Origin of the sequence: Streptomyces sp. NPDC090077 (genome assembly GCF_044747545.1) — a bacterium.
In the GTDB taxonomy this organism is placed as follows: Bacteria; Actinomycetota; Actinomycetes; order Streptomycetales; family Streptomycetaceae; genus Streptomyces.
Window position 1 is genome coordinate 1 of the sequence record NZ_JBIVEG010000001.1, and the last position, 55,661, is coordinate 55,661.

Genomic DNA, 55,661 nt, shown 5'->3' on the forward strand with positions numbered 1-55,661 from the left:
CCCGCGGAGCGGGTGCCTGAGCGCTGCGCGCTCAGGCCTGAACGGCCTCGCTGCGCTCAGCCGGGGCCCTTCGGGCCCAGCTCTCCGCTTCGCTCCGAGCTATAGCCGGCCCTTCGGGCCAGGGTCCTACGCTTCGCTGCGGACCGCTCCTGGGTCCGCTGCGCTCCCCCAGGAGCTGACCCCGTTTCACGGGGTCCAGGCCTACGGCCTGATGGGGTGTCCGCTCCGCTTCCACCCCGAGGTCCTTCCGGCTTCGCCTCCAGGACCAGCCCGCTCCGCGGGCGCAGCAACAGCAAGGGTTCCAGCGGGTTCGCGAAGGCATCTCTCGCATGCCGCGCGTGCGGCTGGCACCCACAGCACTTCTTGGCCCAGCTGGCCATATGAAGGCGTCGTGCCCACCACCATACGTTCCTGGCAGGTGCCTCAGCCCCTGGCTTTCCGCTTCGCTTCGAGCTGTGGCTGGCCCTTCGGGCCAGGGTCCTTCGCAGCGCGGGAGGCGACCCCGTTTCACGGGGTCCAGGCCTATGGCTCGTTGGGTGGGTCCGCTTCGCTCCCCCACCCGCATCCTTTCGGCTTCGCCTCCAGGACTTAGCCCGCTCCGCGGGCGGCCCCCTGAGTGCATCCATCCCTGTGCTGGCCTGTTGAGTACACCAGGCAGACCCCAATCGAAACGCTGTGGACCGCCGCCCGGCATCCCCGGTAACGTAGATCTCTTCGGGCCCTGTCGGGGCCTGGAGTCCAAAAGGTGAATGCCGATGACTGCTGGCGAACTGCCCGTCGTATGGAGCTTGCCTCACGAAGATGCCCAAGCTGGATGGCGGGCCCTGTGGTGGAGCGTCGGGCCGCGCAGTGAACTCGCGGTGATGCTGGTCCATGAACGGAACCTGCACCGTTCCCCGTACATCAAGGGATGGGTCGGATGGAGCGTGACGGCTCCGTGTGACGGCATACTGGTCGTGGTCGCGGACGGGGTGGAACACCGAACACCCGTAACCGGCATAACTCCGTGGACCAGCCACCTGGCTCTGCTCTCATGGTCACGGTTTCTGCTGGCGTCAGGCCGCACACACCCAAACCAGGACGGGATCTGGGAGAGGAACGCGGTTGTGTACTCCCCCGGGGGATACCCGATAAGTCACTTCTGTATCGGCGACGACATCGACTACATCATCACCGACCGCAACGGCGGCATCTGGACCTCGTACGGCGACGAGGGCATCTACGGCGACCATCCCGAGAGCAGCGCCGGCCTGGCATCTTGGAACACCGACGGCGCCCACACCTGGAGCCCCCAAGGCCGCCTTCCCTCATGGCCCCTCGGCGGAAGCGCAGCCGCCACCGAGGAAGACGTTGTCTGGCTCGCCTGGTACAGCCACGAAGGCGCCTTCCTGTCCCGGGTCGATCCCAGTACCGGCTCCATCACCAGCTGCAGAAATCCCCTCAAGGACACCGATGGCATCGCGGTCCGCGGCACCCGGATGATCCTCACCCACCGATTCCACAACCGCCCCGACGTCGAACTGAGCCGCGCGGAGCTCGTCGACGACACCTGGCTGATCACCACCCAGGAGAGGCTGCGCATGCCGGGGCCAGTAGTCATGCGCTGCGCACAAGGCCGCGACGGCACCCTATGGCTCCGCGGCGGCGACACCTGGACGCGAATCCAAGCCTGAAACACCAACAGTCGACCCCACGGGAGCCGGCCACGGCACGGGTCATGAAGAGCCGGCTACAGACGACCGGAGCGTGTTCCGTCCGCGCGGCGTAGCGAGCCGCCTCGCTACGCCCGGCCAGGCCGGCCCGGCTCAGCAAAGCTGAGCCGGGCTTCTCCACATGCTTCATTTTGCTATTCGGATAGACTTTGGGCTCAGACGGCTGCGGCGAGTGAGTGCCCCTTGTTGTCGCTGCCACGGATCAGCAACCTGCGCAACACTCAACCAACCTGCTCAACCTCAGGCCAGGAACACCACGACTGCTCAGGTTCCCTGACCGGCGACGACCGGCTCAGGCCTCGTCGGCGAGGATCAGTTCGGCCATCGCAAGCAAGCCATGGAAGACCCTGAGTCCCTCCCGATACTCCGCCGAGCGCGCCAGCAGCGCGACGGCAGCACGGAGCTTCGAACGGCAGTCCCGGAGCACGTCGGTGTGGCCTGGGCTGGCAACGCCACTGTTCTTGAGGTAGGTCATGACGCAGCCGGCCATGGTGAAATCCAGGTACGCCAGATCGTGCCTGTCGTCGAACGGCACGTCAGGGAACGGCCCAGGGCGGTGCGCGGCCCACAAGAGGGCCACCTCCCTGACAATCGCCCGATGCCGGTCTGGCCCGGGAGGCGGGATAAGAGCGATCACGAAGCGATCCTCCCGTACATCCCAGCCCCACCCACCGCCAGGCCTACTTCAACCTGGCCAACCCACTGATCGCTGCCCCAAACACCCGTAGCTACCGCCACATACCAAGGATCAATGAAACTGCGCAGCACTCAACCAACCTGCACCCGCACCCTCAGAGCCAAAATGCACCACACATCAAACGACTAGACCATCCCAACCCTGCACAGATTCAATGAGCCACCCAGCCAAAAAATCGCTCACCGAAACCGCATAACACCAGCTCAAGAGCATGGACACCGCGCAGATTCAAAGACCCCCCACAGCAAACCAGGCACACAAACCCAAACCCTGCAGACACACGAAACACACCAGCCGCACCCTGACAGCCCGCCAACTAGAGAACGCAGCCCCGCAATCACGGGAAGCAGAAAAGCTCGCACAACGGGCAGTTGCAGAGCACGAGATCACCCCCGCAAGCACGGGGAACAGATCACCCTCGCCCCCGGCCGATACTGAACCGCGGGTTCATCCCCACGAGCACGGGAAGCAGCGCTACGACGCTGTGTTCACGCGCCGCTTGGTGGGTTCATCCCCGCCAGCGCAGGGAGCAGTGACACCGGTACAGCCAGCCCCGCAGCCTACCGGGTTCATCCGTGTAGGCACGGAGAGCAGGAGCAGGGCGGCGCAGGCATCACCCTGTCGCACGGTTCATCCCCGCGAGCGCGGGAAGCAGAGGCCGACGCCGACGCCCTCCTCGACTCCCGGACAGGGTCATCCCCACGGGCGCGGGGGGGGCAGATTCGCTCCGCACCAGGGCACGCGGTGCCGCCGAGTTCATCCCCCGCGGGCGCGGAGAGCAGGCCTCCTGGCTTTGTACGTCATTAGCGAGAGCGCATGTTGGTCGGGGGCGAGAGCACTCACTTCCACGTAAGAGTGATGTCGTCGAGTCCTCCGAACTCCTCCTCGCCGAGTGTGACGACCGGGGCCGACTCCGCTCAGAGCACCGCATCAAGGCCGCCGGCTTCCCCCGCGACAAGTCCCCCCGCAAGTTCGACTTCGACGCCAACCCGAACATCGACGCGGCTATGATCCACGCCCTTGCCAAGTGCGAATAGATCAAGAAGAGCCAGCCGCTCTGCCTCATCGGCGACTCCGGCACCGGCAAGTCCCACCTTCTCATCGCCCTCGGCACCGAAGCAGCGATGGCCGGGTACCGGGTCAAATACGTGCTTGCGACGAAGCTGGTCAACGAGCTCGTCGAGGCCGCCGACGAGAAGCAGCTGACCAAGACCATCGCCCGCTACGGCCGCGTTGACCTGCTCTGCATTGATGAGCTCGGCTACATGGAACTCGACCTCCGCGGCGCCGAACTCCTCTTGCAGGTTCTGACCGAACGGGAGGAAAAGAACAGCGTGGCCATCGCCTCGAACGAGTCGTTCTCCGTCTGGACCAAGACCTTCACCGACCCGCGTCTCTGCGCTGCCATCGTCGACCGCCTCACCTTCGGCGGCAACATCATCGAGACCGGCACCGACTCCTACCGCCTCGCCACCACCCGCGCCGGCGCCGAACAGCAGGCCGCTGCTGGCTGATCACCGAGGTGGGGCCGCCCGCTGCTGCCAGCCCTCAGCCCTGGCGCGTGCCAAGGTTTCCGAAGGCACGCGGCACCCACTGATCGAGCTGGGTGCCGAAGGCCGCCGTCGATGTGATGTCGAACGCCGGTATCGGTCCGCCGTCGTCGATACCGTCGAAGTAGTCCACGTCAGCCCAGCCGCCCCGGAACAGGACCACGGACAGCCCGGCGTCCCCCGGGCCGTCGATGAGCACGCCGATGGACACGGGATCACGCACGAGCGCCCTGTCAGTCTCAAACTGCCTCGGCCACGGCGAAGTTGCGTCCAGCCACGTCACCTGCCCAACAGTGAGACCGGCCGCCAGCCACCCCGCAGCCCGCTCAGAGACCACTGCGGCTGCCTGATCAAGATCGATGACGTGCTCCATGAGCGGATCATGCCCCACTCCGACGGACCACTCCACCGACTTCCACACGCCCTCCGGCCGGGCCGCACACCACCGGGCCGACTCCTGTGCTCTCACTTCTCAGCGACATTGTCAGAGTGCTCAGCCATCAACCGCTCTTGGAAGCCACCAACAAACGCTCTCCGGTCTCACCTACGCAGCCCCACAACCCGACCACCAGCCAGAACCCCTACTGAAAGCCCTGTCGCCAACCACTGCAACTCACACGTCATGCATCAGATGCATCAGCACAGATTCACTGACCAGCGACACGATCTGCGGTTGCGGGGGTGATGACTGCGAGGGGGTGGGAGGCCGCACCAGGCGGATCTGGTGCGGTTGGTTGCGTTGTGGGGTGTCCGCTCGGCCGCTACCGGTCGGCGGTGAGCTTGCCTGCGGCGGCCCAGCTGTCGGGGGGGACCTCGTGGATCCAGACCTGGACGGTCTCGGCAGGCAGTTGCAAGGTGTCCACGAAGGCGTCGGTGATCCGCGCGACCAGCTCGCGCTTGAGCTCGATGCTGCGGGGGCCCTGCTGAACGGTGACGATCGGCATGGTCTGCTCCTCAAAGTGGTTACGCTTTCCGGCTCCTGATGTCCGGTCTGCGCTCTGAGAACAGTCCACTGCAAAGCCTGGCGGCGAACCAGACGAGTTTCGCTCTGGCAGCGATCACGATTCGTGATCGTGCGCGGCCCGCCCCCGGCAGGCCGCGACCAGCAGCTCCGGGTGCGGCACGGTGCGGCGCACCCCGAGCGCCAGCGGCAGGGCCAGTACCTGGTCCCGCAGCGGCCGGAAGGCGATCCGAGGATGGCTCGTCAGGCGGGCGTTGGCCGCGTAGACCACCGTCCACATCGAGGTACCGGTGCCGATCGCGGCGAGCGTGTCCTGCAGGGTGCTGGACACCGGGCCGGGGACGGGCTGGAAGCCGGCCCGGTGGCAGGCGGTGAGCACCAGGTCGACCAGCGCCGGATGGTTGCGGCGCTCGGTGAGCCGTAGCGGCAGTTCGGCAAGGTCCGCCAGATCGATCTCGGAACGCTCCGCGAGCGGGTGGCGGGCGGGCAGCGCGACCATCAACTCGTCGGCCGTCAGCGGCAGGAAGCGCACGTCGTCGGTGTCCGCAGGAATCTCTCCGCGGACGAAGGCCGCGTCAAGGCGGCCGTCCGCGAGCCTGGCGAGCCGCTCCCGCACCGGGGCCGAGTGCAGTTCCACGCGGACCTCGGGCGCGTGCCGTTGGTAGGCGTCGAGGATCCGGTCGAGCCGCTCACCGAGCCCGGTGATGGTACCGAGCCCGAACGCCCGGGCGCCGGGAGCGGTCAGCTCGGCGGCCAGCACCGCGGCGGCTCGCTCAGCAGCCAGCACCTCCCGGGCAGCCGGCAGGAACCGTTCGCCGGCTGCGGTGAGCCGGACGTACCGCGGCGAACGGTCGAACAGCTCCACCTTCAACTCCCGCTCCAGTCGGCGCACCTGCTGGCTCACCGCCGGCTGGCCGAGCATCAACCGGTCGGCGGCCCGTCCGAAGTGCAACTCCTCCGCAACGGCGACGAAGCACCGCAGCTGGCGCAGCTCCACGTGATCCCCCAGTTCCTGTCCCTGTCCTGATCTGCGGCGGCCCGCGAAGGCCCCCTGGCAGCGTACGGTGGGCTCGGGCCGCAACGACCCGAGCCCGCCGGCTCGCCGCCATCGACAAGGACTCGAACTGCCCCTGGCCAATCGACTGGCGACGGCACGGCCCGTCCTGGCCGATCCGTCGACGCCGACGGACAACTGCCCGACATCGCCCCGGCGTGCTCACGGACGGCGAATCCGCAGGTGGCTCCAGCAGCAGGTAGTAGGCAGCCGGCCGCCTGGGCGCGGCTGCTGCCTGCACAGCAAAAGCGGCCTGCCGCCTTGGGCCTGGAACCGTCCAAGGCAGCGCCTCCGGCCCGGGCAGCCGGCCGTATGGCGCAGGGTCCGAGCAAGCTCAGCAGGCATTCCAGCGGGGCCTGGCAGCCCTCACCCAGTGGGTGGAACGGGGAGGCGCCCCTATCCGCCGGCCGGTACCCCGTGTCCACGCCGAGGGAATCGCAGTCGAGAGCGAGGTGGAGCCCGTGATCGTGAAGGTAAGCGTATGGGGGTCCAACACACCAAGACCCGGCGCGACATACTCACCGCCTACCAACGCGACGCCCTCGCGAAGCTCGGCAGCGACTGGGCCTGACCCCGCGCGGCCTGGTTCTCCAGCCGAAGCTCCGTAGTCCCGGGGACCGTGACGGCTTACCCGACGACGCGGCAGGCGCAATCAGCGGGAGCCCCGGTGGATCTTCTTGAGTGCCGGGGACCGCCTCTTCACGTGGTTCGGTGCCCAGTACCTCCGCGGGCGCCCCGGCAGCACATGCGAGGATGAACGAGAGTAGAGCCTTGTCCACTTTTGCAGAGGCCGCACATGAGCAGCAAGTTCCTCCCCTTCCGACGCAAACGCGGGACCAAGGTCACCTACGAGGTGACCGGCACCGGCTCCTTCGAGGTGGCCTATGCCGTCGGCGACCCTCTCAAAGGAGAGGAGAAGCAGGTCAAGGCCGGCGTCGCGCCGTGGAAGCAGGACGTCGTGATGTCGAGCATCGACGCGATGCCCATGCTCACGATCATCACGTCCAACCCCGAACATCCCGACGGCTGGCTCCAGTGCACGATCTCCATCGACGGAGAACTCGCGGTGGAGGGGGCGGTGTCCTCGCGCTCAGCCAGCGCGACCTTCACAGCTCTGCCCGGGGCAACGGGCTGCCCCCAGCAGGCACAGATGCTGGGCCTGGCGGGCCCTCGCGCAGTGGATGGAGCGGGAAGGCGCGGGAGCTGAGATCTGACTTCCATGGCAGCTGTGAACTGGCACGCCCATGGCAGCCGACCGTCCTCCTGATCGGCATCGGGAGGCGGCAACTTCGTCACCGTGTGACTGTCATGATCGCTGCAACCGCCCCTGAGCAAAAGGCAGTCGTCCCGCACTGGCTGACGCCCGTCCAGTGCCACCGCCGCACCCATTCACACACAGCCTCACACCTTCTAACGGACCATCAATCCTCATGTGTAAGACTGACCCGTTCCCGGTTTACGCATGTGCTTGTCCGCGACAGAGAGGTCCCCATGCCCACGATCACGACTGACCGCGGCCAGCAGGTGCACTACAGAGACCACGGGAGCGACGGGCAGCCGGCCGTCCTCCTCCTGCACAGCTTCTTCATGGACGGCGAGATGTTCGCCGCCCAGGTCGCCGACTTCGGCAGCGAGTTCAGGCTGATAACGATGGACGAGCGCGCCCACGGCGGCACCCCGGCCGACGCGCCCTTCGACTACTGGGACGTTGCCCACGACGCACTCGCCCTCCTCGACCACCTCGGTATCGCCCGCGCGGCAGTCATCGGCACCAGCCAGGGCGGATTCATCGGCATGCGGATGGCGCTGCTCGCCCCGGAGCGCGTCGCCGCGCTCGCGCTGCTCGGCACCTCGGCCGCGGCGGAGGCCCCCGAGGTAGCCGCCGCCTACCGGCAGTCCGCCGCCGTCTGGGCCGAGCAGGGCCCCGTCGACGCGCTCATCGAGCAGACCGCCGCCATCTGCCTGGGCGGCGCCCGCCACCCGGAGTGGGAGCGGAAGTGGCGCGCCTACCCCACCGAGCAGGTCCTCCTGGCCATCGAGGCGCTGGCGGGCCGGGACGACATCGTGGCCCGCCTGCCCGAGATCACCTGCCCGGCACTGGTCCTGCACGGCACGGACGACGCCGCGTACGCGGTGGCGGCGGCAGAGCAGATCGTGGCGGGCATCCCGAAGTCGGAGCCCCTCGTCACCGTCGAGAGCGGCAAGCACTTCCTCAGCTTCACCAACGCCGAGGCGGTCGACCCCCACCTGAGGACGTTCCTCCACGCCCAGCTGTGAGCAGCCCGCCCGCCCAACCCGTCTTCACGATCCCGCTGGCCGACGGGCACCACCTTCACGTAGTCCGCCGGCCGTGGAAGGAGGACCCAGGCGTCGGCTAAGTCCTGCACCACTCCGGCTGGGAGCGTTCTGGCCGCCGGGGCGGCGCCGCCGCGGGCACGGGCGGCGGCCCGGCGCTGCAACGCCTGGAACGACAGGCGGCCCTCCTCGGGGTCCCGGACGACCAGTTCGCCGTCGAGGACCAGGCCGGGCGGCAGCTGCTCGGCGGCTGCCGCCACCAGTCCGGCCACCGGTCCTGAAGCAGCACCCCGCCGCGGGTCTGCACCACCACCGCGCCGCCCGGGCCGGCCGGAGTGAACAGCAGCGCCCGGTGCCCGTCCAGCAGGCGGCTCCAATGTCAGCCGTACTCCCCGTGAGGCGTAGCCCCGGGCTCGCCCCGCACGGGTCTTCAGCCGCCGCGACGGGGCGGTCGAGCCCAGGGCATGGCGCATGGTGTGTCGTGCGGCACACTCCGGCGGGGCAACGCGCTGCCGCGGAATGCCGTCGTAGGCGGTAGCAGGCGTACATGGGGCGGGGAACAAGCTGTGATTCGAGTCGCGGTCGTGGACGACGAGCCGGTGGTCCGGGCGGGGCTGCGGCTGATCCTGGACTCCGCCGGCGACATCAGCGTGGTGGTCGAGGCCGGGGGCGCCGGCGCGGTGGAGAGCCTGCGGGCCCATCGCGTGGACGTGCTGCTGCTGGACATCCGGATGCCGGGCGTGGACGGGATGTCCGTGCTCCACCGGATCGTCGGCGCGCCAGGGGCTCCCGCCGTGGCCATGCTCACCAGTTTCGGTCTGGAAGAGTACGTCGAAGAGGCGCTGCGGGCCGGGGCGGCCGGGTTCCTGATGAAGAACTCCTCTCCGGAACAGCTGATCCACGCGGTGCGGACCCTCGCGGCCGGCGGCCGGGTCCTGGCGCCCGAGGCGACGGGACCGGTGATCGAGGGGTACCTCGCCTCGGGCCACGACGCCGGGGCGGTCCGGCTCGTGGGCCGGCTGAGCGGGCGCGAGCTCCAGGTGCTGGCCCAGGTGGCCGCCGGCCACAACAACCTCGCCATCGCGCAGCGGATGCACCTGGCCCACGGCACCGTCAAGGACCACGTGAGTTCGGTCCTGGCGAAGCTGGGCGGCCTCAACCGGGTCCAGGCCGCCGTCATCGCCGAGCGCGCGGGGCTGCTCGGGCCCGGGCGGGCCCGAACGTGATCGTGCGGATGCTGCAGGGGCTGCGCGTGGGCCTCCAGACCGTGCGCGGCAGGCCGGGCACCACGCCTGGCGCGACCGTCGCCAGCGCGCCGGTCGAGCTCCGGCGCGTTCCGGCCGGCAGGCGTCCTGCCTGGAGCCTGGTGCCTGTCCTCGGCGCGATGGGCGATGTCCTCGTCATCAACATCCCCTCCCACACGGTCACCAGTCTGTCCCTCTCGCTGGCGGCCGCCGCGACGCTGCTGCTGCGCCACAGGGCGCCTGAGGTGGCTCTGCTCGTCACGCTGCCCGCGTACTGTCTCGGCTACCTCAACCTCGCACCGCTGATCGCGCTGTACTACATAGCCGCCCGGCGCGGCCCGGCCCTTGTGGGATGGGCCGCGGCAGCGGTGACCGCCGTCCTCTACGGCCTCGTCTCCCCCGCCTCCGGGGACCTCCCCCTCACGGTCGGCCTGGACAACCTGGACGCGAGCTCTCCGCTGGAATGCTGCGCCGTTCCGGTCCTGGCCATCGTCATCGGCCGCTCGACACGGGCCCGGCAGGAGCAGCTGGAGGAAGCCCGGGCCCGCCGGGTGCTGGAGGAACGGCTGCACACCCAGCAGGCGCTGAACGCCGAACGCAGCCGGCTGGCGCGGGAGATGCACGACACCGTCTCCCACAAGATCAGCCTGATCAGCCTGCAGGCCGGCGCGCTCCAGGTCGCCCCGCCGGAATCCGTGAACGTCCACGAAAGTGCCCAGCAGATCCAGCGGCTGGCCGCACGGACCGTCACCGAACTCCACGACCTGCTCCACGTCCTGCGGACCGGCGAGGACCCAGGGGCCGAGTCACCGTCAGTGCCCGGTTTCGGGGGCCTCGGCGAGCTGGTGCAGGACAGCGGGCTGTCCGTCCGCCTCGACCTCCCCGGCGCCTAGCCGCACACGACGCGCGAGGTCGAAGGCGCCGTCTACCGCACGGTCCAGGAAGCCCTGACCAACATCCGCAAACACGCCCCCGGATCCCCCGTGGAGGTGGCCGTCACGGCCGACGACCACAGCCTGCGCGTCAGGGTCCGCAACGGACCTCCTGCTGAGGACGCAACCCCGCTTCGCATCCCTGGAAGCTGCCGGGGGCTCACCGGGCTGGCGGAACGCGCCCGCCTCCTCGGCGGCACGCTCACCGCCGGCCCCGCGCCCGACGGCAGCTACACCGTCACCGCGGTCTTCCCCCACGCACACAAGGCACCCGCGCGGTAGCCGGAGGGGAGCAGCGGAGGCCGGTCGCGCAGGGGACGGCGTCCCTGGCGGCACGGCCAGGGACGTGACCCGGCACCCCGCCGGTCGGCGGGGTGGGCACCGTCCCGCGGGGGGTACAGCGCGGGCCCGGCCGGTTCGATGCTGGTGCGGACCGACGGCGCCGCGGTCGGGAGCGACTCCCGAGCCGGCGCCCTGACGAACTCGTGTTGAGGAAATCCGTGTACAGAGCATCACTTCGCAGCGCGGCCGTGGCCGGCCTCATATCCGTTTCCCTGGTCGGCGGCATGTCCTCCGCCGCCCTGGCCGACTCGAGCCCGACAGGAGCGGAGCGCACCGGGCAGGCGGTCGAGAAGGCCACCGGCACAGCCGGGCTGCTGGCCTCCGCCACCCCGGGGAACAGCCTTCCGGCCAGCTCGGCGGGCGAGGTCTTCGTGGCGACGGGAACCGGGGAACGCGTCTCGATCGGTCTGCCCGAGACGAAGGACAGCGCCGGTGTCAGCACCGGCCGGGGCACCACCGTCTACCCCGACGCCGCTCCCGGCGCCGACCTCGCCGTGCAGGCCACCGCCGACGGGGCACGGGCCCTGGTCGTCATCAAGGACAAGAGCGCGCCCAAGGAGTACGGCTTCGACCTCGGGCTGCCTTCCGGTGCCGAGGTGAAGCAGCTGGCCGACGGCTCCCTCCTCGTGGTCAAGGACCGCATGCCGCTGGGCCTCCTGGACGCCCCGTGGGCCAAGGACGCCAACGGCAACCCGGTCGCCACCTCCTACCGGGTGGAGGGCAACCGCATCGTCCAGACGGTCGCCTTCGACGACAGCACCGCCTTCCCCGTGGTCGCCGATCCCAACTGGAAGGCGATCGCATCCGCCTTCCAGAAGATCGGCGGGTTCGCCAAGGCCGTCGGCGGCAAGTACGCCGACTTCCAGCAGTGGTTCAACAGCAAGCCTGCGTGGGTCCGCTACCCGATCAAGGCCGTCATGCCCGGCCTGTCCTTGTACGACATCTGGTGGCACTTCAACCACTGACCCGTCTCCGGCCCATCCGGCCGTCCCGGCGGACGATGACCGAACACCATGAAACAGGGATCGGAAGTACATGAGCGAAGAGGCCGTCGACAACGTGGCGACGGAGGGCACATGGGCCATTCCCATGCTGGTGCTGTTCCCCTCCGGACTCATCGTGATCATCACCGACCTGGGCGTCCCGTGGCTCGTCGGAGCCTGGATCTGCATCGGCCTGGCAGGACTCCTGATCGCCACCGGATGGATCCAGGCCGTCCGCAACGGCATCCGCCGGGCGACGGGCTGGGCCACCTGCGCTGCGGTCCACCTCGTCCTCGCCTGGCAGGTGGCCCGGCTCCTGGCCTGACCCCGCCCGCACCGGCACAGGAGCGACGTGGCTCTCGTGGTACCGGCTCGCCGGTACCACGAGAGCCACGATTCCCGCACCCGGGCCAGGCATGTGCTCATCGGACGCAGCATCCACGGGGCGGACAGGCCGCGGCTGCACCGCGACAGGAACCGGCGGACAGTACAGGCGCCGGGGCCGGGTTCGGCCGGGGCTGCCGGCCACGCTGAGCGTCCACGGGCAGAACGCCCGCTGAACCCGTCGGCCGCGCGTGCCGCCCCGGGCTGCCTCCGGGGATCAGCCGGAGTTCTCCCTCACCTGGAGGCGGCGGACCGCCCACCAGAGGGTGAGGGCGTCCTCGGTGCGGGCCGGGTCGAGGCCGGTGGAGGCCGTGAGGGCGCGGATCCGGTACCGCAGGGTGTTGGCGTGGACGAAGAGGGCGGCGGCGGCCTGGTCGGCGTTGGAGTCGGCGGCGAGGTAGGCGTCGACGGTACGTACCAGGGTGGTACGACGCTCACCGGACGTGTGGCCGAAACACCGGGCGACGAGCTGATCACCGACCGCCGGAAGGGCCAGCACGGCCAGGTGGAGCGGGAGCTCGCCGGTCCGCACGCACCGTCCGAGGGCGAAGGCGACGGCCAGCTCGTCGCAGCGCTCCGCCTCGGCCAGTGACTCCCGCAGCCGGGCCAGCGGGCGTGCCGGGCCCAGGCCGGCCGGGAGGGTGACCCGGGCCGGGAGCGGGCCGGTGGTCAGCCCGACGACCCGGTCGGTGCCCGGCTCGGCCAACAGGACGGCGGTGTGGGGGCGCAGGGCCCGTTCCACGGCGGCGATCGTACGGTCCTTCCCCGGCCGTGCGTGGCAGACGTGGTACTCGGTGCGCAGATCGAGGCCGAGCGTCGTGGCCGCGGTCGCCAGGTACTCCGTGGGCAGGTCACCGGTGAGCAGCTGCCGCAGGAGCAGGGTGCGGTGCTCTTGGGCTGCCTGGGCCTTCTCCAGCTCCCGTGCCCGGTGCCCCTGGACCACCGCCGCCGACAGCCGGTCGCAGCAGGCCCACAGGTCCCGTGCGAGTTCGAGTCCTGCCCGAGGGGCGTCGACCCGGCGGATCTCTTCGTAGAGGGCGTCGAAGGCGCACCGGGTGGTCAGCCGGAAGGCCTCCAGCAGCGGCTCCAGCCCGACGCCCTGCTCGGCACGGTGGGCGCCGAAGGCGGCGAACTGTGCCTGCTCGGCGGCGGTGGCGTCGCGTCCCTCGCGCAGGAAGGCGACGACCGGCGCCAGTACGGCGAGCAGTTCGGCACGCACCTGGTCGGCGTCGTGGGCGTGGTAGGCGGGGATCTCGCGGACGACGGTGGCTGCGGCGCCCGCGGCGATGTCCACCAGTGACAGCGCGGCGAGGACGCGTCCGCGCTGTTCCCGGGCTTGTGAATCGGCTTCTTTGTCCACGTGGACGATTCTGGCCCCCGGATTGCCGTCGCGGCGCGGTCGGGGTGCCGACGGTGCCGGTGGGCTCGCGGCCGGTCAGAGCTTGCGGATCGCGCCTTCGGTGCGCAGGTCCGCGAGGGCCGGGTAGCCGTCGACGGCCATGATCAGGTCGGCCTCGGCGAGCAGCGAGCGCAGCACGTGCACGATGCCGTCGACTCCGCCGACCGCCAGGCCGTAGGCGTACGGGCGGCCCACGCCCACCGCCGTGGCGCCCAGCGCGAGGGCCTTGACGACGTCGGCGCCGGAGCGGATGCCGGAGTCGAACAGGACGGGCAGGCCGTCGGCGGCCTCGACGACGCCGGGCAGGGCCTCCAGGGCGGGGAGGCCGCCGTTGGCCTGGCGGCCGCCGTGGTTGGAGCAGTAGACGGCGTCCACGCCGCCGTCCCTGGCGCGCCGGGTGTCCTCCGGGGAGCAGATGCCTTTGAGGATGATCGGCAGCTGGGTGAGGGACCTGAGCCAGGGCAGGTCTTCCCAGGTCAGCGGGTTACCGAAGATGCCGACCCACTCCCCCACGACGGCGCGCGGATCCTCCTCGGGGGCCTTGGCCAGGCGGGCCCGGAACACCGGGTCGGAGGTGTAGTTGGCCAGTGCGTGGCCGCGCAGCTGCGGGAAGTTGCTCGCGGCGAGGTCGCGTGGACGCCAACCGGTCAGCCAGGTGTCCAGGGTCACCACGATGCCCTTGAACCCGGCGGCCTCAGCCCGGTGCACGAGGCTCTGGGCGAGCGCCCGGTCGGTGGGGGTGTACAGCTGGAAGAAGCCGGGGGTGTCGCCGAACTCGGCGGCGACCTGCTCCATCGGGTCGACGGTCAGGGTGGAGGCGACCATCGGCACACCGGTCCTCGCCGCCGCGCGGGCCGTCGCCAGGTCGCCGTGCCCGTCCTGCGCGCACAGCCCTATCACCCCGACCGGCGCCATGAAGAGCGGTGACGGCAGCTTCAGCCCGAAGAGTTCGACGCTCGTGTCCCGCTTGGTGGCACCGACCATCATCCGCGGCATCAGGCCGTACCGCTCGAACGCGGTGACGTTCGCCCGCTGGGTGAACTCGTCCCCGGCCCCGCCGGCCACGTAGGAGAGCACGGCGGGCGGCAGCGTCGCCCGGGCCCTCCTCTCCAGTTCGGCGAAGTCCATCGGCATGGTGGGGAGCACGCCGGAGAGCCCGTCGAGGTAGATCTCGTTCTGGAAGTCCCCGTACTGGCCCTCGGAGTTCGTGTCCACCCTGATCGCCGTCCTTCCGCTCCGCGTCCGCCCCGGGACCGTCCCGGGGCGACACCTCCCACCGTGCCAACCCTGACGCGCGACGGCCATGTCCTCGGGACCAGCGGACGTGAGTCTGGGTTTGTCGCGGCGGACAGGTACGGGCTTGGAGACGCCGGACCAGGGGGCGGGCTGCCGCAGTGTCGGGTGGGGGGTGGCCACCAGGAGCACCCGGTCCTCCAGCGGCCACGACCTCGTCCCATCGTGGCTCTGTGGCTCTGTGGCTCTGTGAACCGAGTGGTCAGAGCTGGATCTGTCCCGTCAGCCACCACTCGAGGTACTTGGCCAGGCTCGGTGCCACCCAGGTACGGCTGTCGTCCTCGTGGTTCCAGACGAAGACGTCGGGTCGCCGCAGGCGGGGTAGGAGGGCAAACAGGTCACCGTTGCCGGCGTCCGCGAAGAAGAGCAGCGGATCGAACGGCATGTAGAGGGTGGCGAGCTCATCGTCATCGCGAAGGGTCCGGTTCTCGGAGGCGATCCGGTCGGCAGACCAGATGAGTCCGTCTCCGTACTCGCCTTCGATGCCGTCGCTCTCACGGAGCATCGAAACCAGGTCCGCCGGCAGCGGATGGCCGAGGGACGAAGCGCAGCGGAGCAGCGCGGACTCCGACACCGGGGGCCGGAAGACCGTGGGCCCCGGCAGAGCTTCGACGAGTTCGATCCACACGGTTGATCCGACCTCCATGAGACGCTCGGGCGATCGAGCCAGTATGGAATCCCTACCGGCGTGAGCCGACGCCGGCCACGGGGCGGGCAACCCACGCATCGCGTGGACCAGCCGATGCCGAACCTGTCGCCGCTCGTCGTCTCGACGCCCATACGGGCGCTCCTTTTCCGTGTCGCGCGGAGGCGTCTGGCCGGTTGAACGCTGGTGCGGGTCCGTACCCCGCGCCTCACCCGCCAGGGGTGATCCCCCGCCCCCGCGCCGTGTCTACGCTCGTGGCCGTGTGAGGGGCCCCGGACCCGTTCCGGCCTTGAGACAGGAGTGGACGACGTGACCACAGAGACCACCGACCCGGCTCACGAACTGGGTCCCATCGACTACCTGGTCGTCGAGTTCCCCGGCAGCCACCTGACAGGTGAGGGGATGCCCTTGCTGGTCGACCTCGTCGACCGCGGCATCATCCGGATTCTCGACCTGGCCTTCTTCACGAAGGACGAGACCGGCACGGTGCGCGGTCTGGAACTCGCCGATGTGACGGGCGACGGCCAGCCCGACCTCACCGTCTTCGAAGGGGTCTCCTCGGGGCTGCTCGGCGACGACGAGATCACCGAGGCCGGGTCCCTGCTCAAGCCGGGGGATTCCGCCGCCGTGCTCCTTTACGAGAACCTGTGGGCCGCGCCCCTGGCCGCAGCTCTGCGCCGCGCCGACGCCAGAATGATCGCGAGCGGGCGCGTGCCGGTCCAGGACATGCTCGATGCGCTCGATGCGCTCGAGAACGCCGGCTGATGTCCTCTCCTTCTTCCTTCCCCCATTTCCCCGTCCGCCCCGACCAAGGCAGGCAACCATGCCCGGACTCCTTCGCGGCATCGCACGTACCGCCGTCGTCGCCGGAACGGCCACGGCCGTATCCAACCGTGTCAGCCGCCGCCAGGCGGGCCGCTGGGCCCAGCAGACCGAAGCCCAGGACCCCGCGCAGGCTCCCCCGGCTCAGCAGCAACCGCCGCCCCCCGCCCCCGCCGCTGTCGGCATGGACGACAAGATCGGCCAGCTCAAGGAGCTCGCGGAGCTCAAGGATCAGGGCATCCTCAGCGAGGAGGAGTTCGCCGCGCAGAAGGCGCGCATCCTCAGCAGCTGACCACGTGGTCCACCGCGGGCCGGCCGCGGCAGCCGTAGGCGGCCGCGGCCGGTTCAGTCCGAGCGGCGCCGGCGCCGGCGGTGGTGCCACAGCGCGCCCGCCAGCACGGACGAGACGATCAGGACGATGCCCACCACCGGCCACACGCTCCCGGCCATCCGGACGTCGAAGAGATGGACGGAGAACACCAGGAGGAGGGGAAGCAGCACGAATGCCACGGCCCGGGCGGCCGCGGCCAGCATGCCGGGGTCCAGTCGGGGAGCCGCGCCGCGCGACGGCGCCGGCAGCGGGGTTTCGGTGAGGTAGTACGTCGCGGCCCGGTCCAGCACCTGGCGGGTCGCCCGGCGGTACGACAGCGCCATGTAGGGCAGCCACACCAGGGGGGCCACCGTGCCCACCAGGAAAGTCACGCCCAGGAGGGCCCAGCGGCCCAGCATGACGAGGCGGTCCCGCACGCCGGGGCGGTCGCCCGCACGGCGTGGCGGCATCAGCCCGAGGAGTTTGGCCATGCGCAGGACCAGCGAGGCCAGTACGGGGAACCGGCGGCGGCGCGGGCCGTCGTCACGCGGCTCGGGGCTTGGGCGGTCGCCCCCCTCATCCGCCCGCAGGGCCCGCTCCGCGGTGTCCGCGTCCGGGTAGACCCCCTGGAGCACCAGGAGTTCGGCAGCCCGCCTCGGCGCCGTCGGATCGTGTCCGGCGAGCGCGGCCAGCTCCAGCATCGTGCGGGCCTGGCTCAGGAGCGCCGTGCAGAACGCGACCGGGATGAAGACGAGGAAGGGGCCTCCGACGAAGGCCCCCTCGCTGACCGTCCTGCGGATGCCGCGCTCGACGGCTTCGGCACCGAGCGAGGCGGTGTCCGCGCCGGGCCGGTCGGCCCGCAGCCGGGCCACGCTGCGTGCGGCACGCGGTCCGGCGTGTCGCAGCGCGAAGTCCGCGAGCAGTTCGGGCAGCCGCTCCGGCCGGCGGACAGCGGCGCGCAGGAGGGCTTCGGGCGCTCCCTCGGGAGTGGCCACCGCGGTGCTCCGTTCTTCCCGCCCGGTACGCACCGTCGCCCTCAGTGGGACGCGAGGACCTTCGACTTGGCCTGCTCGTACTCGGCGGGCGTGATGTCACCGTGGTCGCGCAGTGCGGCCAGGCTGGCCAGCTCCGAGCCCGTCGTCGGCGCGGACGGAGCGCTCGCGGCCGCCTGCCGCACGTAGGACTGGAAGGCCTGCTCCTGCTCACGCACCTGCTTCAGGTCGCGTTCGCCCATGCCGCGGCCGCGGGCGAGGAGGTACACGAAGACGCCCAGGAAGGGGAGGAGGCAGACGAAGGCGGTCCAGCCGGCCTTCCCCCAGCCGCTCAGGTCGTCATCCCGGAAGATGTCCGAGACGATCTTGAAGAGCAGGAAGAACCACATGACCCACAGGAAGAAGTAGAGCATCGTGAGGAACGCGTCGAGCAGTGGATAGTCGTTCATGTCGGCCTCCGTCGGGCCGTCGGGCCGCCTCCCCGAGGCCGGGGCGGCATCTGCGTGTGCCCGTCCAGCCTCCCCCGTTCACCGGCCGTCCGCATCACCCGCTCCGGGTGGAACGTCCCGCATGCCGGCCGGATGCCAGGGGGGTCAGAGCATGTGCAGGTCGTGGGCGCGCTCGACGGCGTCGCGCCGACGGGAGACGCACAGCTTCCGGTAGATGCCGCGCAGGTGGGTCTTGACGGTGTTCACGGACACGTGCAGCTCGGCGGCGACCTCCTCCGTGGACATCATGCGCGCCACCTGCTGGAGGACCTCCCGCTCACGGCGGCTCAGCTCCTCCACCACCCGGTGGTCGGCCTGGGGGTGCGGGGAGGCCAGCCACGCGTAGGAGGCGCTGTGCCCGTTGAGGCGGCCCGCCAGGTATGGCACCCAGGGGCCCGTCTCCCTGAACGGCCGCCTGAGCCCTTCGGGGCGGGCGAGGTCGAGGGCCTCCACGAGCAGGGTGCGGGCCGTGTCCTCGCGGCCGTCGAGGAGCGCCCGATGGGCGCGCAGCAGGACGAGGCGGACCCGGTCGGGCAGGGTCACCGCGTCGGACCTCTCCGTGGCCTCGATCAGCTCCAGCGCCTGGGCGGGACGGTCGGCGGCGGCGCGGACCTGCGCGAGGGCCACGGTGTACGAGGGCGGGCCTTCGTCCGCCGGGATCCGTTCCAGGGCGGCGGCCGCCGCGCCGACGTCGCCCCTGGCCAGGGCCGCGGTGGCACAGGCGACGACGAGGCGCACGGCCGGCCCGGCCGGGTACGCGGCCGCCTCCGCGAGGTGGCCGTCGAGGTGACTGCGGGCGGCGTCCCACCGGCCCCGGGCGAGCTCCAGCTGCGCACGGAGCACCGACCGCTCGATCAGGAGGTCGGAGTCGCCGAGTACGTCGTGGAGCAGCTCGGCGCGGTCCAGCTGCACGGCCGCCTCTCCGAGTTCCTCCCGTTCGACGGCGACTGCGGCGAGCGCCAGGCCGGCGGCGCCGGAGCGCTGGGAATCGGGGATGCCGTGCAGGTCGGCGAAGGCCAGCGAGGCCTCGCCGTGCTGCTGCGCGAGGTTCAGGGCCCCTGCCAGGGCGTCGGCCAGGGCCAGCCGTCCGAGACACCGGTGGCGCAGCAGTACCGTGGCGTCGCCGGAACAGGCCCGGACCGCCCGTTCCAGGCCGTCGCGGGCGGACTGCAGGCGGCCGCCCCGCAGCCAGGCGCACGCCTGGCCGTAGAGGCACAGGGGTCCTATCTCGGGGTGCCGCTCTCTCTCCTCGGCCGGAAGCCGCGCCAGCAGCGCGGTGACCCGGTGGGCCTCCTCGTCGGCCGGGCCGGGGGCGGACAGCAGACGCAGGAGGGCGGCCGTGAGGAGGTCGGCCGGTTCGGCCTCCGGTCCTGTGGTCCACTCCTGCGCGCGGGCGAGCCGGGCACGGCAGCCCTCGACGTCCCGGCGGGCCAAGCAGCAGGCGGCGGCCACCAGGGGCGCTCTGGCACCGGGGGTGTCCTCGGGCATGCGGGAGAAGGTGTCGGCCGACGGGAACGCGGCGGAGCCCGCGAGGATGGGGGCGACCAGCAGGTGCCGGACGGTCTGGTCGGCGGCGAAGCCCCAGTCTCCTCCCGCGGTGGCCTCGTCCACCGCCTCGGCGCTGTGGCCCCGTTCCGCGTACCAGCGGGCGGCGCGGCGGTGCAGCAGCGGCTCCAGCCCGGGCTGCCCGCTGCGCAGGTGGGCGCGAAGGACCTCGGCGAACAGCGGGTGGTAGCGGTACCACCGGGTGCCGGGGAGCGGTTCCACGAACGCGTGGCGGCGGGCCAGGTCCTGGAGGATGCGGCCCGAGTCGGCCCGCCCGGTCAGGGCCGCGGCGAGGTCGGGGTGCACGTGGTTCAGGATGCCCGTGCGCAGGAGCAGCTCCCGGGCCGGGCCCGGCTGGGCGGCGAGCACCTCGGTGAGGAGGTAGTCGGACACCGCCTGCTCGGACGCGGTGAGGGAGCCGGCGAAGGCGGCGGGGTCCCCGGAGCGTGCCATGGCCAGGGCGCACAGGCGCAGGCCGGCGGCCCAGCCCTGGGTCTGCTCCAGGAAGAGGTCCACGAGGTGGTCCTCGGGTGCGGGCCCCCGGCCGCGCAGCAGTTGCGCCGCCTCGCTCCGGGTGAACGCCAGGTCGTGCTCCCGGATTTCCTGGAGGCGGCCCTCCGCACGGTAGCGGTGCAGCGGCAACAACGGTTCCTCCCGGCTGATGAGGACCAGCCGCAGGGCCGGGCCGGCGTGGTCCGAGAGGAAGCGCAGCCCGTTGTGTACGGCGTCGCCCCGGGCCTTCTCGAGGCCGTCCACGACCAGCACGAGGGGGTTGGGTGCGCCTTCGAGCGCGAAGGCGAGGCGGGTCAGCATCGAGCGGTCGGCGCCGTCCGCGCGGACGGGCGCGTCGAGGACGTCCCCGGCCAGCTCCCCGGAGCGCCGGAACCCTTCGACGACGTAGGCCCAGAAGGCGCCCGGGGTGTCGTCCTCGTCGAGCGTCAGCCAGACCAGCGGGCCGGGCGCCGAGGCGGACCAGGCCCAGGAGGCGGCCAGCGCGGTCTTCCCGGCACCGGGCGCTCCGGTGATCAGTGTCAGTGGTCCCTCGGTGCCCCGGGTGAGCCGGTTCAGCAGCCGCCGGCGGCGCACCAGGCCCGGGACCTGGAGAGGGACGGAGAGTTTGGCAGCGAGCAAGGGATCGCCGGGCAAGGGCACGGTCATCAGGTCATACCCCCGGTGGAGCGGCTGAGCACGGCCGGGCCGCTCGGCTCGGCCCTCTTGTCCGTACCCGTTCCCCGCCGCTGAAGCCGCTGCGGGTGGTGGCGGGGCCCCTAGGACTGCCCTTCCATGGTCACGTCCCGCCGCCTTGATCGCACGCCGCGCGCATCGCCCGGCGCGGGAGGGGCCCGGTGCGGTCGGGGCCGGGGTCGGGGTCGCACGACCCTGCTGACGGCGGCACTCTGCCGACCGGTCGCCCGGCACGGCATCCCGTGCCGGGCGTCGGACCGCGCCGGGCGGTCCGCCGGATCAGGCGCTCGTGACGGTGCGTTCCAGGACGGCGAGCGCGGCGGCGGGTTCGTCGACGACGGACACCAGCTCGGCCAGTGGGATCGGGAGGAAGCCCTCGTCCTCCATGCGGCGCAGTTGCTCGCGGAGGCCGTCGTAGAAGCCGGCCGTGTTCAGCAGGACGACCGGCTTCCCGGTCCTGCGGTGCTTCCTCAGCTCCAGGATCTCGGTGGCCTCGTCGAGCGTTCCCATGCCGCCCACCATGATCACGAACGCGTCGGCCCTCTCCATGAGCATCGCCTTCCGCTCGGCGAGACTGCCGGTGACGACCATCTCGTCGGGCGCGGAGACCGGTCGTGCCTTGGCCGCCAGGAAGTCGACGGAGACGCCGCAGAGCCTTCCGCCCGCGCCGCTGACCCCGTCCGCGACGACCTTCATCAGGCCGGTGTCGGAGCCGCCCCAGACGAGGGTGTGGCCGGCCTTGCCGAGCAGTTCGGCGAAGCGGCGGGCGGGCTCGGTGTAGCGCACGTCGAGATCGGCGGCGGAGAGGAAGACGCAAACGTTCACGGCACCACGGTAGGCGTTCGTGCAGGCGCCCCGGCACCCGCCCTCGACCGGCAGAGGGTTCCCGGTCGTGAGGGCGCGCGCCGCGGGCCGGTCACAGCCGCATGACGATCAGGGCGGTGTCGTCGGTGAGTCCTGCCGCGGGGATCAGGTCGGCCAGGAGGGCGTCGCCGAGGGTGTCGGGGTCGTCGGTGCGGTGCCGGGCCAAGGAGTCCGCGAGGCGGGCGAGGCCGGTGTCGATGTCCTCGCGGCGGCGTTCGACGAGCCCGTCCGTGTAGAGGAGGAGGACGCTGCCGTCGGTGAACGCGGTCCGGGCCTGGGGGCGGGAAACGTGTTCGGGGCGGGCGCCGAGCGGGGGGTCGGTGGCCTGGTCGAGGAAGGTGACGGTGCCGTCGGGATGGCACAGGGCCGGCGGGGGGTGGCCGGCGCTGCTGTAGGTGAGGACGCGGGTCTCCCAGTCGATGAAGACGGACGCCGCGGTGGTGGATTCGGCGCCGTCCACGAAGCGCGCGTACAGGCCGAGCACTTCCAGGGCCTGTGCGGGGCCGGTGGCGACGCGGGAGGCCGCGGACAGGGCGCTGCGCAGCTGGCCCATGACCCCGGCGGCGCGCAGGCCGTGGCCCACGACGTCGCCGACCGCGACGGCGGTGCGGCCGCTGCCGGGCAGGTCGACGAGGTCGTACCAGTCGCCGCATACGTTCAGCGCCCCCATCGCAGGCCGGTAGCGCACGGCGGCGCGGTGGTGGCCGAGGGGGCGGGGGGCGGGGAGCATGGCCTCCTGGAGGTGGAGGGCGACGGCCCGCTCACGGGCGTGGGCCTTGCGCAGGCGTTCGTTGAGCTCCTGCAGCTCCCGGGCCCGGGTGTAGAGCTCGGCCTCCAGGACCCGGGCCCGGTCACCGCCCGTCCGACCGCCGCGGGCGCGGATGAGTTCGGTGACCTCTTCCACGCGGTGCAGCAGGAGGGCCACGGTGCCGTCGGGGGCGAGGACGGGGACGTTGACCGGGCTCCAGTACCGCTCCTCCCACACCCCTGGCCTTTGGGGATCTTCCACGTCGTAGCGCTGGAGCGCCATCGTGTCGGGCTCCCCGTCGGCCACCACCCGGCGCAGCGAGGCGTACAGGTTGCGCATGCCGGTCGCGGCGGGATCGCCGGGGTTGTCGGGGAAGACGTCGAACAGGAAACGGCCGATGAGCTGGTCACGGCTGCGCCCGGACAGGGCCACGAACGCCTCGTTGACGTCCGCGTACACCAATTCCGGCGTCAGCAGCGCCACACCGGCGGGAAGGGCCTGGAAGACGGCCTGGTAGTCGATGCCGGGTCCGGTCACGGTTCCACCTGCCACGCGCCTGCGGCCCCCGTGGGTCACGGCTGTCTCCACCATGACACGCGCACGGTCCGTGGGCCCGTCGCGGTCCGCCGGACTGGACCATTCGGCCGCGAAGAGGCCGGCGCGCCGCTCCCGGGCGGGGTGACCACGAGGTGCACCGCGGCCCGGGTGCGTTCGAGCGGGTCAGCCGTCGGCCGCCTTGGTGCGGGGCGGTGCCCCGGGGCGCGGCGGGCGTCCCCGCCCCTGCCCACCGGCTTGTTCCCGTGAGCAGCCAGGACCCTTTGGGTGGTGATGGCGGGACCGCTTGTCTCGTCGTCCGGGGCTGCTGTCACTGTCGCGCGACCGGCGGTGGCGCTGTGCCGCCCGGCGCCGGCAGCAGCGCTCGAAAATACCCCGGGGGGTACCCGTGCTACGCTCGAAATATACCCCCGGGGGTACATGCCAACCGAAAGGATCACCGTGTTCTTCATCGATACGATCGGCACCGAGGGCCTCGGAAACCGCAGCTACCTCGCGGGTGGCGCCGGAACGGCCGTCGTGGTGGACCCGCCCCGCGACATCGACCGGGTCCTGGCGGCAGCGGCCGCGCGCGAGGTGCGGATCACGCACGTGGTGGAGACCCACGTCCACAACGACTACGTCACCGGCGGCCTGGAGCTCGCCCGGATCACCGGCGCCTCCTACCTCGTACCCGCCGCCGCCCGCGTCGCCTTCGCCCGCACCCCGGTCGCCGACGGCGACGTGGTGGACGTGGACGAAGGGGTCGTCCTGCGGGCGATGGCCACCCCCGGCCACACCCCGCACCACACCTCCTACGTCCTGGAGGACGGGGGGTCGGTGGTCGCGGTGTTCACCGGCGGGTCGCTGCTGATCGGCTCGGTGGGCCGCCCCGACCTGGTCGAGCCGAGGCTGACCGAGCGGCTGGCCCGCGCCCAGCACGCGTCCGCGCACCGGCTGGCCGCCGAGCTCCCGGACGAGACGCCGGTGCTGCCCACCCACGGGTTCGGAAGCTTCTGCTCCTCCTCGCAGTCCGAGGGCGGCGCCACCACCATCGGCAAGGAGAAGGCGGGCAACGACGCCCTGGTCAAGGACGTGGACTCCTTCGTCACCGCCCTGCTGGCGGGCCTGGAGGACGTTCCCGCCTACTACGCCCACATGGGCCCGGTCAACACCGCGGGCCCCGCACCGATCGACCTGACCGCGCCCCCGCGGGCCGATGCCGCCGACATCGCCGAACGCCTCGCCTCCGGCGAGTGGGTGGTGGACCTGCGCAACCGGATCGCGTTCTCCGAGGGCCACGTCGCCGGCTCGTTCAACTTCGAAGCCGACGGCAAGATCGCCACCTACCTCGCCTGGATGATCCCCTGGGGCAAGCCCGTGACCCTCCTCGCCGAATCCCCTGACCAGCTCGCCGCCGCCCAGCGCGAACTGGCGCGCGTCGGCATCGACCGGCCCGCCGCCGCCGCGACCGGCGGAGTCCACGACTGGCTCCCCGCCGGCGTCACCCCGCGCTCCTTCCCCCGCGCCACCTTCGCCGACCTCGCGGCCCGGGCTCCCGGCCCGGACGTGCTCCTCGACGTGCGCCGGGACTCCGAACGCGCGACGGGCTGGATCGAGGGCTCCGTGCACATCCCCGTCCACCAGCTGCACCGCCGCCTGGCCGAGGTACCCGCCGGAACGGTGTGGGTGCACTGCGCGGGCGGCATGCGCGCGGGCATTGCCGCCTCCCTCCTGGACGCCGCGGGCCGCGACGTCGTGGCCGTCGACGACTCCTTCGACGCGGCGACCGACGCCGGACTGCCCCTCACCGCGGGCACCGGCAGCTGAACCGCCTCCCACCGGATGGAAAGACACATGCCCCTCTTCCGACGCGGCACCGCCCGCCTCACCCCCGACCAGGCCCACCGCCGCACCACCGACGGTGACGGCCTCCTCGTCGACGTGCGCGAGCGGGCCGAATGGAACGCCGGTCACGCCCCCGGCGCCGTCCACCTGCCGCTCTCCCTGCTCGTCACCGGTGCCGGCCTGCCGACGGCCGCCCGGGGCCGGCCCCTGGTGGTGATCTGCCGGTCCGGACAGCGCTCCCGACGGGCCGCCGAGCTGCTGGCCGGGCGCGGAGCCCGGGCCGTCGACGTCAGGGGCGGCATGAGCGCCTGGGCGTCGGCCGGGCTGCCCGTCGTCGACGAACGCGGAAGGCCCGGCCGGATAGCGTGAGCACCCTCGTTCTCGCCCTCGCCGCCGGGGCCGTCATCGGCCTGGCCCTCGGGGCACTCGGCGGCGGTGGCAGCGTCCTGACCGTCCCCGCCCTGATCTACCTCGCCGGCTTCACCCCGGCCGCCGCCACCACGGCCTCGCTGATCATCGTCACCGCCACTTCGGCGACCGCCCTGTACGCCCACGCCACTGCGGGAAACGTCCGCTGGAGGACGGGGGCCCTGTTCGGCGCCGCCGGGATCCCGCCCGCCATCGGCGCGGGCACCCTGGCCGCCCGCGTCCCCGAGGCGGTGCTGACCGCCGCGTTCGCCGTGATCGCGGCCCTCGCGGCCCTCGTGATGCTCCGCCCCTCCCGTTCCGGCCGCCGACCCACACCGGTCGGGCCGGCGCGGGCCGCGGGTGCCGGTGCCGGGCTCGGCGCGGTGACCGGCTTCCTCGGTGTCGGCGGCGGCTTCCTCGCCGTCCCCGCCCTCACCTCCGTCCTCGGACTGCGCATGCGCGCCGCCGTGGGCACCAGCCTCCTGGTCATCACGGTGAACTCGCTCGCCGCGCTCGTGGCCCGCACCGGCACCCACGTACCACTGGCCTGGGAGGTCATCGCCCCCTTCACGGGGGCCGCGATCCTCGGAGCCCGGGACGGCAAGCACCTCGCCGCCAAGCTCTCCGGCCCCACCCTCCAGCGGATCTTCGCGCTCGCGCTGCTGGGCGTCGCCGCCTTCATGCTCACTGACGCCATCCGCTGACCCTGCCGCCCCTCTCCCCCAGGGGCGTCCGCGCCCCCTGAAACGAAGGACTGAACCCGCCCCATGGCCACTCCCCCCGCCCTCGACACCGCCCAGGCCCGTACCCGCCTGCACGAACTGATCGTCCTGGACGTCCGCACCCCCGGCGAATACGCCGCCGGCCATCTCCCCGGCGCGCTCAACATTCCCCTCGACCACCTCGAAGAGGCCCTCCCCGACATACGGCACGCGGCCCGGAAGGGCGAACTCCTCCTCGTATGTGCCTCGGGGAGCCGTTCGGAGAAGGCCTGCCGCACCCTCGCGGGCCACGGCATCACCGCCGCCACCCTCTCCGGCGGCGCGGCGGCCTGGACCGCCGCCGGCCACGACCTCCACCGCGCGCACCGCACCCGCCGCGAGGCCTGGCCGATGGAACGCCAGGTCCGCCTCACCGCGGGCACCGTCGTCCTGACCGGCCTCGCGCTGGGCCGCCTCCGGCCCGCGTTCCGCCTCACCTCCGCGGGCATCGCCGGCGGCCTGGTCTATTCCGCCCTCACCGACACCTGCGGCATGGCCGCCCTCCTCGCCAGGCTCCCCCACAACCGCCCGCGCCAGGGAGACCTCGACGCCGCCCGCTCCGCCCTCCGGGCAGCCTGACCCCCACCCGAGGCCATACCCCCTGGGGTACCATGGCGGAAAGCGCACGAGGCCGGGAGGCAAGCGGTGAAGGTCGACGACGACGCGGTCAAGTCAGTCCTCAACCGGCTGCGCCGTGCCCAGGGGCAGCTCGCCGGCGTCATCGCCATGATCGAGGCCGGCCGCGACTGCAAGGACGTGGTCACCCAGCTCGCCGCCGTCTCCAAGGCCCTGGACCGGGCCGGGTTCAAGATCGTCGCCAGCGGAATGCGCCAGTGCATGACCGAAGCCGACCCGGAGCAGGCTCCGATGACCGAGGCGGAACTCGAGAAGCTCTTCCTCGCCCTCGCCTGACCCGCCTCCCCGGACCGAGGAGGGCTCGGCGGAAGCCGCCGCGTCCGTGCCGGTCATCGGTCATCACTCCTTCGGCGGCCCGGAGCCCGCTCCGCTCCGCCGCGCCCATGACCGGCACGGCGGGCGCCGGGCGGCCGCCGCGCACCCGGCACAGCGGCCCCCGGCCGGTTCGCGGGGTTCCGGGGGTGCCACCAGCATGGGGGTGTCACCCCGTCCCGGCGCGACGCCGGCGGTGGCCACCGGTACCGGGAGGTTGCCAGGATGGAGTTGCCGCTCACCGTCGGAATCGACGGCTCCGAGCCGGGTTTCCGGGCGCTGGACTGGGCCGTGGACGAGGCGGCCGTGCACGGGCTCCGGCTGCGGGTGGTGTACGCCTCCCGCTGGGAGCGGTACGAGCTCTCCGCGGGCCCCTGGGGGCAGCAGGCGGGTGACCAGGCCGGCCGTGACGCCGTTCGCGACGGCCTCCGGCGCGCAGCGAGGCGCAACCCAGACGTCGAGGTCGAGACCGAGGTCGTCGCCGAGGATCCCGTCCAGGCACTGGTGCAGGAGAGCCTCGCGTCATGGGCACTGGTCACCGGTGCACGCGGCCACGGCGGATTCGCCGGGCTCCTGCTGGGCTCGGTCGGCCTCGCGCTCGCCGCCCGCGCCCTGTGCCCGGTCGTCGTCGTCCGCGGTGACGAACCCAGTGCCGGTCACGACGGGGTCCTGCTGGGGGTGTCCGACACTCCGGGAGGTCCCGAGGCCGTACGGTTCGCGTTGCGTGAGGCCGCCGCGCGCGACTGCCGTCTGGAGGCGGTTCGCGCCTGGCGCTGCCCCGCCGACGCTCCGACCCCCCATCCGACCCTGGCCGACGGGGTCTGCCTCTACCACCAGGCCCGGGCGGACACCCTCCTCGACGAGGCCCTCACCGGGCCGCTCCGCGAATATCCCGTGGTCAGCCCGGTCCGTACCCTCGTGGAGGGCCCCGCGCACCGTGCGCTGCAGGAACGTACCGCCACGGCTGCCCTCGTGGTGATCGGCGCCCGCCGCCATCCCGGCCGTCCGGGGCTCCAGCTCGGCCGCGCCGCCCGTGTGCTGCTGCATCACGCCCGCTGCCCCGTCGCCCTCGTGCCCTGGGTCGTGGGAGGTGCCCGGGAGTGAGGCGCCCGGACGGGAACGCGGTGCGGACGCCTTGGACGAGAGCCGCGGCTCCCTGTCCCGTCGTGGGCCGGGTGGTCATCGTGTCGCTTCCGGCGTGTCGAGGGCGGCCAGGAACTTCCGCTGGTCTTCGAGGAAGCCGTCGGCGAACAGGGCCCTCGGCGCGCACAGCGCGGTCAGGGTGAGGCGGAGCGCGGAGTTCTCGACCTCGTGTCTGACCAGGCCGTGGGTGGCGTCCGGGTAGTGGGCGACGCGCAGCGCGGGCCCCGGCAGGAGCCGGCGGTAGGCGGCCTCGGTGTCGGCGGTGTCCACGTTCACGTCGTGTCCGGCGAGCACCAGCAGCACGGGCGTGCGGCGCAGCGCGGGCAGGTCCGCGCTCGCGTCGGCGGTGTGGTTCCTGGAGACGAACCGCCAGCGGGCGGCCGTCATGCCCTGCGGATCGCCCACGGCTCGGACGTACTCCTCGTAGGAGGCTCCACGCCCGAGCAGTTCCAGGCCTGTCTCGCGGCGGCGCAGGGCGGCGGTGACTTCGGCCTCGGAGGCGCCGTCGCGGCGCAGTTCGGCGAGGAGGTTGTACCGGCCCTGCCGGTGCCAGTTGACGGCGGGTGAAACGGCGATGACGAAGCGGATGCGCGGGTCCTTGGCGGCGATCTTGGGCAGGACCCAGCCCGCCTGGCTGGCACCCCACAGCCCTATGGCGCCGCCGTCGATGTCCGGCCGCTGCCGGGCCCAGGCGATGGCGTCAGCGGCCTCCGCCGCCCTGTCGTCCATCGACTGGTCGAGCCAGTCTCCGGGCGCGCCTCCCACGCCCGGCTTGTTCCAGGACAGCGAGGCGTAGCCGGCGCGGGCGAAGGCTTCCCAGATCGGCCGGTAGAAGGTGTCGTGCGTGGCGTCGACCGGACCGTCGCCGTGCACGAAGACCACCAGCGGGAAGGGCCCCTTCCGCTGCTCCGGCAGGGCCAGAACGCCCTTCAGGGTTCGGCCGTCCCGGCGTACCGTCACCGCCTCCTCGCGCAGGTCATAGGCGTTCTGCCAGGCCACCAGACCGCCCAGGCCCGCCGCCGTGACCGCGAGTGCGGCCAGCGTCGCGAGCACGGCCCGCACCATCCGGCGGCGGCGTGTGCCGCTTCTCGGTGCCATCTGCCCCTCCAGCCATTAACTATCGAATGCACAACGCTCGTTTCCGATTCGACCGTACTATGCTCGTACGTGGAACGCGAGGAGGAATCATGGACTCTGCGGCCGTCATCCGTCGCGGCGTGCCCCGGCGGGCCGAAGAGCGGGTCGCCGAGCTGTACTGGGAGGCCTTCGGCCGCAAGCTCGGCGCCGCCCTGGGCCCGCCCGAGCACGGCCGCGCCTTCATCGCCCGCCACCTCCACCCGGACCGCGCCGCCGTCGCCCTCGCCCCCGGCGGCGACCGGGTCGTGGGGGTCGCCGGCTACCGGCTCGACGGTCGGGGCCTGACCGGCGGCGGGGTGCGCGACGTGCTCTCCGGCTACGGCCTCTTCCGCGGCCTGCCCCGGCTCGCGGTACTGGCGCTGCTCGAACGCACACCCGAGCCGGGCGAACTGGTCATGGACGGCATCGCCGTCGACCCCGCCCACCGGGGCACCGGCATCGGCGGAGCGCTGCTGACCGAGATCGCGGCCATCGCGGCCGAACACGGCTGCTCACGCGTCCGCCTGGACGTCATCGACGCCAACCCCCGCGCCCGTGCCCTGTACGAACGGCAGGGCTTCACCGCCGTACGCACCGAGCAGACCCCCTACCTCAAGCGCCTCATGGGATTCGGCGCGGTGACCACCATGCACCGCGCCGTCCAGGGCACCGGCAAGGAGCAGCAACCATGACCAGCAGGCCTCCGGCCACCCCCGCGACCGAGTCCACCGCCCCGGAAATCGGTACCCGGACCCTGGTGTTCGCCCTCGTGCGCGAGGACGGCACGGTCGACGCGGGCGAGCTGTACGCCGTCGCCGAGGCGCTCGGCATGACCGACCAGCAGGTCCGGCTGTGCGTGAAGCGGCTGGTCGGCGAGGGCCGGTTCACCCAGGAGGGCCGTGGCCGCAAGGCCCGGCTGCACGCGAGCGCCGATCCCACCGGCTCCATCGCCCCGGACGCGGAGTACGTCCGCCACGCCTACCGGCAGGACCAGGGCCTCGCCCCGTGGGACGGGACCTGGCACCTGTTCGCCTTCGCCGTGCCCGAGACCGCCCGGCAGGCCCGGGACGCACTGCGCGACACACTGCTCCGCCTCGGCGCGGCCCCCCTCCAGGGCGGCCTCTACGTCAGCGCCAACCCCATCGGCGACATCGTCGAAGCGCACGCCCGCCACCTGGAGGTGCTGCCCTCCCTCTCCCGCTTCAGCACCCGCGACCTGCGGGTCGGGGACGAGGACGCCCCGGACCGCCTGGCCGCCCTGCTCTGGCCGCTCCGGCAGATCGCGGACCGCCACGAGGCGCTCGCCGACCTCGCCTCGGACCGGCTGGCCCGGATCTCCGGCCCGGACCGCCCCACGGACACGGAACGCCTGACCTGCACGATCGAGCTGGCCGCGGCCTTCACGGCCGCCATGGAACCCGACCCCCTGCTGCCCCCCGAGCTGCTCCCCCGGCCCTGGCCCGGCACCCGTGCCCGGATCATGGCCGCGCGGTGCTGGGAGGCCCTCGCCGCCGGGTCCGACCAGGGCCACGGCCGACTACGCCTCTTCCGCCTCTACGAGGACGCCGTGCGCACTCTTCCTACGGGGTCGGGGGGAACCGCAGGACGTCCAGGTAGAGCGGCATCTCCCGCGTCCGGTCCCGGGCTCCGCGGGGCGGTGTGACGGTGATGCTCCCCGAGCCGGAGGCGAGGGCGTCGTCGAAGGCGGTCGGGGTGACCGTTCCCTCCAGTGCGAACGACGAGAAGACGAAGGGCAGTCCTTCGGAGGTGAACGGACTCGTCGCGCTCATGACTTCGAAGTGGAGGTGCGGGGCGTCGCTGTTCCCCGAGCTGCCGAGGGCGCCGAGGACCTCGCCGGCCTTGACCGTGCTGCCCGCGAGGACCCGGGTGGAGCCCGGCTTGAGGTGGGCGTAGAGGACGTACTCGCCGGACGCGAGCTGCTGCACCACGTTGTTCCCGGTGTACTGGGCGAGGGGCATGTCGGGGGTGGCGGAGCCCGGCTTCTTGTCCGGGTACTCGTCCGTCACCGAGACGATCCGTCCGTCGGCGGCGGCGCGTACCGGGGTTCCGTAGTAGGGGTAGCTGCCGACCTGGTCGGGCGGGCCGTCGAAGAGGACCGTGCCGTGGTCGAGCCGGACGAAGTCGATGGCGAAGCGTTCCCCGAAGCGGGCGCGCCCGTCGACGGGTGAGGCCGCCGACCGGTGGGCCGTGATCGTCGCGCAGCAGCCGTTCGCGTCCAGCCAGCCGCCGCCCGCGAGCGGCGGCCTCAGCACGACCGGGCGGCGGTCGGGGACGCCGAGCGGGGCCACGTACTCGGTGATGGCCTTGGGGATGATGCCGAGCGCCTCGGGATAGGTGACCGACACGGCATGGGCGAGGGTGATCGGGAAGGCCGTACCGGCGGGTACCAGGACGTCCAGCCAGACCCTGCCCTGCCGGCCGGGCTGCAGGACCATGTCCCGGGCGGGCTGCTCGGCCGGAGCCCCCGAAGGGCGGAAGACCCGCAGGAGCCGGGCACCGCTCAGCTCCTCCAGCGTTCCCTCCCCCGCCGTGACCCGGACTGCGGTGAGGGTGGCGGGCAGGGTGGACATGTTGGTCAGTTCGAGCTCGTAGACCAGGTGGGTCCGGCCGTCCGTCGCTTTGACGGGCAGCGGGACGGTGGTCGGCGCGACGGTCACCGGGGTGATCTGGTCCGTCCGGGCGACCGCCGGACGGGCGACCGGGGATCCGGCGGGGGTCACGGGTGCCCGTCCTGTCGCCGGTGGCGTCGCGAGGAGGGCTGCCAGCAGCCCGGAGGTGGTGACGGCAAAGAACGCTCGTGTCCGCATGGCGCACCTCCCTGCGCCCCGGTCGGCGCCCGCCGCGGAGAACCGCCGGCGCTCGCCCGCCAGGGTGTTCCAGGGTGTCACCGAAGTCGCGGGCGGGCATCCCGGCCGGCCGCCCTGCGGGGTCCGGTGTCCCGGCGGGCGGGTGCGTCTTCGGGTCAGCTCGGGTCAGCGCCGTCCGCTGCCCGCCTGCGGCGGGGCGAACCGGACCCCGGTGAGTTCCTCGGAGAGGTTCCAGAGCCTGCGCGCCCGCGCGTCGTCGAGGGCGTGCTCGCTGCGGCGCGCGGGTGCCGGGTGGCCGCGCAGCTCGCCGCGGCCGTCCGGGCCGGTGTAGCTGTCGCCGGGCAGCGACTGGGTCGCGGCGTACAGGGAGGGCAGTGCGCCCATGCTGTCGGGCTGGGCGACCAGGCGGTTGGCGACGGCCATCATCAGGCGCTGGCCCGCTCCGGCCGTCCGCCCCTGGAGGCTGGTGGCGGCGTAGCCGGGGTGGGCGGCGTGCGCGGTCACGCGGGAACCGGCCGCCGTCAGCCGCTTCTGGAGCTCACGGGTGAAGAGCAGGTTGGCCAGCTTGGACTGCTGGTAGGCCCGCCAGGGGCTGTAGGAGCGTTCGGAGCCGATGTCGTCGAAGTCGATGTCCACGCCGGGTCTGCGGTGGGCGTTGGAGGCCACGGTGACGATCCGGTCGGTGATGTGCGGGAGCAGGAGGTTGGTGAGGGCGAAGGGACCGAGGTGGTTGGTGGCGAGCTGCATCTCGAACCCGTCGGCGCTGCGGGCCTCGGGGACGGCCATGATGCCGGCGTTGTTGACGAGGACGTCCAGGGGGCGGTCCCAGGCGTCGGCGAAGGCGCGGACGGAGGCGAGGCTCGACAGGTCCAGTCGGCGCACCTCGGTGCTGCCGGGCAGGGTCGAGGCCACGTCCCGGCCCCGCGCGGTGTCGCGGACGGCGAGGACCACATGGGCCCCCGCACGGGCCAGCTCCCTGGCCGTGACGGTGCCGAGGCCACTGGTGGCGCCGGTGACGATGACGGTCCTGCCGGTCAGCGGGGGAAGGTCCGCGGCGGTCCATCGGGTGCGGTTCGGTGTGCTCATGCCTCCAAGCTGGCACCCCGCCCTCCATGTTGTCAATGGAAACATTGTTTCCATTGGAAACTTCTTGGCGTACGCTGACCCCATGCAGGAGCAGAGCTACCACCACGGCAACCTCAGGACGGCCCTGCTCGAAGAGGCGGAACGCTCGGTCATCGCGCACGGTGCCGCCGCGCTGTCCCTGCGGGAGATCGCCCGGGCCATCGGCGTCAGCCATACCGCGCCGCGGCGGCACTTCGCCGACCGGACCGCCCTGCTGGACGCCGTGGCACAACGGGGCTTCGACACCCTCGGGCTGCGGCTCGCCGAGGCGATCTCGGCCGCCGAGCCCGCCTTCGAGGCGCGGCTGCGGGCCCTCGCCCACACGTACGTCGACTTCACGGAAGGCCGGATGCCGCTCGTCGAGCTGATGTACGCGAGCAAGCACGGGTCCGAAACCATGGCGGCGCCCGCCGCCGCACGCGCCGCGTACGCGGTGCCGTACGCCGTCATCGAGGAGGCCGCCCGCGCCGGCCAGCTCGCGGACCACCTCGGCCCGCAGGCCGCGGCCCGCCTGGTCTTCGCGGCGGTCCACGGACTCGCCGTCCTGCTCAGTACCGGCATGATCGCCTCCGACGACACGCCGGACGTCGTGAACGCCTCGGTCGACGGCCTCCTGGGAGGCCTGAGCTCCACGGAACGCCGCATCGCCCGGCCCTCCCGAGCGCGCCCGGAGTAGCGCGCGGGCAACGGGGCCGGGATCGCGGGCGGGAGCCCGCCCTGCCGACCGGCGAGGACCGGCTCCCACGGGCCTCGGACGGCCGTGGCACCTGCCCGGACGCAAGCCCTCCGGCCGGCGCCGGGCCTTCCGCTCCGGTTTCGGTGTCCGGCGCCGTCAGCAGCCGCCGGAGAGAACCGCGGCGGGGGCGCCGATGGTGAGCGCGGCCGGCGCCGCGCAGCAGCCGCCACCGTTGTCCTGCTCCGTGGTGGCGGGCTGGTCGAAGAGGCCCGCGCCGCCGCAGACTCCGGTCTCCGGGAGGGTGAGTTCGACGCGCTCGGCGGCCTCGTGGTCGCCGGCGAGGTGGGCGGCGATCGAGCGGACCTGCTCGTAGCCGGTCATGGCCAGGAACGTCGGGGCGCGGCCGTAGGACTTCATGCCGACGAGGTAGAGGTCCTTCTCGGGGTGGGAGAGCTCGGCCTGGCCGTGGGGGTAGACGGTGCCGCAGGAGTGCTGGTTGGGGTCGATCAGCGGGGCCAGGGCGAGCGGTGCCTGCAGGCGTTCGTCCAGGTTCAGGCGGAGCTCGTCCAGGAAGGACAGGTCGGGGCGGAAGCCGGTCAGCACGATGACCTCGTCCACCGCGTCCAGGCGGCGGCCGTCCTCGCCCACCAGGACCGGGCGGCCGCCCTCGGCTCGCTCGACGGCCTCGGTGCGGAAGCCGGTGACGGCGTCGGCGTACCCGTTGTCGACGGCGGCCTTGGCGGCGAGGCCGAGGGCGCCGCGGGCGGGGAGCTGGTCGGCTTCGCCGCCGCCGAAGGTGGAACCGGAGATGCCGCGGCGCAGGATCCAGGTGGCGTGGGTGCCGGCCCCGTCGTCGGCCTTGGCGAGGTCCGAGAGGTAGGCGAGGGCGGTGAAGGCGGAGGCGCCGGAGCCGATGACGGCGGTGCGCTTGCCCGCGTACCGGGCCCGGACCGCGGGGACGGTGAGGTCGGGGACGCGGTAGGCGATCCGGTCGGCCGCCGCCTTCTCACCGAGGGCGGCGAGGCCGCCGGCGCCGGCGGGGCCCGGGGTGGACCAGGTTCCGGAGGCGTCGATCACCGCGCGGGCGAACAGACGCTCCTCCCGGCCGTCGTGGGTCTCGATGTGGACGGTGAAGGGCTGTACGTCGCGGTCGGCGTCGACGGTCCGGTCCCGGCCGGCACGGGAGACGCCGGTGACGCGCGCCCGGTACCGGACACGGTCGCCCAGGGCATCGGCGAGGGGCTGGAGGTAGAGGGCGGCCCAGTCCCCACCGGTCGGGTAGGACGCCTGGGCGGGCCTGACCCAGCCGGTGGGGGCCAGGAGCTTCTCGGCGGCCGGGTCCACGACCTCGCCCCAGGTGGAGAACAGGCGCACGTGCGCCCACTCGCGGGTGGCCGTTCCCGCATGCGGGCCGGCCTCGAGGACGAGGAACTCCAGGCCCCGCTCGTGGAGGTGTGCGGCGGCGGCCAGGCCGACGGGGCCGGCCCCGATCACGACGACGGGCAGCTCGTTCATGACGGCTTCCTCCGTGTTTCGATGTTTGTCGATGTCTTGCGCGATCAGCATGGCGCCTGCTTCGACGGGCGTCAACATAGACATTTATCTAATTCACGGGCGGAGCACCGAGGGCCGCTCACTCGCGCACACCGCCCCGCCGCGTTGATTCGACATGTGTCAACATAGACGCATGTCGAATGTGAAGGTTCTGCCGCTCTTGGAGCCCAACATCGTCGCGTGCTGCCCCCCGCTCAACGAGCGCCCCCTGTCCCCCGACGAAGCCGAGGCCGCGGCGAAGATGTTCAAGGCGCTCGGCGACCCGGTCCGGCTGCGCCTGTTCTCGGCCGTCGCATCCCACGAGGGCGGTGAAGCGTGCGTCTGCGACATCTCCGATGTCGGCGTCTCCCAGCCGACGGTCTCCCACCACCTGAAGAAGCTCAAGGAGGCCGGGCTGCTCTCCTCCGAGCGGCGCGGGACCTGGGTGTACTACAAGGTCGAGCCCTCCGTGCTCGCCGCCATGGGCGCGCTGCTGGCCGGCGCCGCCAAGGCCTCCGCGTAAGGCGGCTACGGCTCGCGGCGCATCGCGGGACGTCGTCCTGCCGGAGTGCCGTTGCCGTCTGGCGATGTGAACCGATCCGCGGCTTCGGGCACCTGGGCCGGGTTCGGGAGTGCGGGATGCGGCCACGGCCGTTCCCCGACGACAGACGGCCGCGTCAATGCCCCGCCGTGGACCGGGCGGCGCAGGTGACGGCCGGCGGCGAGCCCGGCCCGCCCGCCCGTCACCGACCCACCACCGCGCCCGCGCGCGTCATGCCGCCGAGGGCTCCTCGGCGGCCCCGCCCCGGCCGTTCACGAAGATCAGGGCGACCAGGGCGAGGCCGACGACCGCGCCGAGCAGCTGCATGCCGATGAACCCGGCCACCGAGGACGGTGCGATGCCGGCGAAGGTGTCGGTGAACGCCCGGCCGATCGTGACGGCGGGGTTGGCGAAGGAGGTGGAGGACGTGAACCAGTACGCCGCCCCGATGTAGGAGGCCACCGCGACCGGCGCGAAGCGCAGCCGGTCCGTCCGCGCGAGGCCGAAGATCAGCAGGATCAGACCCGCGGTCGCCACGACCTCGCCGAGGAGGAGGGTGGCGGCGGAGCGGTCGTGGGTGGACCACCTCACCAGCGGCTCGCCGAACATCGCGTCCGCCAGGATCGCGCCCGCGATCGCGCCGGCGATCTGCGAGGGCACGTAGACGGCGAGTTCGCGGGCGTTGACGCCGGCGCCGCCGCGGCGGGCCGTCCACCACTCCGCCAGCGTGACGGCCGGGTTGAAGTGCGCCCCGGAGACCGGGCCGAGGAGCGCTATCAGGACGCCGAGACCGAAAACGGTGGCGGTGGAGTTGGCCAGCAGCTGCAACGCGACGTCGTCGGTCAGCTTCGTGGCCTGGATGCCGGAGCCGACCACGATCGCAACCAGGGCGGCGGTGCCGACCACCTCGGCGGCGGCGCGGGCGACCAGCGGAGTACGGGGTGGGGCCGCGCTCGGCGCGGGCCGGGGCACGTCGGCGGCCGTGGCGGACTGGACCGCGGGTGCGGCGGCGACGGGCTCGGTGGCGGTCACGACAGGATCCCCTCGGGCAGGTGAGGCAGGTCGGGCAAGGCCGCAGGGGCCTAGGGACAGGACCGCTTGAGGTTCGCCGTGGCGCCGGCGCGTGCGGTGGCCGCGAGGTCGGCGAACTGGCCGGCGAGCGCTTCGATGACCTCCGGGCGCAGTCGGTAGTAGATGAACCTCCCGCACGGCTCGGTGTCCACGACCCCGGCCTCGCGCAGCACCTTCATGTGGTTCGAGAGGTTCGTCTGCTTGGCACCCGTCTCCTCCACGAGGTGGGTGGTGCACAGGGTCTCCCGCGCGAGGAGGGTCACGATCTTGAGCCTCAGCGGGTCGGCCAGGACCCGGATCAGATCAGTGTCGACTGATGTCATCATCCGCTGATACTGTCACATCACTGAGGGCTGATACCAGTCCCGGCTGAACCGTACCGCCGCCCGCCGGCGTTCCGCAGCCGCCTGCCACCCGAAGGAAAGCCGATGCCCGCGAACCCGCTCGCGTCCGTCCTGTTCGTCTGCATCCACAACGCCGGCCGCTCCCAGATGGCCGCGGGCCTCCTGCGCCACCTCGCCGGCGACCGCGTCGAGGTCCGCTCCGCCGGCTCGATGCCCGGCGACCGGATCAACCCCTCCGCGGTCGCCGCCATGGCCGAGCTCGGGATCGACATCTGCGGCCAGACCCCGAAGGTGCTCACCCCCGAGGCCGCCCAGGCCTCCGACTACATCATCACCATGGGCTGCGGCGACGCCTGCCCGTACTTCCCCGGCAAGACCTACCTCGACTGGCAGCTCGATGACCCCGCCGGCCATGGCGTCGAAGCCGTCCGCCCCATCCGCGACGAGATCAGGACCCTCGTCGAGGGCCTGATCGCCGAAATCGACGCCGAGCGGCGGGCGTAGGCGAAGCAGCGAGCGGTACGCGGCGGAATGGCTCTTGGCCGGTTCAGCCGGTAGGCGGGCGCCCGCGGCACGGCGGCAGGGGACCGTGTTCCGTCAGTGGGTCAGGGCCGTCTTGAGGACGACGATCATCAGGCCGAGCAGGAGGCTGACGGCCGCCACCATCCAGACGAGGCGCCGGGGCGCGCCGGCCCGGACCGCGCCGGCCACCGCCCAGCCCACCTGGCCGGCCAGCGCCACGGAGAGCGCGAACCACATGGTCCCCGCGACGTCGAGGCCGAGCAGCCCGCTCAGTGCGACCGAGGCGGCGGGCGGCACGGCCGCCTCGACGATCGACCTTTCCTCGGCACACACCCTGCGGAACTCGGCCCAGGTCAGCGGCTCGTTGGCCAGGGACACGCCGAAGAGGTGGGCGAAGACGTGCGCGGCCCAGAACACGGCGGCCGTGCCGAGCAGCAGCACGGTCAGCTCGATCTTCGGGAAATGCCCGAGGCCGCCCGCTCCGACGATCACGGACGCGGCGAGCAGGGAGCCGTACACGGCCCCGGAGTAGTCGGCCCGGGCCGCGCCGGCGGCGTGTCGGCCCCAGCGCCTGCGCCCTTCCGGGTGGTCGCGCGTTCCCCCCTGGACGGCGCCCCCGCCGACGGCCGTCCTGCCCATGGTCAGGGCGAGCCTGCGCACCCCGGCCCAGTCGACGGGCACCCCCGACCGGAGGCCGGGCCGGTGGCGCGGGACGAGGACCCGCAGGGCGCCGGGATCCACGCGGCAGTGGACGGGCGCGGGCATGGTCAGCGACTCGCCGTCCACACCGACCCGGACGAGCGGGGCCTCGGAGTCGACCACGACCTCGCGGGTGCTCAGCGAGGTCAGTCCGCGGGAGCGGCCGTGCCGGAGGATGCCGACGGCCTGCGCGGCGTTGTGCACCTCCACGCTGAGGACGCCGAGCGTCCCGGTGTCCATGCGGGTGCGGCGTCCCAGTCCCACCACGTCCCCCCTGCCGTAGGGGTTGTTGCTGACGAGCACCGCCTGCGGTTCCCGGACGGTCGTGCCGTCGGCGCGCACGCTCAGCCGGGGCCCGCTGTGGCGCGCGAGCAGGTCGGGCAGCAGCGCGAGGATGGTGTGGACCTTGTCGTCGCGGTAGGCGGGGCTCTGGACGACCTCCGCGTAGGTCCCGAAGGAGGCGCTGTTGACGAAGACGCGGTCCTCGATCCGGCCGAGGTCCACCCGCAGTTCCACCCCGTCGCTGAGGGCGTCCAGGCAGGCCGCCGGGTTCTTCCGGTCGAGCCCGAGGTCCATCGCGAAGTGGTTGCGCGTGCCGGCGCTGACGACCAGGAACGGGACGTCCCGGTCGGCGGCCACACCGGCGACCAGGGCCTGCGTGCCGTCCCCGCCGGCGACCCCGAGGAGGTCGGCGCCCCGGTCCACCGCCCGGTGGGCGAGGCCGGCGACGTCTTGGGGGTGGTCGGGGTCGAGGAGCACCACTTCGGCGCCCAGGGCCTCGGCCTTCTCCCGCAGGCGGTAGGTGCCGACCTTTCCGCCCCCGGAGCGCGGGTTCATGATCAGGAACGGCCGTTCCGGCCGCCGGGCCGGCCGCTCGGGCATCCGGGACCGTCCCTCGTCGGCAAGCGCGGCCCGTCCGGCGGCCACCGCCAGGGCCCACAGGAAGACCGCGCAGAGGACCACCCAGAGCAGCCCGGCGCGGAGGTACCAGACGGCCACGACGGCGGGGGCCGCCAGGAGCAAGACCGCCGCGAGCCACCTCACGGGCCCTCGGTGGGCCAGCACCAGCCAGCCGGCCGCGGCCGTGATGCACACGCCGGCCAGGCCCACGGCCACGAGGGCGAGGCTCCGGAAGCCCGCGAAGACCAGCATGACGATCAGGGCCGCCGCACCGGAGAACAGGGCCAGACGCGCCTTGGCGTGCATGCTCACGTCGCGATCCTCCGCTCGAGCGGAATCTTGCTTCCCGTCTCCATTGAGCGCCGGGCCGGGTGGGCACGCATCCCACGGCCCGGGCGACCCCGGCCCCTCAGGAGCCGGCGGTGAGTTCGTCGTGGACGTACTTCGCCATCTCCATGCCCCGCGGCTTCGCCACGGCCGGTGCGGGTGCGGGTGCGGACGGTACCTCGACCATCATCTCGTAGGAGACCTGCACGAGCATGTTGTCGACGCGGAATATCACGTGGGCGTAGCCGTAGTCCTTGCCCGTCGGATTGGACACGCAGAGCTCGTCGGCGAAGTCGTGGAGCCGCGGGACGCTCTTGTAGAAGGAGTCCGTGCGCTCCCCTTCGAAGGCCGTCGCGCCGTAGGCGCCGGACGAGAAGCGGAGCAGCGTGACGCTGACGTCGGCACCCCAGGGGTGATCGGCCCAGTAGCCGTCCGTGCTCCACCGGCAGGCGTACGCCTCGATCAGGCCGCCGAACCGGCCGGGGTTGGGTACCCAGTTCTCTTCCTTGCCGGCGTCCATGTCGGGAATGATCGAGCTCGACCGGCGGCCCACCTTGTCACAGATCCTGGGGATGCTCTGGTACCGCGCGGTGGGGGTCGGGCTCGGGGTGGGAGTCGGACTGGCACTGGGCGCAGGGCTCGGGCCGGCGCTGGTGGCGAGGGCCGGGGAGGACGTGGCCGGGGAGCTCTCGGTGGTCGGCCGCCGACCTGCGTCCCCGCGGGCCTGCGAGACCACGTACGGAAGGACGGCGCCCACCGCGAGCAGGAGAGGAGCGACCAGCGCCACGACGGTCTTGTGCTTCAGGACCGGCCTTCTCGGCAGGTCCTGGCGATCCAGCGTCATGGTCCCGGCGGCAGCCCGCAGTTCCGTGGCGGCTCTGACGGCGTCGGTGCGCTGTTCGGGATCGCGCTCCAGCAGGCCGGTGATCGTCGGTGCCAGTACCCCCGCGCGCGCCATGGGCTCGGGGTCGCGGGTCATGACCGCAGCGACCGCGGCCCCCACGTTGTCGGCGGGGTAGGCCGGCCGGCCCTCGACGGCGAAGTAGAGCGTGGCGCCCAGGGACCACATGTCCGCTGCGGGGCCCGGTTCGGTACCTGCCAGTCGCTCGGGGGCGATGTAGCCCAAGGTGCCGACCAGTGCCTTGGTCCGGGGCGCCGTGGCATCGGCGACCGACGCGATCCCGAAGTCGGTGAGCACGGCTCGGCCCTTGTCGTCGAGCAGCACGTTCTGCGGCTTCACGTCGAGGTGCAGGACCCCGGCGTCGTGTGCCGCCGAGAGCGCGTTCACCAGCTGGCCGCCGATTTCGGCGGCCCGCTGCGGACCCAGCGGGCCGTTGGCCCTGACTTCCTGGTCGAGGGAACGCCCGTCGACGAAGCGCATCACGATCCACGGCTGCCCGTCCTCCTCGAGGACGTCGTGCACCGCCACGATGCCCGGGTGTTCGAGCCGGGCGATCGCCCTGGCTTCGCGCACGGCCCGCACGCGCAGCCTGGACTGCTCCTCGGCATCGAAGCCGGCCGGCAGGTGGAGCGCCTTCACCGCGACCGTGCGGTGCAGTCTCCGGTCGTACCCTCGCCAGACCGTGCCCATCCCGCCCGCGCCGATCGGCTCGGGCTCCAGCACGTACCGGCCGTCGGCGAGGCTCCGTTGTCCGCTCACGGCCACACCTTACAACTGCCCTTATGGAGCGTTGAGTTGAGTTTGGCCCGGGAGTCCTGCCGGGTGGGCGGGAGCCCGGCGCCGCCTTCGCGGAGGGCCTGTTCGGCCAGGGTCAGGAGGCGCCGGCCGTTCTGGCGCTCGGCGAGCTCCGCCGCCTCGCGCAGCCGGTCGCGGGCGCGTCCGCGCTCTCCCGCGGCGTGTAGTCGGCACCCCTGGGCGAGGAGGCCTCGACCAGTCCCCGGAGTGAGCGGGCGTCCCGGGTCGGGGTGGCAACCGGCGGGCAGCTGTGAATCCCGCTCGACCGGGGCGGCGGGAGCGCCGGGGCCCGAGGTCCCGGCGGGCAGCGGCGCCGGGGCCGCGGTTCACTGGAAGGTGCCAGAAGCTGCCGCACACGCGCTCCGGGAGGCTTCCGTGGACGCCCGCACGCCGCCCCGTTTCGACCCCACCCGCGTCCCCCACCTCCTGGGTTCGTTCGCACCGGTGACCGAGGAGGTCGACGTCGCCGAACTGGAGGTGACGGGCGAGATCCCGGCGGCCCTCGACGGCCTCTACCTGCGCAACGGGCCCAATCCCCGCTTCACGCCGATCGGCTCCTACCTGTACCCCATCGACGGCGACGGCATGCTGCACGGGGTGTGGCTCTCGGAGGGCCGCGCCCATTACCGCAACCGGTTCGTGCGCACCCCGGCGCTGGAGGCCGAGGAGCGGGCCGGGCGGGCGTTGTGGGGAGGGCTGGAGTCGATGATCGTGCCGGACGCGCAGCAGGTGGGGCCCGAGCTGGCGGGCACGTTCCGGGACCTGCCCGACATCAACGTCGTACGGCACGGGAACCGGGTGCTCGCCCTCGCCGAGTCGGCCTGCCCGTACCGGGTCGGCGGCGGCCTGGAGACGCTCGGCCGGGAAGACTTCGGCAGGGCCCTGCCGGCCGGGATCACCGCCCACCCCAAGATCGACCCCGTCACGGGCGAGATGGTCGTCTTCTGTTACGCGCTGGAGCCGCCGTACCTGACCTGGTCCGTCATCGGGCGCGACGGCGGCGTCACCCGCGGGCCCACGCCCGTCGACGGCGTGGACGAACCGATGATGATCCACGACATGGCCCTGACCGGCCGCTACGCGGTGCTCGTCCTCGCGCCCGCCTTCTTCGACCTCCCTGCGGCCATGGCGGGCGGGTCGCTCCTGGCCTGGCGGCCCGAGCGCGGTACCCGGCTGGTGCTCATCCCGCGCGACGGCGGACCGCCGCGCTGGGCGCACGACGAGGCATTCTGGCTGTGGCACACGGTGAACGCCTACGACGACGGCCCGGGCGAGGACGCCCCGGTGGTCCTGGACTTCGTGCAGTGGAGCCGGCTGACCGTCGGCCAGGGACCGGGGACGGGAGAGCCGGTCACCGGGGGCCTGGCCCGCGCGCGCATCGATCCGGTGGCGGGCAGCATGACCCGCACCCTGCTGGACGAGGCCCGGGTGGAGTTCCCCCGGATCGACGACCGGCTCATCGGCCGTCGCCACCGGCACGTCGCGCTGGCCACCTCGACGGGGCGCACCGAGCTGCTGCCGGGAGAGTACGACGCGGTGCGGTTCCACGACGTCCGGACCGGGGCGGCCCAGGTCTGGGACGCCGGTGACCTGTCGGTCGGCGAGCCGGTCTTCGCACCCGAGCCGGGCACGGATTCCGACGGGCGGGGCTACTGGCTGACCTTCGCCACCGACCGCACCGACGGGGCGAGTTGGTTCCTGGTCGTGCCCGCCGAGGACCCGGGATCCGGGCCGGTTGCGCGGGCCCGGATCCCCGTACGGGTCCCGCTCGGCCTGCACGGCAGCTGGCTCCCCGCCGACGGCAACTGAGGCCCCGGCCCGGGGAGTCGGCCGGGGCGTTCAGGAGGTGCCGACGCCCGTCAGGAGGTCGGCGAGTCCGGCGGGACGGCTGAGGGCGACGCAGTGGCCGGCCGCGATCTCCTCCGGGACCAGTGCGAGACGTTCCCGCACGAGCCGGCGCAGGAAGTCGGGCGGCAGGACCCGGTCCTCGGTGCACAGCACGAACCTGGTCGGTGCGGCCGGCCAGGCGCCGAGCGGCCACGGCTGGGCCCATGCCGTCGGCGACGGGTGGGCGCGTTCCCTGCTCATCGCCTCCTCGGCCAGCTCGCGGGGGACGTCGTGGTAGAAGGCGGTGTACGGGTCGTCGTTGCCGGTCAGTCCGCCGTCCCGGCCGGCCTGGTTCCGGACGGACTCCGCGTGGCCGGTGGCGCTCCACCACTCCTCCGGTGACTCACCCGGTGCGGGGACCATTCCGGCGACCAGGACCAGCGACGCGACGGGGCGGCGGGCGGCGACCAGGGACGCGGTGTAGGCGCCGAACGAATGCCCCACGACCACCGGATCGCGGTGGCCGGCGACGGCCTCGGCGGCGACGTCGGCGTAGTCGTCGAGCGTCAGGGAGTCGTCGCCGTCCGGGAGGTCCGGCGCCACCGCCTCGTGCCCCCGGGCCCGGAGCTCCTCGACGAGGAGGTGCCAGTACCAGCCGACGTCGCCGCCACCGTGGATCAACAGGAACGTGCTCACAGAAGGCCTCCCATCCGGTCACGGCCCGCGCACGGGGCGGGCGGCCGGTCCGTCCGGGACGGGCTCCGGGCCGTGGTCGAACTCGGCACCGTACCCGTACCCGGGCCCGAGGACGTGGTGTTCGGCGAACCCGGCCGGGTCCGGGTACCCGCCCGCCGGGGAGGCCGCGGGGAAGTCGCCGACAACGCCTTCCACATCCGAGGGGTCTGTTCGTGCGGCCGGCCCTGGCGTTCGGGGGCTCCCATGCGGCGCGGCGGGCGGTCGGCGGCAGGCCGGCAGCGGACGCGCCCGGTCACTGGTCCTCCCGCCGGACACGACGGCGATCCGGGCAGACTCGCAGGATGCTCATGGTCTGCAAGGGATTGGGATGGTTTCGCACCTACTGCTTCGGGAGGCGATACGGTCGAAGTGCTGAACCGGGCGGCGGCGCGCTGCCGTGCCGGACGGGTCCTGCTGATTCGGAGTGCGTCACGTGATCCCCCTTTCGCTGGAGTCCGTCGCCGCCGCCGTCGGCGGCCGGCTGTGCGACGTACCGGATGCGGCCCTGCTCGTGACCGCGCCGGCGACCGTCGACTCCCGCGCGGTCGAGCCGGGTGGCCTCTTCGCCGCGCTGGCCGGTGAACACGCCGACGGGCACGCCTTCGCTGCCGAAGCGGTGCGGGCCGGGGCCGTCGCGGTCCTCGCCGCCCGCCCGGTCGGTGTTCCGGCCGTCGTCGTCGACGACGTGCTCGACGCGCTCGCCGCGCTGGCCAGAAGGGTGTTGGCCGCAGCACCGGAGGCGATGGTGATCGGGCTGACCGGCTCGGCGGGCAAGACCAGCACGAAGGACCTGATCGCGCAGGTGCTCCCCGGTCACGGGCCGACGACCGCCACGGTGAAGTCCTTCAACGGCGAGATCGGCATGCCCCTGACGATCACCCACCTGGACCGGGACGTGCGGTACCTCGTGCTGGAGATGGGCGCCCGCGGCATCGGCCACATCTCCCGCCTGACACGCATCGCCCCACCGGCGGTCGGCCTGGTCCTGAACGTGGGGACCGCGCACGTCGGCGAGTTCGGCGGCCGGGAGCAGATCGCCCGGGCCAAGGGCGAACTCGTCGAAGCCCTCCCCGCCAAGGGCATCGCCATCCTCAACGCCGACGACCCGCTGGTTGCCGCCATGGCCTCCCGTACTCGCGCCCAGGTCATGACCTTCGGCACCGCGCGGGGCACCGACGTCCGGGCGGTCGACATGAGGCTCGACCCGGAGGGCCGGGCCTCCTTCACCCTCGTCGCCGCCGGCTGTGACGCGCGGGTCAGCCTGAACCTTCACGGCCCGCACCACGTGTCCAACGCGCTGGCCGCTGCGGCCGTCGCGATCGGGCTGGGTGCCGATGTGGAGAAGACGGCCGACGCGCTCTCCCGCGCGGTGCCGGTGGCGTCCGGCCGCATGGTGGTCACCGACCGGAGCGACCGGGTACGGGTCATCAACGACGCGTTCAACGCGAACCCCGATTCGATGGAGGCAGCGCTGGCCGCCCTCCAGGCCATGAGCGGTGGACGGCGGACCATCGCGGTCCTGGGAGAGATGAAGGAGCTCGGGGCCGACGCCGTCGACGGGCACCGGCAGGTCGGCCGGCTCGTCGCCGCCGCGGGCGTGGACGTGCTGGTCTCCGTCGGCGGAACCGACGCCCAGGCGATGGCCGACGCCGCCCAGGACAACGCCCCGGGCCTGACGGTGTTCGGTGCCCGCGACCGGGACGAGGCCCTGACCCTGGCCCGCGACCTGATCGAGCCCGGCGACATGGTGCTGGTGAAGGGCTCCCACAGCGTCGGTCTGGAGCACACCGCCGAGCGGTTGGCCCAGCCGGACACCGTGGGCGGCTAGGTCGTGCTGCTCCCGGCCCAGGGGCCGTGCCGCTGCCCCGTCCGCGTCCGCGTCCGGGCGGGTGAGAGTGCGCGTCGTACCGGGCGGGCTCCGGCGGGCGGCGGACGATGGGGTTCCCCACCCTCCCTCTCCGACTCCGAGGAGTCCCGGTGCCCTGGATCACCACCAACGACGGCGTCCGCCTGCACTACTACGACGAGGGCGAGGGCCGCCCCGTGCTCCTCGTCTCGGGCTACGGCGCACCCGCCGACGACTGGGCCCTGCAGTGGGCGCCGCTCCGGGCGGCCGGGTATCGGGTGATCTCGCTGGACCGCCGCTGGCACGGCAGGTCCGACCGGCCCGCCTGGGGACAGCGGATGTCCCGGCACGGCAAGGACATCGACGAGCTGCTCACCGCGCTCGGCCTGCGCGACGTCCTCGCCGTCGGGCAGTCCATGGGCGCCAACAGCATCTGGGCCTACGTCAGTCTCGCGGGCACGGCACGGCTTGCCGGGATCGTCACCGTCGACCAGACGCCGAGCATGGTCAACACCGCCGACTGGCCGTTCGGCTTCTACGGCCTCACCGAGGAGAACCTCGGTACGTTCTTCTCCTCGCCCGGGGCCTTCGCCACCGGCCGCGGACGCGCCTGGCCCGATCCGGCCGCTGTCGACACCGCGATCAGGGAGGCGGGCGGACGCGGCGCCGAGAGCCTGATCACCCCCGACACCCGTCCCCTGCTCCTGGACCACTCCCGCCAGGACTGGCGGGACGTCGTCGCCCGCGCCGAGGTGCCCGTACTGATCACCGCCGGCGCGGACAGTCAGTTCTGGCCCGCCGAGCACGCCGCCGCGACCGCGGCCCTCAACCCGCGCGCCACCTCGGCCGTCTTCGCGGACGCCGGTCACAGCTGCCACCTCGACCGGCCCGAAGCCGTCGCCGACCGCATCGTCGAGTTCGCCGGCACCCTCGGGGGCCCCTCCCGGCGGACCGGTCCCCGGTAGTCCCCGGTAGTCCCCGGGGCGGTCCCGCCTCTCGCGCGGGTGCGGCACACACACCCCGCCGGACGGATGACCGAACAGGGCACGCCCGTTCGCGCGTGCCGAACCGTGAGGGTGAGCGCGCGCTGCCGTGATCAGGCCATTCGGCAGGCGCGCGGCATGGGCCGCGGGGAACCGGGGCACCGATGCCCGCGTGCCCATCACAGACGAGACACAGCACTTCACGGCCCTCTCCGCCCTGCTGACCGGATTCGACGAGGCCGCCCTGGAAGCGACCGGACTGGCCGAGGTCTACCGGGCCGTGGCAGAGCGGCGGCTCGGCGCCGAGCGGTACGGGCTCCTGCTCGGCGCCTCGCGGGCGGAGTGGGACGCCGATGCCGTGGACGGGGAACTCCGCGACGCCGCCCGGGAAGTGGCCTTCCTCTGGTACACGGGCAGCTGGCCCGGAACCCCGCCGGCCCTGGTGTCCGCACGCGCCCGTGCCGAGGCCCTGGTCTGGAAGGCGGCCGGCCTCACCGCTCCCGCCGCCGACCCCGGCGGGTACGGGAGTTGGGCCGGACCGTCCACCGCAGCGGCCGGGCGGAGCGGCCGGTGACGGCGTACGACGTCATCGTCGTCGGCGCCGGCGTCGCGGGCTCGCTCGTCGCGCACCGGCTCGGCCGGCTCGGCCGGCGGGTCCTGGTCCTGGAGGCGGGCACCTCCGCTCCCGGCACCGGCGCCGCGGACCCCGACCCCCTGACCGCCTACCTGACGGCCGCGGGCCAGCTGCCCGGCTCACCCTTCCAGCCCCATCCGGCGGCCCCCTGGCCCCAGGTGGCGGACCTCTCCGGCACCGACGGCACCGACGGCAGCCCCGGCTTCCGGGCCGCCGGGCACCTGCGTCAGGACGGCCCGCTCCCCTACTCCAGCACCTACGTGCGCGCCAACGGCGGGACCGGGAACGTGTGGACCGGTCTCACGCCGCGCATGCTCCCGGAGGACTTCGACACCGAGGTCTTCGGGTACGGCCGGCGGTGGCCAATCACGTACGACGAGCTGGAGCCCCACTACCGGGCGGCCGAAGAGGAGCTGGGGGTGTCCGCCGACGTCGCGGAGCAGCGCGAGCACGTCGGCCTCCCCTTCCCCGAGGGCTACGTCTTCCCCATGCGCGCCCTGCCCGCCGCGCGCCTGGACCGCCTCATGGCGGCCCGCCTCGACGGGCGCCGCGTCAAGGACACCGTGGCCCTGCGGGAGGTCGGGCTGAAGGTGGTCGGCACCCCGCACGCGCGCAACGGCGTCCCGGAGCCCGCGTACGACGGCGGCCGCGGCTACGTGCCGCGCGGCCGGGACGGCCGGCCGGATCCGGGCAGCCGCTGCGTGGGCAACGCGACCTGCATCCCGCACTGCCCCTCGTACGCCAAGTACACCCCGCTCAAGACCCAGGGGCGCTGGAGCTCGACCGTCACGCTCCGGGACCGGTCCGTGGTGAGCCGGGTGCTCGTCGACGGGCGGGGGCGGGCCACCGGCGTGGAGTACCGCTCGTACGCGGGGGAGGCGCACGTCGTGCACGCCGACGTCGTCGTGCTCGCCGCCCACGCCGTGGAGAACGCCCGCCTGCTGCTCCTGTCCGGACTCGGCGGCCGCAGCGGCCAGGTCGGCCGCAACCTCATGGACCACCCGGTCCTGCTGACCTGGGGTCTGCTCCCCGAGGACACCGGCCCGTACCGGGGGCCCGGCTCGGTCTCCGGCCTCGAAGGCTTCCGCGGCGGCCCGGCCCGCCGGCTGCGCGCGCCGTTCCGCGTCGAGTTCGGGACCTGGGGCTGGATCTGGGCGAAGGGGCCCGTCGACACCGACGTGCACCACTTCCTCACTGAAGGCGGCCTGTTCGGGGCCGGCCTGCGGCGGGCCGTCAGGGACCGGGTCCGGCGCCAGTTCACCCTCCAGTTCGAGATGGAGCAGGGCGCCGACCCGGCGAACCGGGTCACCCTGCACCCGTCCGAGCGCGACGCGCTGGGGCTGCCCCGCCCGCTGGTCACGTACGACCTCGACGACCACGTGAAGGACGGGATGGCCGCGGCGCGGGCCGTCTCGGATCAGGTGTTCGCGCTGCTCGGCGCCGAGGACCACACGGACTACACCCCGGCGGAGGCCTGGCCGGGCCGCTTCGAGCACGGTGGGCGCACCTACGGCTACCGCGGTGCCGGCCACGCCGCCGGGACCCACGTGATGGGCGGCTCCCCCACGACGTCGGTGGTCGACGCGTGGCAGCGCTGCTGGGAGCACCCCGGGCTGTACGCGGTGGGCTGCGGGAGCATGCCCTCGGTGGCCACCTCCAACCCGACGCTGACGATGGCCGCACTGGCCCTGCGCAGCGTGGAGCGCGTCGAAGCGGAACTGGCGGCCCGTGACCGCCCCGCCTCCCTCCGCACCCCGCAGCCCCACCCGCACGCCCGACCGCCGGCCGGCGCGACGGCCCTGCCCGGAGGAACGACGCCATGAGCGACCCCCTGCCCCTGCCCCCCGTACCGGAGCCCTTCCGGCTGCCCTTCCACTACGGGGCCCTGCACCAGATCGGCATCGACTGGCTGGTCGAACCCGAGCCGGTCCGCGAGCTGCTCGCCAAGCACCACCCGGACCTGACCGCGGCCGCGTTCGAGGACGGGCGGGCGCTGGTGTCGGTCAACTACCAGCTGTACTTCGCCCAGTACGCGTTCGGCGGCGGCGTCACGCAGGAGATCGAGCTGAACGTGATCGCCTTCCCGACCGCCGAGCGCGGCAGGCTGCCGCGGCTGGACTACGCCCAGTACGCGCAGGGCTGGGACCAGACGAAGCTGCTCGGCATCGCCCGGATGCACGTCGTGTGCGACAACCCCTTCGCGATCCGGGCCGGGCGCGAGCTCTACGCGGAACCCAAGTACCCGGGCTGGTTCGAGGTCGGCCTGCCCTCCCTCAACGGGCCCGCCGGCGAAACCTGGGACGTGCGGTGCAAGGCCGCGTCCCTGGGACCGGGCGACACCCTGGAGCAGGACGCGGCCCCGCTGCTCGACGTCACCGCTAGGCTGGACGGCCTCACCGCCGTCGCCGCCAACTCGGCGCCGGTCACCGGTTACGGCACCGATCAGGAGGGGCGTCTGCTCGCCGGACCCATGAACCTCTACCAGCCGTACCGCTGGTACGACCTGTCCGCCGCCGCCCACTCCGGGCGCACCCGGCTGCACGTCCACGCCCCGGACAGCGACCTCGGCCGGGACGTCCGTGCCCTCCTCGGCGACGAGGCCCCGTCCGCCGCCGGCGCGTGGACCTGCCAGTCTCCGCCCGTGGCCGCCCACAACCGCCCGTACTACCTGCCGGCGGGGCCCCGTTCCTGACGGCCATTGCCCTCTCTGGAATCCCCGGCCAACTGGGGGCGCGCCGTCGGGGGGCCGTGCGCCTCCGCGCGCCCCTGGGGTGTCGGCACACCGGGCCCCGGCCGGGGGTAAGGAGACGGGTTGAGCGGGCCCGCGTGTGCGTCCGTTCGGTCGCTGGCCGATGGAGGACACCGGTGTCCGAGAACACGACCCCACCCCCCGCCCCCACGTTCGACCCCGCCCGGGTCCGCAGGGCCGTCGACGAGCGCCTCGCCGCCTTCCTGGACGCCATGACACACCGGGCGGCCTCTCAGGGCTTCCCGACCGAGGTCACCGACGTCCTGGGGGAGCTGGTCCTGGGCGGTGGCAAGCGGATCCGCCCGGTGCTGTGCGCGGCGGGCTGGCACGCGGGCGGGGGGTCCGGGGACCAGGGGCCGATGCTGCAGGTGGCCGCGTCGCTGGAGATGTTCCACGCCTTCGCGCTCGTCCACGACGACGTGATGGACCGAAGTGCCACCCGCCGGGGCCGGCCCAGCGTCCACCAGGCCGTCGCCGCCCGCCATTCCGGGCACCCGGATGCCGCGTGGCTGGGCACCAGCGCGGCTGTGCTGCTCGGGGACCTCGCACTGGCGTGGTCGGACGAACTGCTGCACACCGCCGGCCTGAGCCCGGACCGACTGGCCGCGGCTGCGGCGGTGATGGACGAGATGCGTACCGAGCTGATGTTCGGGCAGTACCTCGACCTGCTCACCACCGGCCGGCCGAGCGCAGACCTGGAGGCGGCGCTGCGCATCGCCCGGCTCAAGAGCGGCCGCTACACGGTGGAGCGGCCGTTGCAGCTGGGCGCCGTGCTGGCCGGCGCCGACGCCGAGGTGGGCGCGGTGCTCTCGGCGTTCGGGCTTCCGCTGGGTGAGGCGTTCCAGCTGCGCGACGACCTGCTCGGCGCCTTCGGTACCTCTGACCAGACCGGCAAGCCCGAGGGCGAGGACCTGCGGGCAGGCAAGCACACCCCCCTGCTGGCCCTGGCGCTGCGGCGCGCCGACCCGGCCGAGCGCGGCCTGCTCACCGCCTGCGGCCGGCCGGGGGCCCTCGGGACGGAGCAGGTGGCGCGGATCCGCGCGGTGCTGGAGGGCACCGGCGCCCGCGCCGAGGTCGAGGCGATGGTCGAGGAGCGCCGCGGCCAAGCCCTGCGGGTGCTGGAGGAATCCGCCCTGCCGGCGGCCTCGGTGGAGGTACTGGGCGCGGTCGCCGCAACCCTGACCGGCGCGGACCGGTCGCCACCCGACGGTCCGTCCCCGCCCGCTGCCGGACGCCGGACCCGGTCGAACCGCCACCGCGAAGGCGCGGTCGCGACCAAGACCGACACGCCCTCCCCCGTCCCCCGGGCACCCGGGGCGCTGCCGCTGCTCGGCCACGCTCCCGCGCTGCTGCGCGACCCGCTGGGCTTCCTGCGCTCGCTCCCGCAGCACGGCAACCTGGTCGCCGTCGGCCTCGGACCCCACCCCGCGCTCGTCGTGTGCGAGCCCCGGCTGCTGCACCACGTGCTGGTCGACGACCACCTCTTCGACAAGGGCGGACCCCTCTACGACCGCTTCCGGGACTTCATCGGCAACGGCCTGCTCACCTGCCCGCACCACGAGCACCGCCGCCAGCGCCGGCTCGTGCAGCCCGCCTTCCACCCGCGCCTGATGCCCGGTTATGCCCGGACGATGGCCGCCCAGTTCACCGAAGCCGCCGGCACCTGGCGCGAAGGCCAGGCCATCGACGTCCTGCACGCCACCCAGGAGATCGCCTCCAAGGCGCTGATCGCGACCCTGTTCGGTGCCGGGCCGGACCCCGCCGACGCGCACCGGCTGGCCGACGACGCGGCCGTCCTGGTGGCCGGCGCGTGGCGGCAGACGATCCAGCCGTCCTGGGCCGGTGCCCTGCCCACGCCCGCCAACCTCCGGTGCCGCCGGGCCGTCCGGCGTCTTCGGGCCGCCGTCACCGCCTACGTCGCCCAGCAGCACGGCCGGAGCGACGCGGGCCTGATGCTCGACGCGCTCCTGGCCGCCCGCGACACCGAGGACGGCGGGCAGGGGCTGTCGGACAGCGAGTGCGTCGACCAGGTCCTTCTGTTCCTCCTCGCCGGGACCGAGACCACTGCGGTGGTGCTGGCCTGGGCGATGCACCTGCTCGCCACCCGCCCCGGCCTCGAACACGAGCTGCGCGCCGAGGCCGTCGGCGCCACGGACCCCGCCGATGTCGGGCAGCTGGTCCTGACCGGCGCCGTCATCACCGAAACCCTGCGCCTGTACCCGCCGGCCTGGCTCACGATGCGCACCACCACCGCCGACACCGTCCTGGACGGCCACCGCGTGCCGACCGGCACCACCGTCGTGGTCAGCCCGTACCTGATCCACCACCGTCCCGATCTGTATCCCGACCCCGAACGGTTCGATCCCGGGCGGTGGACCGGCCGAACAGGCTCGGCTCCGTCGGCTCCGTCGGCTCCGTCACGAGAGGCCTTCGTGCCCTTCGGAGGCGGCGCCCGCAAGTGCATCGGGGACCGGTTCGCGCTCACCGAAAGCGTCCTCGCGCTGGCCGCCATCGTCAGACGCTGGCACCTCGCACCCCCGGACGGGGCCGCCTTCCGCATGCCCCGTCCCCTGACCACCCTCCAGCCCACGGGCCTGCGTCTGCGCGTCACCACCCCCGATCGTCAACCGCCCCGGCGAGAGCGGCCATGACGGCAGGTCAGAGCGCCGTACCCCCGCGCCCGCCCGTCCCGTGGTCGGCGCCGTGGCGGTGGGTGACCGGCGAGATCGCGCTGAGCTGGCGGTTCATGCGCAACGACCCGTGGGCCGGCCTCTACCCGGGGGTGGCCTTCACCACCGCCGTCGCCTGGCACCACCACCTGCCGCCGCAGCGGTTCGCCCTCGCCGTCGCCGGGTCGTTCCTCTACTTCTACCTGTACCTCTACGGATTCTGCCTCACCAACCAGCTCACCGGCCGGCTCGAAGACCGCATCAACAAGCCCACCCGGCCCCTCCCGCAGGGCCGGGTCCGCACCCGTGGCACCCTCGTACGCGCAGCCGTCGTCTTCACCGCCTTCCCGCTGGTCGGAGCCCTGTTCGGGGTCTGGGCGTGGGCGCTGGCCTGGGAGGCGGTGACCGTCCTGCACAACCTGGCCGGCGGCGCCCGTCGCTGGCTGGTCAAGGACTTCGTCATCGGCGCCGGAGCCCTCCTGATGCTCGGCCCGGCCTGGCAGATCGCCGCCCCGCTCAGCGCGGACACCTGGCGGTGGATGCTCACGCTCGCCGTCGTCGTCTTCCTGCTCATCCCCCTGCAGGACCTGCGCGACCTGGCCGGTGACGCCGCCGCCGGCCGCACCACCCTCCCCATCGCCCACGGAGAGCCCTTCACCCGCACCTTCCTGGCCGTCGGCTTCGCCCTGCTCCCGCTGGCCGACCACTTCCTGCTGCTGCGCGCCTCCACTGCCTGGACCTGGACTGCCGAGGCCGCAACCGCCGCCCTGTGCTGGACCATCGCCTGGCGCGTGACGCGTCGCCGGTCACCGGCGTACGACCACCTCACCTACCGCCTCTTCGAGTTCTGGTACGCCGCGCTCCTCGCCGCCGCGATCATCACCCTGTAGCGGACCACCGTGCTGCCTGACGAGCCGCCACCGGCTGGTCGACTGGGGCGTCATCAGGCCCCAGACGAAGGCCTCCGGCACCGGTCCGGTCCGACGACCAGGCGGTGCGGACCGGGCTACCTGCCCGAGTGGTCGATGACGTTGCCGTTGGAGCAGTTGTTGACGCGGTCGGAAACGTAGTCGCCCAGCACGGGGACGACCGCGACTTCCTGCAGGCACACGGCGGCGGCGGTGAAGTTCCAGTTGTTCGCGGCGTTCACGCCGCCACCGAAGTTGGAGTCGTTGTCCGCGTGCGCGGGCGCGGCGAGGGCGACGGTGGCCAGGACCAGCCCGGCAGCGGTGATGATCTTCTTCATGCCCTGGAAACGATCCGCAGGCGCCGGGGATACGCCCCGAGCCGCTCGACGACGCCCCGGCAGCCGGGCGGGGCTGACCTCCGCGTCGCCGGTCTGGAGCAGCGGCACCGCCGGCCTTCCGCGCGGCCCGGGCTCCCACCGCCGGTACGGGGACTGTAAATCGTTCACGATTCACCGCCCCGCTGGTCGGTGAGGCCCCGGCGTGTGCCAGGGCGCACACTCTGACGCCGGAGGCATCTGCTTTGATCACCTCATGACGGACTGGTCTCAGCTCACGCATGCGTACGGCACTGCCGAAGACGTACCCGGCCTCCTCAAGGCAGCCGGGACCGACTCGGAGAGTCCCGCATGGAACGAGCTCTGGTCCCGCCTGTGTCACCAAGGGACGGTCTACCCCGCGAGCTACGCTGCCCTGCCCGCGCTGGCCGAGAAGGCCCGCCGGTTGACGGCGGCAGACCGAACCGTGCCCCTGCTCTTGGCCGCTTCCATCATCGCCAGCACCGACCGCCCCTACGGGGCGCTCGAACCCGAAGACGCCTACGCTGCGGAGACCGCTGAGCTGATCGAGCTCGTGGAGGAGGCGCTGCGCCAGCCGTCGCTGGCCGACAACCCCCATCGCTATGTGGAACTGCTGGAAGCCCTGCTCGCTTTCGAGGGAGTCGTGGTGTGGGGGCAGGAGCTGCACGGCCTCAGCGGCGAGGAGTTCGAAGTTCCCTGCCCCGTGTGCGAGGCCGAGAACTTCGTGGTGTTCGGCGAGTACGGCCACTTCTCAACGACCGACAGCTTCTACATGAACGAGCCCGCCGGGCATCGTAGGGAATTGCATCCCGCAGCCGTCTCCTCGCTGCAAGGGCTGGCCAAGCGGCTCCACACCCGTGCCCTCGCCGACGGCCAGCACGAGGTCGCCGACAAACTGCTCTACGTGTTCGGCACTGCGCAGTGCGCAGAGTGCGATGCACTCTTCCGCGTAGATCACGCCGTCGTGGCCCGCTGGAGCGACTGACCAGCGACACGCCACTGACACAGCCCACTCCACGGACCGTCAAAAACGTCAGCACGGAATCGGGGGGATCAAGCCGGGGGCGGGGTGTCCGGGAGGGCCAGGTGGGGGGAGTTGCCCGACCACCAGATGCCGATGGCCCAGGCTGCCGTGGCTTCCAGGTACGGGGCGCGGTCCAGGCCGCCCGACGGGATCGGGGTCCAGCCCGTCGCGGTGATGAGCTCCGTGATGTGGGCTGCCGCCTCCGTGTCGTCCGTGCAGAAGGGGACGGCCGGGGCGGGGTCGGCCGTGGGGAGCGGGGGCCGGTGCCAATGGCTCACGTGGACCAGGTTGAAGGCCTTCACCACGTGGGCTGCGGGTGCTGCCGCCGCGATGAGGCCCGCCACGCTCTGTCCGGCGTCCGTTGTGAGCATCACCCCGCCGGGGCCCGGGACGAGGGCGTTCGTGCAGTCCACGACCGTTCGGCCGGTGAGTGCCCCGGCGTGTTGGCGGGCGAGGGACGGGGC

General features: G+C 72.9%; 53 protein-coding genes and 3 pseudogenes (1 of these 56 running past the window's edge). 32 read left to right on the forward strand and 24 right to left on the reverse strand.

The annotated features are described in order from the left end of the window. The first annotated feature begins 755 nt into the window (after positions 1 to 755). Complete coding sequence (locus ACIPW5_RS00005) at positions 756 to 1,673, forward strand: hypothetical protein (RefSeq protein WP_401238029.1); 918 nt, start codon at positions 756 to 758, stop codon at positions 1,671 to 1,673. 331 nt (positions 1,674 to 2,004) lie between these two features. On the opposite strand, the gene ACIPW5_RS00010 is transcribed toward ACIPW5_RS00005, so the two are convergent. After that, a complete protein-coding gene (locus tag ACIPW5_RS00010; protein ID WP_401238032.1) occupies positions 2,005 to 2,247 on the reverse strand; it encodes a hypothetical protein in 243 nt (80 codons plus the stop codon). Between the two features lie 1,034 nt (positions 2,248 to 3,281). Between ACIPW5_RS00010 and istB the strand changes: the two are divergent. Further along, a pseudogene (gene istB / locus ACIPW5_RS00015) lies at positions 3,282 to 3,923 on the forward strand (IS21-like element helper ATPase IstB); the annotation flags it as partial. 34 nt (positions 3,924 to 3,957) lie between these two features. Here the strand turns inward: istB and ACIPW5_RS00020 are convergent. The 3 genes from ACIPW5_RS00020 to ACIPW5_RS00030 all read right to left on the reverse strand — a co-directional run bounded on the left by ACIPW5_RS00020 (position 3,958) and on the right by ACIPW5_RS00030 (position 5,917). Further along, complete coding sequence (locus tag ACIPW5_RS00020; protein WP_401238034.1) at positions 3,958 to 4,332, reverse strand: hypothetical protein; 375 nt, start codon at positions 4,330 to 4,332, stop codon at positions 3,958 to 3,960. A gap of 388 nt (positions 4,333 to 4,720) precedes the next feature. Then, positions 4,721 to 4,903, reverse strand: a complete 183-nt coding sequence (gene dmpI, locus ACIPW5_RS00025) for a 4-oxalocrotonate tautomerase DmpI (RefSeq protein ID WP_401238036.1) — start codon at positions 4,901 to 4,903, stop codon at positions 4,721 to 4,723. 114 nt (positions 4,904 to 5,017) lie between these two features. Next, positions 5,018 to 5,917 (reverse strand): LysR substrate-binding domain-containing protein, encoded by a 900-nt coding sequence (locus tag ACIPW5_RS00030; protein WP_401238039.1) that lies wholly within the window; start codon positions 5,915 to 5,917, stop codon positions 5,018 to 5,020. 538 nt (positions 5,918 to 6,455) lie between these two features. Between ACIPW5_RS00030 and ACIPW5_RS00035 the strand changes: the two genes are divergently transcribed. The 8 genes and pseudogenes from ACIPW5_RS00035 to ACIPW5_RS00070 all read left to right on the forward strand — a co-directional run bounded on the left by ACIPW5_RS00035 (position 6,456) and on the right by ACIPW5_RS00070 (position 12,095). Continuing rightward, on the forward strand, positions 6,456 to 6,545 hold the full coding sequence (locus ACIPW5_RS00035) for a helicase (RefSeq protein ID WP_401238041.1): 90 nt from the start codon (positions 6,456 to 6,458) through the stop codon (positions 6,543 to 6,545). Positions 6,546 to 6,770: 225 nt separating this feature from the next. Next, positions 6,771 to 7,181: a hypothetical protein gene (locus ACIPW5_RS00040; RefSeq protein ID WP_401238043.1), complete on the forward strand. Its 411-nt coding sequence runs from the start codon at positions 6,771 to 6,773 to the stop codon at positions 7,179 to 7,181. Between the two features lie 284 nt (positions 7,182 to 7,465). Beyond that, a complete protein-coding gene (locus ACIPW5_RS00045) occupies positions 7,466 to 8,251 on the forward strand; it encodes an alpha/beta fold hydrolase (RefSeq protein WP_401238046.1) in 786 nt (261 codons plus the stop codon). A 584-nt stretch (positions 8,252 to 8,835) separates the two neighbouring features. Beyond that, positions 8,836 to 9,495, forward strand: coding sequence for a response regulator (locus tag ACIPW5_RS00050; RefSeq protein WP_401238048.1), 660 nt, complete (start codon positions 8,836 to 8,838; stop codon positions 9,493 to 9,495). Positions 9,496 to 9,503: 8 nt separating this feature from the next. After that, positions 9,504 to 10,406 (forward strand): sensor histidine kinase, encoded by a 903-nt coding sequence (locus ACIPW5_RS00055; protein WP_401240029.1) that lies wholly within the window; start codon positions 9,504 to 9,506, stop codon positions 10,404 to 10,406. A gap of 33 nt (positions 10,407 to 10,439) precedes the next feature. Beyond that, positions 10,440 to 10,727, forward strand: a pseudogene (locus ACIPW5_RS00060) (ATP-binding protein); the annotation flags it as partial. 218 nt (positions 10,728 to 10,945) lie between these two features. Further along, positions 10,946 to 11,752: a hypothetical protein gene (locus ACIPW5_RS00065; RefSeq protein WP_401238051.1), complete on the forward strand. Its 807-nt coding sequence runs from the start codon at positions 10,946 to 10,948 to the stop codon at positions 11,750 to 11,752. A 70-nt stretch (positions 11,753 to 11,822) separates the two neighbouring features. Continuing rightward, complete coding sequence (locus tag ACIPW5_RS00070) at positions 11,823 to 12,095, forward strand: hypothetical protein (protein ID WP_401238054.1); 273 nt, start codon at positions 11,823 to 11,825, stop codon at positions 12,093 to 12,095. A gap of 276 nt (positions 12,096 to 12,371) precedes the next feature. On the opposite strand, the gene ACIPW5_RS00075 is transcribed toward ACIPW5_RS00070, so the two are convergent. The 3 genes from ACIPW5_RS00075 to ACIPW5_RS00085 all read right to left on the reverse strand — a co-directional run bounded on the left by ACIPW5_RS00075 (position 12,372) and on the right by ACIPW5_RS00085 (position 15,474). Beyond that, positions 12,372 to 13,514: a PucR family transcriptional regulator gene (locus tag ACIPW5_RS00075; RefSeq protein ID WP_401238056.1), complete on the reverse strand. Its 1,143-nt coding sequence runs from the start codon at positions 13,512 to 13,514 to the stop codon at positions 12,372 to 12,374. 75 nt (positions 13,515 to 13,589) lie between these two features. Further along, on the reverse strand, positions 13,590 to 14,768 hold the full coding sequence (locus ACIPW5_RS00080) for an alpha-hydroxy-acid oxidizing protein (RefSeq protein ID WP_401238059.1): 1,179 nt from the start codon (positions 14,766 to 14,768) through the stop codon (positions 13,590 to 13,592). A 280-nt stretch (positions 14,769 to 15,048) separates the two neighbouring features. Further along, positions 15,049 to 15,474, reverse strand: coding sequence for an SMI1/KNR4 family protein (locus ACIPW5_RS00085; RefSeq protein ID WP_401238062.1), 426 nt, complete (start codon positions 15,472 to 15,474; stop codon positions 15,049 to 15,051). Positions 15,475 to 15,801: 327 nt separating this feature from the next. On the opposite strand from ACIPW5_RS00085, the gene ACIPW5_RS00090 reads away from it, so the two are divergent. Together ACIPW5_RS00090 and ACIPW5_RS00095 are read left to right on the forward strand one after the other, a co-directional pair. Then, positions 15,802 to 16,257 (forward strand): DUF6325 family protein, encoded by a 456-nt coding sequence (locus tag ACIPW5_RS00090; protein WP_401238064.1) that lies wholly within the window; start codon positions 15,802 to 15,804, stop codon positions 16,255 to 16,257. Positions 16,258 to 16,315: 58 nt separating this feature from the next. Beyond that, a complete protein-coding gene (locus ACIPW5_RS00095; RefSeq protein ID WP_401238066.1) occupies positions 16,316 to 16,606 on the forward strand; it encodes an SHOCT domain-containing protein in 291 nt (96 codons plus the stop codon). A 53-nt stretch (positions 16,607 to 16,659) separates the two neighbouring features. On the opposite strand, the gene ACIPW5_RS00100 is transcribed toward ACIPW5_RS00095, so the two are convergent. The 5 genes from ACIPW5_RS00100 to ACIPW5_RS00120 all read right to left on the reverse strand — a co-directional run bounded on the left by ACIPW5_RS00100 (position 16,660) and on the right by ACIPW5_RS00120 (position 22,983). Next, a complete protein-coding gene (locus tag ACIPW5_RS00100) occupies positions 16,660 to 17,619 on the reverse strand; it encodes a hypothetical protein (protein ID WP_401238069.1) in 960 nt (319 codons plus the stop codon). A 41-nt stretch (positions 17,620 to 17,660) separates the two neighbouring features. Next, a complete protein-coding gene (locus ACIPW5_RS00105) occupies positions 17,661 to 18,065 on the reverse strand; it encodes an SHOCT domain-containing protein (RefSeq protein ID WP_401238070.1) in 405 nt (134 codons plus the stop codon). Between the two features lie 144 nt (positions 18,066 to 18,209). Next, positions 18,210 to 20,807 carry a LuxR C-terminal-related transcriptional regulator gene (locus tag ACIPW5_RS00110; RefSeq protein ID WP_401238073.1) on the reverse strand — a complete coding sequence of 866 codons (2,598 nt, stop codon included), beginning with the start codon at positions 20,805 to 20,807 and terminating at the stop codon, positions 18,210 to 18,212. A gap of 306 nt (positions 20,808 to 21,113) precedes the next feature. Beyond that, complete coding sequence (locus ACIPW5_RS00115; protein WP_401238076.1) at positions 21,114 to 21,659, reverse strand: TIGR00730 family Rossman fold protein; 546 nt, start codon at positions 21,657 to 21,659, stop codon at positions 21,114 to 21,116. Positions 21,660 to 21,750: 91 nt separating this feature from the next. Next, a complete protein-coding gene (locus tag ACIPW5_RS00120; RefSeq protein WP_401238078.1) occupies positions 21,751 to 22,983 on the reverse strand; it encodes a PP2C family protein-serine/threonine phosphatase in 1,233 nt (410 codons plus the stop codon). Positions 22,984 to 23,442: 459 nt separating this feature from the next. On the opposite strand from ACIPW5_RS00120, the gene ACIPW5_RS00125 reads away from it, so the two are divergent. The 6 genes from ACIPW5_RS00125 to ACIPW5_RS00150 all read left to right on the forward strand — a co-directional run bounded on the left by ACIPW5_RS00125 (position 23,443) and on the right by ACIPW5_RS00150 (position 28,049). Continuing rightward, entirely contained in the window at positions 23,443 to 24,810 is a 1,368-nt protein-coding gene (locus ACIPW5_RS00125; protein ID WP_401238080.1) for a rhodanese-like domain-containing protein, read from the forward strand. 27 nt (positions 24,811 to 24,837) lie between these two features. Beyond that, complete coding sequence (locus tag ACIPW5_RS00130) at positions 24,838 to 25,197, forward strand: rhodanese-like domain-containing protein (RefSeq protein WP_401238083.1); 360 nt, start codon at positions 24,838 to 24,840, stop codon at positions 25,195 to 25,197. Beyond that, positions 25,194 to 25,940 carry a sulfite exporter TauE/SafE family protein gene (locus ACIPW5_RS00135; protein ID WP_401238085.1) on the forward strand — a complete coding sequence of 249 codons (747 nt, stop codon included), beginning with the start codon at positions 25,194 to 25,196 and terminating at the stop codon, positions 25,938 to 25,940. The genes ACIPW5_RS00130 and ACIPW5_RS00135 overlap by 4 nt, the downstream gene beginning before the upstream one ends. Before the next feature lie 63 nt (positions 25,941 to 26,003). Continuing rightward, complete coding sequence (locus tag ACIPW5_RS00140) at positions 26,004 to 26,576, forward strand: rhodanese-like domain-containing protein (protein ID WP_401238087.1); 573 nt, start codon at positions 26,004 to 26,006, stop codon at positions 26,574 to 26,576. A 66-nt stretch (positions 26,577 to 26,642) separates the two neighbouring features. Continuing rightward, positions 26,643 to 26,909: a metal-sensitive transcriptional regulator gene (locus ACIPW5_RS00145; protein WP_401238089.1), complete on the forward strand. Its 267-nt coding sequence runs from the start codon at positions 26,643 to 26,645 to the stop codon at positions 26,907 to 26,909. Between the two features lie 261 nt (positions 26,910 to 27,170). Beyond that, positions 27,171 to 28,049 carry a universal stress protein gene (locus ACIPW5_RS00150; RefSeq protein ID WP_401238091.1) on the forward strand — a complete coding sequence of 293 codons (879 nt, stop codon included), beginning with the start codon at positions 27,171 to 27,173 and terminating at the stop codon, positions 28,047 to 28,049. 75 nt (positions 28,050 to 28,124) lie between these two features. Here the strand turns inward: ACIPW5_RS00150 and ACIPW5_RS00155 are convergent, their stop codons facing one another. Then, positions 28,125 to 29,186 carry an alpha/beta hydrolase family protein gene (locus tag ACIPW5_RS00155; protein ID WP_401238094.1) on the reverse strand — a complete coding sequence of 354 codons (1,062 nt, stop codon included), beginning with the start codon at positions 29,184 to 29,186 and terminating at the stop codon, positions 28,125 to 28,127. A gap of 89 nt (positions 29,187 to 29,275) precedes the next feature. Between ACIPW5_RS00155 and ACIPW5_RS00160 the strand changes: the two genes are divergently transcribed. Both ACIPW5_RS00160 and ACIPW5_RS00165 read left to right on the forward strand, forming a co-directional pair. After that, positions 29,276 to 29,896 (forward strand): GNAT family N-acetyltransferase, encoded by a 621-nt coding sequence (locus tag ACIPW5_RS00160; RefSeq protein ID WP_401238097.1) that lies wholly within the window; start codon positions 29,276 to 29,278, stop codon positions 29,894 to 29,896. After that, positions 29,893 to 30,867, forward strand: a complete 975-nt coding sequence (locus ACIPW5_RS00165) for a PaaX family transcriptional regulator C-terminal domain-containing protein (RefSeq protein WP_401238100.1) — start codon at positions 29,893 to 29,895, stop codon at positions 30,865 to 30,867. Before ACIPW5_RS00160 ends, ACIPW5_RS00165 begins: the two co-directional genes overlap by 4 nt. On the opposite strand, the gene ACIPW5_RS00170 is transcribed toward ACIPW5_RS00165, so the two are convergent. Together ACIPW5_RS00170 and ACIPW5_RS00175 are read right to left on the reverse strand one after the other, a co-directional pair. Continuing rightward, positions 30,785 to 32,032, reverse strand: a complete 1,248-nt coding sequence (locus tag ACIPW5_RS00170; protein ID WP_401238103.1) for a M23 family metallopeptidase — start codon at positions 32,030 to 32,032, stop codon at positions 30,785 to 30,787. The genes ACIPW5_RS00165 and ACIPW5_RS00170 overlap by 83 nt on opposite strands. A 165-nt stretch (positions 32,033 to 32,197) precedes the next feature. Further along, on the reverse strand, positions 32,198 to 33,118 hold the full coding sequence (locus ACIPW5_RS00175) for an oxidoreductase (protein ID WP_401238106.1): 921 nt from the start codon (positions 33,116 to 33,118) through the stop codon (positions 32,198 to 32,200). An 82-nt stretch (positions 33,119 to 33,200) separates the two neighbouring features. Between ACIPW5_RS00175 and ACIPW5_RS00180 the strand changes: the two genes are divergently transcribed. Further along, positions 33,201 to 33,833, forward strand: a complete 633-nt coding sequence (locus ACIPW5_RS00180) for a TetR/AcrR family transcriptional regulator (protein ID WP_401238109.1) — start codon at positions 33,201 to 33,203, stop codon at positions 33,831 to 33,833. Positions 33,834 to 33,989: 156 nt separating this feature from the next. On the opposite strand, the gene ACIPW5_RS00185 is transcribed toward ACIPW5_RS00180, so the two are convergent. Then, positions 33,990 to 35,348 (reverse strand): FAD-dependent oxidoreductase, encoded by a 1,359-nt coding sequence (locus ACIPW5_RS00185; RefSeq protein ID WP_401238112.1) that lies wholly within the window; start codon positions 35,346 to 35,348, stop codon positions 33,990 to 33,992. Positions 35,349 to 35,520: 172 nt separating this feature from the next. Here ACIPW5_RS00185 and ACIPW5_RS00190 point away from each other — a divergent pair, with 172 nt between their 5' ends. Further along, positions 35,521 to 35,889, forward strand: coding sequence for an ArsR/SmtB family transcription factor (locus tag ACIPW5_RS00190; protein ID WP_401238115.1), 369 nt, complete (start codon positions 35,521 to 35,523; stop codon positions 35,887 to 35,889). A gap of 249 nt (positions 35,890 to 36,138) precedes the next feature. Here the strand turns inward: ACIPW5_RS00190 and ACIPW5_RS00195 are convergent, their stop codons facing one another. Both ACIPW5_RS00195 and ACIPW5_RS00200 read right to left on the reverse strand, forming a co-directional pair. Beyond that, complete coding sequence (locus ACIPW5_RS00195; protein WP_401238118.1) at positions 36,139 to 36,939, reverse strand: aquaporin; 801 nt, start codon at positions 36,937 to 36,939, stop codon at positions 36,139 to 36,141. A 50-nt stretch (positions 36,940 to 36,989) separates the two neighbouring features. Further along, on the reverse strand, positions 36,990 to 37,304 hold the full coding sequence (locus tag ACIPW5_RS00200) for an ArsR/SmtB family transcription factor (protein WP_401238121.1): 315 nt from the start codon (positions 37,302 to 37,304) through the stop codon (positions 36,990 to 36,992). Between the two features lie 102 nt (positions 37,305 to 37,406). On the opposite strand from ACIPW5_RS00200, the gene ACIPW5_RS00205 reads away from it, so the two are divergent. Next, a complete protein-coding gene (locus tag ACIPW5_RS00205; protein WP_401238123.1) occupies positions 37,407 to 37,826 on the forward strand; it encodes an arsenate reductase ArsC in 420 nt (139 codons plus the stop codon). A gap of 639 nt (positions 37,827 to 38,465) precedes the next feature. Here the strand turns inward: ACIPW5_RS00205 and ACIPW5_RS00210 are convergent. Both ACIPW5_RS00210 and ACIPW5_RS00215 read right to left on the reverse strand, forming a co-directional pair. Next, positions 38,466 to 39,749 (reverse strand): annotated as a pseudogene (locus ACIPW5_RS00210) (diacylglycerol/lipid kinase family protein); the annotation flags it as partial. Between the two features lie 103 nt (positions 39,750 to 39,852). Further along, positions 39,853 to 41,430 carry a serine/threonine-protein kinase gene (locus ACIPW5_RS00215; RefSeq protein WP_401238125.1) on the reverse strand — a complete coding sequence of 526 codons (1,578 nt, stop codon included), beginning with the start codon at positions 41,428 to 41,430 and terminating at the stop codon, positions 39,853 to 39,855. Between the two features lie 411 nt (positions 41,431 to 41,841). On the opposite strand from ACIPW5_RS00215, the gene ACIPW5_RS00220 reads away from it, so the two are divergent. Continuing rightward, entirely contained in the window at positions 41,842 to 43,275 is a 1,434-nt protein-coding gene (locus ACIPW5_RS00220; RefSeq protein WP_401238128.1) for a carotenoid oxygenase family protein, read from the forward strand. Positions 43,276 to 43,305: 30 nt separating this feature from the next. Here the strand turns inward: ACIPW5_RS00220 and ACIPW5_RS00225 are convergent, their stop codons facing one another. After that, complete coding sequence (locus ACIPW5_RS00225) at positions 43,306 to 43,989, reverse strand: alpha/beta fold hydrolase (RefSeq protein WP_401238130.1); 684 nt, start codon at positions 43,987 to 43,989, stop codon at positions 43,306 to 43,308. Positions 43,990 to 44,007: 18 nt separating this feature from the next. Next, complete coding sequence (locus tag ACIPW5_RS00230) at positions 44,008 to 44,184, reverse strand: hypothetical protein (RefSeq protein WP_401238133.1); 177 nt, start codon at positions 44,182 to 44,184, stop codon at positions 44,008 to 44,010. 277 nt (positions 44,185 to 44,461) lie between these two features. Between ACIPW5_RS00230 and murF the strand changes: the two genes are divergently transcribed. The 7 genes from murF to ACIPW5_RS00265 all read left to right on the forward strand — a co-directional run bounded on the left by murF (position 44,462) and on the right by ACIPW5_RS00265 (position 53,799). Beyond that, complete coding sequence (gene murF, locus ACIPW5_RS00235) at positions 44,462 to 45,856, forward strand: UDP-N-acetylmuramoyl-tripeptide--D-alanyl-D-alanine ligase (protein ID WP_401238135.1); 1,395 nt, start codon at positions 44,462 to 44,464, stop codon at positions 45,854 to 45,856. Positions 45,857 to 46,005: 149 nt separating this feature from the next. Further along, positions 46,006 to 46,839, forward strand: a complete 834-nt coding sequence (locus ACIPW5_RS00240) for an alpha/beta fold hydrolase (RefSeq protein ID WP_401238137.1) — start codon at positions 46,006 to 46,008, stop codon at positions 46,837 to 46,839. Positions 46,840 to 47,029: 190 nt separating this feature from the next. Continuing rightward, the gene (locus ACIPW5_RS00245) at positions 47,030 to 47,431 is read left to right on the forward strand and encodes a hypothetical protein (protein WP_401238140.1); all 402 of its coding nucleotides are present in this window, start codon (positions 47,030 to 47,032) and stop codon (positions 47,429 to 47,431) included. Then, positions 47,428 to 49,314 (forward strand): GMC oxidoreductase, encoded by a 1,887-nt coding sequence (locus tag ACIPW5_RS00250; RefSeq protein WP_401238143.1) that lies wholly within the window; start codon positions 47,428 to 47,430, stop codon positions 49,312 to 49,314. The genes ACIPW5_RS00245 and ACIPW5_RS00250 overlap by 4 nt, the downstream gene beginning before the upstream one ends. Further along, positions 49,311 to 50,183, forward strand: a complete 873-nt coding sequence (locus ACIPW5_RS00255; protein WP_401238146.1) for a hypothetical protein — start codon at positions 49,311 to 49,313, stop codon at positions 50,181 to 50,183. Before ACIPW5_RS00250 ends, ACIPW5_RS00255 begins: the two co-directional genes overlap by 4 nt. A 173-nt stretch (positions 50,184 to 50,356) precedes the next feature. After that, complete coding sequence (locus ACIPW5_RS00260) at positions 50,357 to 52,891, forward strand: cytochrome P450 (RefSeq protein WP_401238148.1); 2,535 nt, start codon at positions 50,357 to 50,359, stop codon at positions 52,889 to 52,891. After that, a complete protein-coding gene (locus tag ACIPW5_RS00265; protein WP_401238150.1) occupies positions 52,888 to 53,799 on the forward strand; it encodes a UbiA family prenyltransferase in 912 nt (303 codons plus the stop codon). The genes ACIPW5_RS00260 and ACIPW5_RS00265 overlap by 4 nt, the downstream gene beginning before the upstream one ends. A gap of 116 nt (positions 53,800 to 53,915) precedes the next feature. Here ACIPW5_RS00265 and ACIPW5_RS00270 read toward each other — a convergent pair whose 3' ends face one another. Then, complete coding sequence (locus tag ACIPW5_RS00270) at positions 53,916 to 54,155, reverse strand: hypothetical protein (RefSeq protein ID WP_401238153.1); 240 nt, start codon at positions 54,153 to 54,155, stop codon at positions 53,916 to 53,918. A gap of 253 nt (positions 54,156 to 54,408) precedes the next feature. Here ACIPW5_RS00270 and ACIPW5_RS00275 point away from each other — a divergent pair, with 253 nt between their 5' ends. Continuing rightward, positions 54,409 to 55,158 (forward strand): hypothetical protein, encoded by a 750-nt coding sequence (locus ACIPW5_RS00275; protein WP_401238156.1) that lies wholly within the window; start codon positions 54,409 to 54,411, stop codon positions 55,156 to 55,158. 68 nt (positions 55,159 to 55,226) lie between these two features. Here the strand turns inward: ACIPW5_RS00275 and ACIPW5_RS00280 are convergent, their stop codons facing one another. Beyond that, positions 55,227 to 55,661: the 3' portion of an NADPH-dependent F420 reductase gene (locus ACIPW5_RS00280; RefSeq protein WP_401238159.1), read on the reverse strand. It continues 207 nt past the right edge of the window; 435 of the gene's 642 nt are visible here — the last part of the coding sequence; its start codon lies off the right edge, out of view; it ends in the stop codon at positions 55,227 to 55,229.

Bases quoted from the DNA above. Each gene is read 5' to 3' on its own strand.
- ACIPW5_RS00150 (WP_401238091.1), top strand. From the start codon at position 27,171: ATGGAGTTGCCGCTCACCGTCGGAATCGACGGCTCCGAGCCGGGTTTC.
- ACIPW5_RS00170 (WP_401238103.1), bottom strand. From the start codon at position 32,032: ATGCGGACACGAGCGTTCTTTGCCGTCACCACCTCCGGGCTGCTGGCA.
- ACIPW5_RS00155 (WP_401238094.1), bottom strand. From the start codon at position 29,186: ATGGCACCGAGAAGCGGCACACGCCGCCGCCGGATGGTGCGGGCCGTG.
- ACIPW5_RS00180 (WP_401238109.1), top strand. From the start codon at position 33,201: ATGCAGGAGCAGAGCTACCACCACGGCAACCTCAGGACGGCCCTGCTC.
- ACIPW5_RS00035 (WP_401238041.1), top strand. From the start codon at position 6,456: ATGGGGGTCCAACACACCAAGACCCGGCGCGACATACTCACCGCCTAC.
- ACIPW5_RS00130 (WP_401238083.1), top strand. From the start codon at position 24,838: ATGCCCCTCTTCCGACGCGGCACCGCCCGCCTCACCCCCGACCAGGCC.
- ACIPW5_RS00270 (WP_401238153.1), bottom strand. From the start codon at position 54,155: ATGAAGAAGATCATCACCGCTGCCGGGCTGGTCCTGGCCACCGTCGCC.
- ACIPW5_RS00160 (WP_401238097.1), top strand. From the start codon at position 29,276: ATGGACTCTGCGGCCGTCATCCGTCGCGGCGTGCCCCGGCGGGCCGAA.
- ACIPW5_RS00265 (WP_401238150.1), top strand. From the start codon at position 52,888: ATGACGGCAGGTCAGAGCGCCGTACCCCCGCGCCCGCCCGTCCCGTGG.
- ACIPW5_RS00005 (WP_401238029.1), top strand. From the start codon at position 756: ATGACTGCTGGCGAACTGCCCGTCGTATGGAGCTTGCCTCACGAAGAT.
- ACIPW5_RS00185 (WP_401238112.1), bottom strand. From the start codon at position 35,348: ATGAACGAGCTGCCCGTCGTCGTGATCGGGGCCGGCCCCGTCGGCCTG.
- ACIPW5_RS00055 (WP_401240029.1), top strand. From the start codon at position 9,504: ATGCTGCAGGGGCTGCGCGTGGGCCTCCAGACCGTGCGCGGCAGGCCG.
- ACIPW5_RS00255 (WP_401238146.1), top strand. From the start codon at position 49,311: ATGAGCGACCCCCTGCCCCTGCCCCCCGTACCGGAGCCCTTCCGGCTG.
- ACIPW5_RS00095 (WP_401238066.1), top strand. From the start codon at position 16,316: ATGCCCGGACTCCTTCGCGGCATCGCACGTACCGCCGTCGTCGCCGGA.
- ACIPW5_RS00105 (WP_401238070.1), bottom strand. From the start codon at position 18,065: ATGAACGACTATCCACTGCTCGACGCGTTCCTCACGATGCTCTACTTC.
- ACIPW5_RS00110 (WP_401238073.1), bottom strand. From the start codon at position 20,807: ATGACCGTGCCCTTGCCCGGCGATCCCTTGCTCGCTGCCAAACTCTCC.
- ACIPW5_RS00040 (WP_401238043.1), top strand. From the start codon at position 6,771: ATGAGCAGCAAGTTCCTCCCCTTCCGACGCAAACGCGGGACCAAGGTC.
- ACIPW5_RS00275 (WP_401238156.1), top strand. From the start codon at position 54,409: ATGACGGACTGGTCTCAGCTCACGCATGCGTACGGCACTGCCGAAGAC.
- ACIPW5_RS00165 (WP_401238100.1), top strand. From the start codon at position 29,893: ATGACCAGCAGGCCTCCGGCCACCCCCGCGACCGAGTCCACCGCCCCG.
- ACIPW5_RS00205 (WP_401238123.1), top strand. From the start codon at position 37,407: ATGCCCGCGAACCCGCTCGCGTCCGTCCTGTTCGTCTGCATCCACAAC.
- ACIPW5_RS00020 (WP_401238034.1), bottom strand. From the start codon at position 4,332: ATGGAGCACGTCATCGATCTTGATCAGGCAGCCGCAGTGGTCTCTGAG.
- ACIPW5_RS00045 (WP_401238046.1), top strand. From the start codon at position 7,466: ATGCCCACGATCACGACTGACCGCGGCCAGCAGGTGCACTACAGAGAC.
- dmpI (WP_401238036.1), bottom strand. From the start codon at position 4,903: ATGCCGATCGTCACCGTTCAGCAGGGCCCCCGCAGCATCGAGCTCAAG.
- ACIPW5_RS00190 (WP_401238115.1), top strand. From the start codon at position 35,521: ATGTCGAATGTGAAGGTTCTGCCGCTCTTGGAGCCCAACATCGTCGCG.
- ACIPW5_RS00175 (WP_401238106.1), bottom strand. From the start codon at position 33,118: ATGAGCACACCGAACCGCACCCGATGGACCGCCGCGGACCTTCCCCCG.
- ACIPW5_RS00140 (WP_401238087.1), top strand. From the start codon at position 26,004: ATGGCCACTCCCCCCGCCCTCGACACCGCCCAGGCCCGTACCCGCCTG.
- ACIPW5_RS00070 (WP_401238054.1), top strand. From the start codon at position 11,823: ATGAGCGAAGAGGCCGTCGACAACGTGGCGACGGAGGGCACATGGGCC.
- ACIPW5_RS00200 (WP_401238121.1), bottom strand. From the start codon at position 37,304: ATGATGACATCAGTCGACACTGATCTGATCCGGGTCCTGGCCGACCCG.